At 60.5% G+C, this 57372-nt stretch carries 52 protein-coding genes and 1 riboswitch (2 of these 53 cut by a window edge); of the genes, 21 read left to right on the forward strand and 31 right to left on the reverse strand.

The features are described 5' to 3' along the window. Positions 1-165 carry the 5' portion of a mechanosensitive ion channel family protein gene (locus ACN0SY_RS05980; protein ID WP_417685339.1) on the reverse strand. It extends 1143 nt beyond the left edge of the window, so 165 of the gene's 1308 nt are visible here — the first part of the coding sequence; it begins with the start codon at positions 163-165; its stop codon lies off the left edge, out of view. Positions 166-319: 154 nt separating this feature from the next. Here ACN0SY_RS05980 and ACN0SY_RS05985 point away from each other — a divergent pair, with 154 nt between their 5' ends. Beyond that, on the forward strand, positions 320-1075 hold the full coding sequence (locus ACN0SY_RS05985) for a Stf0 family sulfotransferase (protein WP_417685341.1): 756 nt from the start codon (positions 320-322) through the stop codon (positions 1073-1075). 27 nt (positions 1076-1102) lie between these two features. On the opposite strand, the gene ACN0SY_RS05990 is transcribed toward ACN0SY_RS05985, so the two are convergent. Both ACN0SY_RS05990 and ACN0SY_RS05995 read right to left on the reverse strand, forming a co-directional pair. After that, the gene (locus ACN0SY_RS05990; protein WP_417685343.1) at positions 1103-1990 is read right to left on the reverse strand and encodes a DMT family transporter; all 888 of its coding nucleotides are present in this window, start codon (positions 1988-1990) and stop codon (positions 1103-1105) included. A 138-nt stretch (positions 1991-2128) separates the two neighbouring features. Next, a complete protein-coding gene (locus ACN0SY_RS05995; protein WP_417685345.1) occupies positions 2129-2821 on the reverse strand; it encodes a glycosyltransferase in 693 nt (230 codons plus the stop codon). A gap of 150 nt (positions 2822-2971) precedes the next feature. Between ACN0SY_RS05995 and ACN0SY_RS06000 the strand changes: the two genes are divergently transcribed. Together ACN0SY_RS06000 and ACN0SY_RS06005 are read left to right on the forward strand one after the other, a co-directional pair. After that, positions 2972-4072 (forward strand): PA0069 family radical SAM protein, encoded by a 1101-nt coding sequence (locus ACN0SY_RS06000; RefSeq protein ID WP_417685893.1) that lies wholly within the window; start codon positions 2972-2974, stop codon positions 4070-4072. A gap of 90 nt (positions 4073-4162) precedes the next feature. Continuing rightward, positions 4163-4822 carry a ribonuclease HII gene (locus ACN0SY_RS06005; RefSeq protein ID WP_417685347.1) on the forward strand — a complete coding sequence of 220 codons (660 nt, stop codon included), beginning with the start codon at positions 4163-4165 and terminating at the stop codon, positions 4820-4822. 80 nt (positions 4823-4902) lie between these two features. Here the strand turns inward: ACN0SY_RS06005 and ACN0SY_RS06010 are convergent, their stop codons facing one another. From ACN0SY_RS06010 to ACN0SY_RS06045, 8 genes are all read right to left on the reverse strand, one after another. Further along, the gene (locus ACN0SY_RS06010) at positions 4903-5382 is read right to left on the reverse strand and encodes an ATP F0F1 synthase subunit B (RefSeq protein ID WP_417685349.1); all 480 of its coding nucleotides are present in this window, start codon (positions 5380-5382) and stop codon (positions 4903-4905) included. Positions 5383-5392: 10 nt separating this feature from the next. Continuing rightward, entirely contained in the window at positions 5393-5944 is a 552-nt protein-coding gene (locus ACN0SY_RS06015) for a F0F1 ATP synthase subunit B (protein ID WP_417685351.1), read from the reverse strand. A 97-nt stretch (positions 5945-6041) separates the two neighbouring features. After that, a complete protein-coding gene (locus ACN0SY_RS06020) occupies positions 6042-6266 on the reverse strand; it encodes a F0F1 ATP synthase subunit C (protein WP_073008805.1) in 225 nt (74 codons plus the stop codon). 76 nt (positions 6267-6342) lie between these two features. Then, positions 6343-7092 carry a F0F1 ATP synthase subunit A gene (locus tag ACN0SY_RS06025; RefSeq protein WP_417685353.1) on the reverse strand — a complete coding sequence of 250 codons (750 nt, stop codon included), beginning with the start codon at positions 7090-7092 and terminating at the stop codon, positions 6343-6345. A 52-nt stretch (positions 7093-7144) separates the two neighbouring features. After that, a complete protein-coding gene (locus ACN0SY_RS06030) occupies positions 7145-7537 on the reverse strand; it encodes an AtpZ/AtpI family protein (protein ID WP_417685355.1) in 393 nt (130 codons plus the stop codon). A 207-nt stretch (positions 7538-7744) separates the two neighbouring features. Continuing rightward, the gene (smc, locus tag ACN0SY_RS06035; protein WP_417685357.1) at positions 7745-11203 is read right to left on the reverse strand and encodes a chromosome segregation protein SMC; all 3459 of its coding nucleotides are present in this window, start codon (positions 11201-11203) and stop codon (positions 7745-7747) included. A gap of 111 nt (positions 11204-11314) precedes the next feature. Continuing rightward, a complete protein-coding gene (locus ACN0SY_RS06040) occupies positions 11315-11953 on the reverse strand; it encodes a thioredoxin domain-containing protein (protein ID WP_417685359.1) in 639 nt (212 codons plus the stop codon). A gap of 207 nt (positions 11954-12160) precedes the next feature. Then, complete coding sequence (locus ACN0SY_RS06045) at positions 12161-12667, reverse strand: DUF721 domain-containing protein (protein WP_417685361.1); 507 nt, start codon at positions 12665-12667, stop codon at positions 12161-12163. A gap of 194 nt (positions 12668-12861) precedes the next feature. Here ACN0SY_RS06045 and mutY point away from each other — a divergent pair, with 194 nt between their 5' ends. The 3 genes from mutY (at position 12862) to bfr (ending at position 15311) form a co-directional block, all read left to right on the forward strand. Continuing rightward, positions 12862-13926 (forward strand): A/G-specific adenine glycosylase, encoded by a 1065-nt coding sequence (mutY, locus tag ACN0SY_RS06050; RefSeq protein ID WP_417685363.1) that lies wholly within the window; start codon positions 12862-12864, stop codon positions 13924-13926. A 143-nt stretch (positions 13927-14069) separates the two neighbouring features. After that, on the forward strand, positions 14070-14618 hold the full coding sequence (locus tag ACN0SY_RS06055; RefSeq protein WP_417685365.1) for a 2OG-Fe(II) oxygenase: 549 nt from the start codon (positions 14070-14072) through the stop codon (positions 14616-14618). Between the two features lie 207 nt (positions 14619-14825). After that, the gene (bfr, locus tag ACN0SY_RS06060) at positions 14826-15311 is read left to right on the forward strand and encodes a bacterioferritin (RefSeq protein WP_417685367.1); all 486 of its coding nucleotides are present in this window, start codon (positions 14826-14828) and stop codon (positions 15309-15311) included. 214 nt (positions 15312-15525) lie between these two features. On the opposite strand, the gene ACN0SY_RS06065 is transcribed toward bfr, so the two are convergent. Continuing rightward, on the reverse strand, positions 15526-15900 hold the full coding sequence (locus ACN0SY_RS06065; protein WP_417685369.1) for a thermonuclease family protein: 375 nt from the start codon (positions 15898-15900) through the stop codon (positions 15526-15528). 526 nt (positions 15901-16426) lie between these two features. Between ACN0SY_RS06065 and bcmE the strand changes: the two genes are divergently transcribed. The 4 genes from bcmE (at position 16427) to ACN0SY_RS06085 (ending at position 21351) form a co-directional block, all read left to right on the forward strand. Next, positions 16427-17929, forward strand: a complete 1503-nt coding sequence (bcmE, locus tag ACN0SY_RS06070) for a thiamine pyridinylase (RefSeq protein WP_417685371.1) — start codon at positions 16427-16429, stop codon at positions 17927-17929. 199 nt (positions 17930-18128) lie between these two features. Next, positions 18129-19394: an efflux RND transporter periplasmic adaptor subunit gene (locus ACN0SY_RS06075; protein ID WP_417685373.1), complete on the forward strand. Its 1266-nt coding sequence runs from the start codon at positions 18129-18131 to the stop codon at positions 19392-19394. Between the two features lie 14 nt (positions 19395-19408). Next, a complete protein-coding gene (locus ACN0SY_RS06080; protein WP_417685375.1) occupies positions 19409-20143 on the forward strand; it encodes an ABC transporter ATP-binding protein in 735 nt (244 codons plus the stop codon). Beyond that, entirely contained in the window at positions 20143-21351 is a 1209-nt protein-coding gene (locus tag ACN0SY_RS06085) for an ABC transporter permease (protein WP_417685377.1), read from the forward strand. The genes ACN0SY_RS06080 and ACN0SY_RS06085 overlap by 1 nt, the downstream gene beginning before the upstream one ends. A gap of 58 nt (positions 21352-21409) precedes the next feature. Here ACN0SY_RS06085 and ACN0SY_RS06090 read toward each other — a convergent pair whose 3' ends face one another. Together ACN0SY_RS06090 and ACN0SY_RS06095 are read right to left on the reverse strand one after the other, a co-directional pair. After that, complete coding sequence (locus ACN0SY_RS06090) at positions 21410-22984, reverse strand: hypothetical protein (protein ID WP_417685379.1); 1575 nt, start codon at positions 22982-22984, stop codon at positions 21410-21412. A gap of 765 nt (positions 22985-23749) precedes the next feature. After that, entirely contained in the window at positions 23750-24571 is an 822-nt protein-coding gene (locus tag ACN0SY_RS06095) for an isochorismatase family protein (protein WP_417685381.1), read from the reverse strand. Positions 24572-24758: 187 nt separating this feature from the next. On the opposite strand from ACN0SY_RS06095, the gene ACN0SY_RS06100 reads away from it, so the two are divergent. Beyond that, a complete protein-coding gene (locus ACN0SY_RS06100) occupies positions 24759-25832 on the forward strand; it encodes an AraC family transcriptional regulator (RefSeq protein WP_417685384.1) in 1074 nt (357 codons plus the stop codon). A 15-nt stretch (positions 25833-25847) separates the two neighbouring features. Here the strand turns inward: ACN0SY_RS06100 and ACN0SY_RS06105 are convergent, their stop codons facing one another. After that, positions 25848-27344, reverse strand: coding sequence for an AMP nucleosidase (locus tag ACN0SY_RS06105; RefSeq protein WP_417685895.1), 1497 nt, complete (start codon positions 27342-27344; stop codon positions 25848-25850). A 489-nt stretch (positions 27345-27833) separates the two neighbouring features. Between ACN0SY_RS06105 and ACN0SY_RS06110 the strand changes: the two genes are divergently transcribed. The 3 genes from ACN0SY_RS06110 to ACN0SY_RS06120 all read left to right on the forward strand — a co-directional run bounded on the left by ACN0SY_RS06110 (position 27834) and on the right by ACN0SY_RS06120 (position 31769). Then, positions 27834-28973 (forward strand): site-specific DNA-methyltransferase, encoded by a 1140-nt coding sequence (locus ACN0SY_RS06110; RefSeq protein WP_417685386.1) that lies wholly within the window; start codon positions 27834-27836, stop codon positions 28971-28973. 164 nt (positions 28974-29137) lie between these two features. Continuing rightward, positions 29138-30031: a hypothetical protein gene (locus tag ACN0SY_RS06115; RefSeq protein WP_417685388.1), complete on the forward strand. Its 894-nt coding sequence runs from the start codon at positions 29138-29140 to the stop codon at positions 30029-30031. Between the two features lie 1333 nt (positions 30032-31364). Beyond that, complete coding sequence (locus ACN0SY_RS06120) at positions 31365-31769, forward strand: VOC family protein (protein ID WP_417685390.1); 405 nt, start codon at positions 31365-31367, stop codon at positions 31767-31769. A gap of 14 nt (positions 31770-31783) precedes the next feature. On the opposite strand, the gene bla is transcribed toward ACN0SY_RS06120, so the two are convergent. From bla to ACN0SY_RS06140, 4 genes are all read right to left on the reverse strand, one after another. Further along, positions 31784-32713, reverse strand: coding sequence for a class A beta-lactamase (bla, locus tag ACN0SY_RS06125; RefSeq protein ID WP_417685392.1), 930 nt, complete (start codon positions 32711-32713; stop codon positions 31784-31786). A 96-nt stretch (positions 32714-32809) separates the two neighbouring features. Continuing rightward, entirely contained in the window at positions 32810-34090 is a 1281-nt protein-coding gene (tyrS, locus tag ACN0SY_RS06130) for a tyrosine--tRNA ligase (RefSeq protein WP_417685394.1), read from the reverse strand. Between the two features lie 242 nt (positions 34091-34332). Next, positions 34333-35601, reverse strand: a complete 1269-nt coding sequence (locus ACN0SY_RS06135) for a DUF1176 domain-containing protein (protein ID WP_417685396.1) — start codon at positions 35599-35601, stop codon at positions 34333-34335. Between the two features lie 93 nt (positions 35602-35694). Beyond that, positions 35695-36144: a MarR family winged helix-turn-helix transcriptional regulator gene (locus tag ACN0SY_RS06140; RefSeq protein ID WP_417685398.1), complete on the reverse strand. Its 450-nt coding sequence runs from the start codon at positions 36142-36144 to the stop codon at positions 35695-35697. A 93-nt stretch (positions 36145-36237) separates the two neighbouring features. Here ACN0SY_RS06140 and ACN0SY_RS06145 point away from each other — a divergent pair, with 93 nt between their 5' ends. Then, positions 36238-36927, forward strand: a complete 690-nt coding sequence (locus tag ACN0SY_RS06145; protein ID WP_417685400.1) for a glutathione S-transferase family protein — start codon at positions 36238-36240, stop codon at positions 36925-36927. Positions 36928-36970: 43 nt separating this feature from the next. On the opposite strand, the gene ACN0SY_RS06150 is transcribed toward ACN0SY_RS06145, so the two are convergent. Together ACN0SY_RS06150 and ACN0SY_RS06155 are read right to left on the reverse strand one after the other, a co-directional pair. Then, positions 36971-37555 carry a hemerythrin domain-containing protein gene (locus ACN0SY_RS06150; RefSeq protein ID WP_417685402.1) on the reverse strand — a complete coding sequence of 195 codons (585 nt, stop codon included), beginning with the start codon at positions 37553-37555 and terminating at the stop codon, positions 36971-36973. 116 nt (positions 37556-37671) lie between these two features. Next, positions 37672-38880, reverse strand: coding sequence for a flavin-dependent oxidoreductase (locus tag ACN0SY_RS06155; RefSeq protein WP_417685404.1), 1209 nt, complete (start codon positions 38878-38880; stop codon positions 37672-37674). Between the two features lie 153 nt (positions 38881-39033). Between ACN0SY_RS06155 and ACN0SY_RS06160 the strand changes: the two genes are divergently transcribed. After that, positions 39034-39912 (forward strand): AraC family transcriptional regulator, encoded by an 879-nt coding sequence (locus ACN0SY_RS06160; RefSeq protein ID WP_417685406.1) that lies wholly within the window; start codon positions 39034-39036, stop codon positions 39910-39912. Positions 39913-40029: 117 nt separating this feature from the next. Continuing rightward, a complete protein-coding gene (locus ACN0SY_RS06165; protein ID WP_417685408.1) occupies positions 40030-40824 on the forward strand; it encodes a hypothetical protein in 795 nt (264 codons plus the stop codon). 88 nt (positions 40825-40912) lie between these two features. On the opposite strand, the gene gcvPB is transcribed toward ACN0SY_RS06165, so the two are convergent. The 6 genes from gcvPB to ACN0SY_RS06195 all read right to left on the reverse strand — a co-directional run bounded on the left by gcvPB (position 40913) and on the right by ACN0SY_RS06195 (position 47027). Then, positions 40913-42508: an aminomethyl-transferring glycine dehydrogenase subunit GcvPB gene (gene gcvPB, locus ACN0SY_RS06170; protein WP_417685410.1), complete on the reverse strand. Its 1596-nt coding sequence runs from the start codon at positions 42506-42508 to the stop codon at positions 40913-40915. Continuing rightward, positions 42505-43851, reverse strand: coding sequence for an aminomethyl-transferring glycine dehydrogenase subunit GcvPA (gcvPA, locus tag ACN0SY_RS06175; RefSeq protein ID WP_417685412.1), 1347 nt, complete (start codon positions 43849-43851; stop codon positions 42505-42507). Before gcvPA ends, gcvPB begins: the two co-directional genes overlap by 4 nt. A 102-nt stretch (positions 43852-43953) precedes the next feature. Then, a complete protein-coding gene (locus ACN0SY_RS06180) occupies positions 43954-44439 on the reverse strand; it encodes an OsmC family protein (RefSeq protein WP_417685414.1) in 486 nt (161 codons plus the stop codon). Between the two features lie 2 nt (positions 44440-44441). Next, positions 44442-44813: a glycine cleavage system protein GcvH gene (gene gcvH / locus ACN0SY_RS06185; RefSeq protein ID WP_417685416.1), complete on the reverse strand. Its 372-nt coding sequence runs from the start codon at positions 44811-44813 to the stop codon at positions 44442-44444. Positions 44814-44845: 32 nt separating this feature from the next. Next, on the reverse strand, positions 44846-45997 hold the full coding sequence (gene gcvT, locus ACN0SY_RS06190) for a glycine cleavage system aminomethyltransferase GcvT (protein ID WP_417685418.1): 1152 nt from the start codon (positions 45995-45997) through the stop codon (positions 44846-44848). A 189-nt stretch (positions 45998-46186) separates the two neighbouring features. Continuing rightward, positions 46187-46278: riboswitch (glycine riboswitch) on the reverse strand. Positions 46279-46394: 116 nt separating this feature from the next. Further along, a complete protein-coding gene (locus ACN0SY_RS06195) occupies positions 46395-47027 on the reverse strand; it encodes a hypothetical protein (RefSeq protein ID WP_417685420.1) in 633 nt (210 codons plus the stop codon). Positions 47028-47193: 166 nt separating this feature from the next. Between ACN0SY_RS06195 and ispH the strand changes: the two genes are divergently transcribed. The 4 genes from ispH to ACN0SY_RS06215 are packed head-to-tail and all read left to right on the forward strand — an operon-like array spanning position 47194 to position 50557. Then, positions 47194-48192: a 4-hydroxy-3-methylbut-2-enyl diphosphate reductase gene (gene ispH / locus ACN0SY_RS06200; RefSeq protein ID WP_417685422.1), complete on the forward strand. Its 999-nt coding sequence runs from the start codon at positions 47194-47196 to the stop codon at positions 48190-48192. Positions 48193-48195: 3 nt separating this feature from the next. Then, positions 48196-49161, forward strand: coding sequence for a homoserine kinase (locus tag ACN0SY_RS06205; RefSeq protein WP_417685424.1), 966 nt, complete (start codon positions 48196-48198; stop codon positions 49159-49161). Further along, the gene (gene rnhA / locus ACN0SY_RS06210) at positions 49158-49634 is read left to right on the forward strand and encodes a ribonuclease HI (protein ID WP_417685426.1); all 477 of its coding nucleotides are present in this window, start codon (positions 49158-49160) and stop codon (positions 49632-49634) included. Before ACN0SY_RS06205 ends, rnhA begins: the two co-directional genes overlap by 4 nt. Continuing rightward, on the forward strand, positions 49631-50557 hold the full coding sequence (locus tag ACN0SY_RS06215) for a diacylglycerol/lipid kinase family protein (protein WP_417685428.1): 927 nt from the start codon (positions 49631-49633) through the stop codon (positions 50555-50557). Before rnhA ends, ACN0SY_RS06215 begins: the two co-directional genes overlap by 4 nt. Before the next feature lie 24 nt (positions 50558-50581). Here ACN0SY_RS06215 and ACN0SY_RS06220 read toward each other — a convergent pair whose 3' ends face one another. From ACN0SY_RS06220 to ACN0SY_RS06235, 4 genes are all read right to left on the reverse strand, one after another. After that, the gene (locus tag ACN0SY_RS06220) at positions 50582-52510 is read right to left on the reverse strand and encodes a C1 family peptidase (protein WP_417685430.1); all 1929 of its coding nucleotides are present in this window, start codon (positions 52508-52510) and stop codon (positions 50582-50584) included. Positions 52511-52750: 240 nt separating this feature from the next. Next, on the reverse strand, positions 52751-55660 hold the full coding sequence (locus ACN0SY_RS06225) for an EAL domain-containing protein (protein WP_417685897.1): 2910 nt from the start codon (positions 55658-55660) through the stop codon (positions 52751-52753). Between the two features lie 31 nt (positions 55661-55691). Further along, the gene (locus tag ACN0SY_RS06230; RefSeq protein WP_417685432.1) at positions 55692-56330 is read right to left on the reverse strand and encodes a GNAT family N-acetyltransferase; all 639 of its coding nucleotides are present in this window, start codon (positions 56328-56330) and stop codon (positions 55692-55694) included. Between the two features lie 21 nt (positions 56331-56351). Continuing rightward, a protein-coding gene (locus tag ACN0SY_RS06235) for a M16 family metallopeptidase (protein WP_417685434.1) crosses the window boundary here: on the reverse strand, positions 56352-57372 show its 3' portion. 266 nt of this gene lie beyond the right edge of the window; the window shows 1021 of its 1287 coding nt (coding positions 267-1287); its start codon lies beyond the right edge, outside the window; it ends in the stop codon at positions 56352-56354.

Below are 57372 nucleotides of genomic sequence, written 5' to 3' on the forward strand. Positions count from 1 at the left end.
CGCGCGCTCCTCAAGCCGAGGCTCGATCCGGTTGCTCAGGGCCCAGGACACGCCAAAGATCGCCAGAATGATGATGGCCTGATAGATCAGCCAGGGCGAGAGTATCGGGCCGAGTATTCGGCTCGCATAGGCGACCAGATTTGCCAGAAACGTCTCGATATCCATTCAGTGCTGCCCCGTCCCAGATTCACGGGAGTCTAGCACTCAAAGGCAAGTCCTCGAGAAATATCTCCGCTCTGTGTCCTGCATGCTCTAGTTGGCAGGGAAAACTGCCACTAGGCCTTGGTGAGCGCAAAGCTTACCTGGCCCGGAGTTCAGAATGCGGTTTCGTTCCTATATTCTTTGCACCTCGCCGCGCAGCGGCAGCACCCTGCTGTGCAAGTTGCTCTCGGCAACCGGCGTCGCGGGAAACCCGGGATCACACTTTCACGAGCCCTCCATCGATGCATGGCTCGATGACTACTGCCTGTCCGACAACTCCCAGGAGCCGGAAAAAACCAAGCTCCGGCGGATCTTCAAGGCGGCAATCGCAAGGGGCTCGAACGACACAGGCGTTTTCGGATTGCGCCTGCAACGGCACAGCTTCGACTTCTTCATGGAGAAGCTCGCGATCCTTCATCCGGGCGCTCAAAGCGCCCGAGAGCGGTTAGAGGCGGCATTCGGGCCAACGCTCTTCGTTCACCTGACGCGGCCGGACAAGGTGGCGCAAGCGGTATCCTACCTGAAAGCGGAGCAGACCGGGCTCTGGCACAGGGCTCCGGACGGGCGCGAGCTCGAGCGCCTGGCCCCACCTGCCGAGCCTGAATATGACGGAGAGGCTCTCGGGAACTACGTCAAAATGCTCGAAGGCTACGACAGGCAGTGGTGCGACTGGTTCGAGCTTGAAGCGATCGAACCGATGCGCATCCGCTACGACGATCTTTCAGCTGATCCCGCCGGACAGCTGGCCAGTATCCTCGCAGCGCTCGGCCTGGATCCCGCCAAGGCGAACGGTGTTGTTCCGGGGACCGCGAGACTGTCGGATGAAACCAGCCGCGAATGGGCCGACCGCTTTCGTCTGGAACAAGGACTGTGATCGTGCTCGTACCGGCACCCGCTCAGTCTAACCGGTATGCTCCAGGTTCCGCTCCCGCATGACGATGAAGACGCCGCTGGCGATGATGATCGCCGCACCGAGATAGGTGGCAAGGTCCGGGATTTCGTTCCAGAAAAGGTACCCGAGCAACGTCGCCCAGATCAGGGCGCTGTAGTCGAGCGGAGCGATGGTTGCGGCAGGCGCAAGGCGGAAGGCCTGGGTCATCAGGGTGATCCCTGCCGTTCCGAACAGGGCGATGGCAAAGAACAGCCAGATGTCCTGAACCTGAACCTCCACCCAGATAAACGGGCAGACCAGCGCACTCAAGAGCGCACCGGCACCCACGAGATAGAGCATCAGCGTCCACACGCTCTCCCGCGGGTCCACCCATCGGGCGCTGATCATGAGCAGCGCATAGAGAACCGCCGTCGCCAGGGGGAACAGCGAGGCTGCCTGAAATGTTCCGGCCCCGGGCCGAACGACGATCAGCACACCGATGAAGCCGACGATGACCGCCGACCACCGACGCCAGCCGACAGGCTCCTTCAACAGGAATGCCGACAGGGCGGTTATGAACAGGGGAGCTGCGAAGATCAGAACCGTCGCCTCGGCGAGATCGAGAAACGTGAGGCCGGTGAAGAACAGGGTCGCGGCCAACAACCAGATCAGACCGCGCACCAGATGGGCCGCCGGCCGGTAGGTCTTCAACGCTTCGGAACCACCGAGCCTGTAAGCGATCAGGGCAGCGATCGGCAGGGCTATAAGATTGCGCAGGAACAGGATCTGGATCGGCGAATAGGTATCCCCGAGAGTCTTTGCGATAGCGTCGTTGACGCAAAGGCACGCGACCCCGACGCACATCATGGCAATGCCATGGGAGCCGCGCTCCGCCTGACCGATTGCCATTGATGACATTATTTCCTCCTTGGTCCTGCCTGCATCAGGCTAATCGCCGAAGTGGCATGACCACAAGTCGCAATTTCGCATTGCAGGCCCAATTGGGGCCGACATGCATGGATTTCAGCCTAGTGGCACGAGCAAGAGAGGGTATTTCTACCCGTGAAGGCGCAAGACAAGCCTTGGTGGCAGGCGCAGCATTCCTACGCAAAAACGGGCAAAGGACTGGCGCAGGGAGGCAACACGGCCCGGAGCCTCCGTGCGACCGGGTGAAACGGCCGCCGAATGCAGGAACACCAGCCGGCTGCGGCCGATCCGTTTGACGAGGTCCAGGTCTTCCAGCTGCGGCAGTGGCCGGTAGCCACCGAGCTCGCGATAGAACCGCCGGGACATCAACAGACCCTGATTGCCGTAGGGCATGCCGAGGATCCTTGACCGGATCACCGCAATGACTTCCGACATGCGTGCGCCAAGACCGAAAGACTCGAACCGCAGCTTGAAGGCAGCGGCTGTGCGGTCAGCAGTTCCGGCACGCTGGACGCGCTCTATGAAAGTCTGGGCTTCCTGATGCCAGCCTGCCTGAAGAACGGTATCTGGAGAGAGAAACAGCAACCACTCGCCACGCGATGCGGCATCGGCACCGGCGGCCAGACGCTGACTGCGCGGGCCGGAAACCCTGAGCCAATGACAGCCTGCGGCATCGGCCACTTCTTCGGTGGCATCGTTCGACCCGCCGTCAACGACAATGACCTCCCGCACCACGCCCTCGGCGGCAGCCGTCACGAGCGCGGACAGAGTGTGGGCCAGGTCGGCCTCGGAATTCATGGTCGGTACGATGACGCTGATCATGGAAAACTGTTGTAACGGCTTTTTCGGTGCATGGCGAGGCGAGTGCCTTGTTTTATCGCGTTTTTCAATTAATGTTCCTATTATGTTCTCACATCGGATCAACGGAATCCAACCATGTCCATAGCTGCCGTAGAGGAAGTCGCCATCGAGATGCAGCCGGCCGAGGGGGTATCACCTACCCTTGGCATTAATGCGGATAGGCGACGTGGGCGCGGCGCAGGTCTTAACATGAGCGGCCGTTTCGAAAAACACAGCCGCGAAGACTTTGACGACGGCTGGCAGAATCTCGAGGACCTGCCCGATTTCAAGACCACGGTTCAGGAAGAGCGCGCCCGGACCATCATCACCCGAAATTCGTCTCCCGATATTTCCTTCGACCGCTCGATCAACCCCTACCGGGGGTGCGAGCATGGCTGCATCTATTGTTTTGCCCGGCCGAGCCACGCCTTCATGGGTCTGTCTCCGGGACTTGATTTCGAAAGCCGTCTGTTTGCCAAGCAGAATGCCCCGGAACTGTTGGAGCGCGAGTTGGCGCGGCCTGGCTATAGCCCGCGCCCCATCGCCATCGGGACCAACACGGACCCCTATCAGCCGATCGAACGGCGGTACGAACTGATGCGAGAGATCCTGGAGGTCCTCGACAAGTACAACCACCCGGTCGCCATCGTGACCAAATCGGCCCTCGTGGAGCGGGATGCGGACATCCTTGCCCGCATGGCCGCGCGCAACCTTGCCAAGGTGGCGTTGTCGATTACCACGCTCGACCGCAAGCTTTGCCGGGCAATGGAGCCGCGCGCCTCCGCCCCGCACAAGCGCCTCGCAGCTCTCAGAACCTTGACCGAGGCCGGCGTGCCCACGTCGGTCATGATAGCGCCCGTTATTCCGGCCCTGACCGACAGCGAACTGGAGGCCATTCTCGACGCTGCTCACGAGCATGGCGCGGCGGAAGCGGGCTTTATCCTCCTGCGCCTGCCGCACGAGGTGTCCCCGCTGTTCCGGGACTGGCTGCTGCGAGAACGACCGGACCGCTATCAGCACGTGATGAACCTGATCCGCTCCATGCGCGGCGGCAAGGACTACGACGCCAAATGGGGTGAACGCATGCGCGGCAAGGGACCTTATGCAGACCAGATCGCAAAACGGTTCCAGCTTGCTGCCAAACGGCTCGGGCTGAACACGCGCCGCCGCAAGCTGACGACGGACCTCTTCGTCGCCCCTCAAAAGGGCGGGGTGCAGCTGGACCTGTTCTAGGCGCCTGGCACTCTGAACGTCTGCAATACGAGGTGTGAAGAAGCGCCGTTTCGGCTTGTTCGTGGTTTCAGCGAAAGCCAGAATGCCGGCATGATCAGCAAGGCCCCCTCCCTTTTCGACCTGCCCTTTGGCGATGCACCGGATCTGGCGCTAGAACGTCAGCACGCTGCGGCCTTCGACGGACTGCTTGCCGGGGTCGATGAGGCCGGACGCGGCCCCTGGGCCGGCCCGGTGGTCACGGCTGCGGTCATTCTCGACTATGACAACCTCCCGGACGGGCTCAACGACTCCAAGAAGCTGACCGAGGCAAAGCGCGAAGCCCTGTTCGACCAGATCATGACCTCTGCACATGTCGGTATTGCCAGCGCGCCAGCGAAGACAATTGACCGGCGCAACATTCGCGGGGCGACGCTCGGAGCCATGGTCCGTGCAGTCAAGGCGCTCGATGTCAGCCCCCGGATGGTACTGGTCGATGGAAGGGATGTCCCGCCCGGCCTCCCCCAGGACGGGCAAAGCCTGATCAAGGGCGACGGGCGCTGTCTTTGCATCGCCGCGGCTTCCATAGTCGCAAAGGTTTTGCGTGACCGGATGATGGTGCGCGCCGAGGATCATTTCCCCGGCTATGGCTTTGCGGTCCATAAGGGCTATGGCGTGCCAAGACATCACGATGCGCTTGGGCAGCTCGGACCTTGCGGCCTGCACAGGTACTCATTCAAACCCGTGCGCGTGGCGGCGGGCGACGATCTGTAGATCGCAGCCACAGACATCGACGTGACAAAAACAAAAAAGCGGCCCGGAGGCCGCTTCTCGTCGAGACTGACCGGTTAGGATCAGTTCAGCTTTTCTTTTACCTGAGCAATGCTCTTGGACAGGATGTCGTCTGCCACCTTGTCCTTGACCTTGGCCGTCAGGATCTGCTCGGCTGCCGCCACTGCGATGTCCGCAGCACGTGCGCGGACCTCGGCGACAGCCTGGCTCTCTGCCTGAGCGATCTTCTCTTCCGCTGCCTTGGAACGGCGGGCGATCATCTCTTCCAGAGCCTGGTTGGTTTCCAGGGTCAGGCGCTCAGCTTCGGACGTTGCTTCGGCAATGATTGCCTCGGCCTCGCCTTCGGCTTCATGCCGCTTGCGCTGATACTCGGACACAAGCGCCTGCGCTTCTTCACGAAGCCGGCGGGCTTCGTCGAGTTCGTTGCGGATATCGTCGGCGCGCTTGTCCAGAGATCCACCGATCTTGGACGGGATCTTCGCCCAGAAGATCGCAACGAAGAAAATGACGAGACCGACTGTGGCCCAGAATGTAGCGTCCATCGTCGTCTCCTCAGTTCATCGCCGACTTAAGGGCTTTCGACAGATCGGTCTTCGTCGGAGCCTTGCCGATCAGCTCTTCGACGAGAGCCGTGGCGGTGTCTCCGGCGATGTCCTCGATCTGGGACAGCGCTTCGGTCTTGATACCGGCAATGTGGGCTTCGGCAGCGGACAGCTTCGCAGCCAGTTCGCTCTCTGCCTTTTCCCGGCGCGCTTCGTTGTCGGCCTTCAGCTTGGCACGCGTGTCATGGGCGATGCCATGAGCCTTGTTGCGTGCTTCGGCCAGGGCCTGCTCGTAAGCGGCAATGGCTGCATCGGTTTCCTGCTTGAGGCGGTTTGCCTCGGCCAGGTCGCCGGCAATGCGATCCTTGCGGTCTTCAAGGATGCCCGCAATCCGCGGAACAGCCACGTTCTTCATGATCCAGTAGAACAGGCCAAAGGTGATGGCCAGCCACAGGATCTGGGAAGCGAAGGTCGAGCTGTCGAACGGCGGAAAACCCGCTTCGGTATGCGCGTCTGCAGGCACCGCGGTGCCGGACGTGGTAGAATGGGTTTGGCTTGCCATTTCCTGTCTCCAAATTCCGGTTAGGCGGCGCAGCTACCTTGAAGGCAATGGCGCCGCCACCGGAGTCGCGTCAAATTCGCTAGGGACTAGCGAACGCTTACGCGAAGAGGAGAAGAAGGGCGATCAGCAGGGAGAAGATGCCCAGAGCTTCGGTAACGGCGAAGCCGAAAACCAGACGGCCGAACTGACCGTCAGCAGCGGTCGGGTTGCGCAGAGCGCCAGCCAGGTAGTTACCGAAGATGGTGCCGAGTGCGATTGCTGCACCACCCATGCCGAGGCATGCGATACCGGCGCCGATGTACTTTGCTGCTTCTGCTTCCATGACACGTGCTCCTAGATTGTGTTTTTGCAGATTTCACCAGGCAGCGCCCAGGGGACGCCGCATGACCTTTGAACCGTTAGTGTGACGGGTGGATTGCGTCGTTCAGATACATGCAGGTCAGGACCGTGAAGACGTAGGCCTGCAGGAAGGCGACGAGGAATTCCAGCGCGGTGAGCGCTACCGTCATTCCAAGCGGAAGAACTGCGCCAGCAACTCCGACTGCGCCCATGGCGCTGAGGCTGACGACGAAGCCCGCGAACACTTTGAGTGTGATGTGACCGGCGAGCATGTTCGCGAAGAGACGAACGGAGAGGCTGACCGGGCGGGACAGGAAAGAGATCACTTCGATCGGCGCAACGATCGGGATGAGTGCGCCGGGAACCCCCGAGGGAACGAAGAGATGGAGGAACTTCGTACCATGACGCATGAAGCCGTAGAGGGTCACGGTCAGGATCACCAACATCGCAAGAGCGAACGTCACGATGATGTGGGAGGTGATGGTGAAGAAGTAGGGGAACATGCCGAACAGGTTGGCCACCAGAACGAACATGAACAGGGAGAACACGAGCGGGAAGAACCGCATGCCCTCGGTCCCCGCCGAGCTTCGAAGCATTCCGGCCACGAACTCATAGGCCATCTCGGAGATGGACTGCAGGCGGGACGGAACAAGGCCGCGACCGCTGGTCGTGAAGATCAGGAATGCCGACGCTGCAGCCACGGTCGCAACCATGAACAGCGAAGAGTTGGTGAAAGAGAAATCCATACCCCCGACTTCGATCGGGAAAAGTTTCTGGATTTGGAACTGATGGATCGGATCGTTCGCCACCTGTCAGCCTTCTTCGCTCATTCATTTCAAGGCGCGCCGTTAAGCGCGGGCACTAATTCTTTTCGGAACCGCCGTCTTCCGACGTCTTTCGGAGCTTGGCGTCCGGTTCAGCGACATAACCCGCCGACCTCAGAACATTCAAGACCCCTGCTGCAAAGCCCAGCAACAAAAAGACGATCAATCCAAAGGGCGTCGTCTCAAGCCACCGGTCCAGGACCCAGCCGATACCGCCACCAACCAGAATGCCCGCAATGAACTCCGAAGAGATCTTCATCGCCTGGGCATAGCCGGAGGTAGAGCCTTTCGATCTGGCCGCGACAGCCTCTTCAGCCTCGCGCCGATCGTCCAGCATCCGGTTCAGACGGTCCCGTCGATCAGACAGTTCCACCTGCGGGTCGCCCTTCTGCCGTTCCGTCTTGTCTTCGTCTTGTGCAGAGTTGTTCATCAGTTCCCCGCACCTGAAGCCATTCAGATCCGGCGTCCGGACTGCCCCCGTAAGCCGCGCGCACCATAGTCGGGGGTCCGAGCCCTGTCAAGAACAGCTATGGACAGGTCAAGTTATTGTTTTATCTTGCTATTTCATGTTCTCACGGCTTTTGCCAGACGTAAGTCGAATGGGTTTCGGCCCAGTTGGCCGGGTCAGAGCACGCACTTATGCCGTTTCTCGGAATCGCTCTGCCGTCTCAAGGTCCACCGAGACAAGCTGCGACACACCTCTTTCGGCCATGGTCACGCCGAACAGGCGGTTCATCCGAGCCATGGTAATCGGATTGTGGGTGATCACGACGAAACGGGTCTCTGTCCTGCGCGACATCTCGTCAAGAAGATCGCAGTAACGCTCAACGTTTGCATCATCCAAAGGCGCGTCGACCTCATCGAGAACGCAGATCGGCGCCGGGTTGGTCAGGAACACCGCGAAGATCAGCGCCATGGCGGTGAGCGCCTGCTCGCCGCCCGAAAGAAGCGTCATGGTCTGCGGCTTTTTGCCCGGGGGCCGCGCGATGATTTCCAGGCCCGCATCGAGCGGATCGTCGGAATCGACCAGTTGAAGCTCCGCCGTACCTCCGCCGAACAAATGCGTGAACAACCGCTGGAAGTGGTCGTTGACGACCTCGAAGGACGCAAGCAGGCGCTCGCGGGCCTCACGGTTGAGATTTGAAATTCCGATACGCAGACGGCGAATCGCCTCGATCAGGTCATCCCGCTCACTGGTAAGCGTCGACTTCTGCTCATCGATTTCCTGCAGCTCTTCTTCGGCGCGCAGATTGACGCCGCCAAGGCGCTCGCGCTCGCTCTTCAGGCGGTCGAGCTTGCGCTCGATGGAATCGGCATCGGGCAGCGGCGCGCCCTCCTTGAGCCCGGCGATCTCCGGCAAGGCGCTGACAGGGACCTCGAGCGCCTCGTCGATCCGCCCCTCGATCGCCTGCTTGCGCTGGCGTGCGGCCTCCAGACGCTCCTCTGCGCGGATCTTGTCCTCGCGTGCCGAGGCAAGTCCTTCAAGCGCGGATCGGGCCAGCCGGTCCACGTCCGCCAGATCCGTCTCGGCCCGCAGCAGCTCGTCGTCCTTGAGCTTCTTGGCCTCTTCGGCCTTGCCGATCTCCGTGAAGAGTTCGCGCCGCTTCAGCTCGATTTCCTCTGGCGCCTCGATCAGTTCCGCACGTTCATCCTCGGCTTCCGCCTTGCGCTCGTGCAGTACGGCGATCTGGGCTGAAGCATTGGCGGCACGGGTTTTCCAGCTGTCGTATTCGCGGGCAATCGCCTCGAGGCGCCGGTCCCGCATTTGCTGCTCGCGGGCAATGCCCTCGGAAACGGCTCGTGCTTCGGCGAGCGCAGACCGAGCGGCCGATACCTCCGCCTGGAGCCGCGCGATCTCGTCCTGAAAGCCGGTGACTTCAGGAGCGGCCGCCAGGATTTCCTCAGCCTCGACCAGAACTTCGCGAGCCTCAGCCGCTTCCTCAGCCAGCCGCCCGGCGCGTTCTTCCGCGCCTGTCTTGCGGGCGGAGAGCTGCGAGAGAACACGTTCGGCCGCGGCCAGTGCTTCTCGTGCCCCGGAAAGGTCTCTTTGAACTTCTCTGATGCGGCTGCGCGCGGCCTGTTCGACCTCGCTCGCCCGTCGTACGCCGCTACCGGCGCGTTCAAGCTCTGAGCGAGCATCTTCCACCAGGATGGCCGCCGCCTCGATCTTGTCCGTCAGCTCGACAAGGCGGTTCTTCTGGGCAAGGCGCTGCGCGGCCGGCGTCGGCGCTTCGGCCCCGACGACAAAGCCGTCCCACCGCCACAGATCGCCCTGGCGGGTGACAAGACGCTGCCCCGGCTTCAGGAGTTTCTGCAAGCGCGGACCATCCACCGCCTCGACGAGGCCTATCTGGGCAAGCCTGCGCGCCAGTTGAGGCGGCGCCTCTACCTCATCGGCAAGTGAGCGAACCCCATCAGGCAGGGAGGGATCGTTGTCACTTGCAGGGGCCTCACCCCAGCGGACGGGGGCGGCCTCATCCAGCGGCGCATCCAGATCTTCTCCGAGCGCAGCGCCCAGCGCAGTCTCGAAGCCCCGCATGACATCGAGGCGATCCACAACAGGTTGCCATTCACCGCCGAGCGAGACGTTCAGAACCTTTTCCAGGGTCCGGGCTTCGGTCTCATAGGCCGACAGGGTCTTTTCCGCCTCGGCCACCGGACCGCGCGCGACCTGCTCGGCCTCACGGGCTGCGATTGTGGCTGCCTCCGCCTGTTCGACAGCGCCTTCCGCCTCCAACAGACGTTCCTCGGCGAGCTCGACGGCTTCCTGACGCTCGGATATGCCGTCGTGACCGGCCATTTCCTCGACAATTGCATCCAGCACCGACCGGGCTTCGGCGGCCTGGTTGGCCAACCGCTCGGACCGTTGCCGCGCCTCGGCAACCGTGCGTTCCAGCTGCTGGCGCTCGGCGACGGCACGCGCCTGTGCGGATGTCACGTCGGAAAGCTGCGCCTCATGGGCCTCGAGCCGTTCCTCGACCTCGGCGACCTTTTCCCGGGCGAGTTCGGCTCGCTCCAATACCGTCTCGTTCTCTTCGGTCAGCTCGGCCCGCTCTTCGGCAAGGCGCTCCAGCACCTCGTCATTCTCGGATACCATGCGCTGCTCGCGGGCGACGTCCTCGTCCAGCTGCACGAGGCGGCGCTCGAGATCCTGCAGCCTTTCCTTGACGCGGCGTTCCTCCGAATCCAGTTCGTTGCGGGCGATGACCAGCCGTTGCAGCACAACACCGGCGGCAGCCGATGCGTCGCGCAATTCAGGCAACTTGTGGGATGCGATCGCCTGAACACGAGCGCTCTCGGCCTGGATGGCTGCGGTTTCGGCAACCTGCTGCTGGGCCGCATTGAAGTGCGTTTCCGCTTCGCCCAAGGCATCGACCGCCTCGTTCCAGCGCAGATAGAGGATCGAGGCTTCGGCAGCACGGATTTCCGACGACAGATTGCGGTAGCGGGTGGCCTGACGCGACTGGCGCCGCAGGCTGTCGAGCTGCGCATCAATCTGCACCAGCACATCTTCGAGGCGCTCCAGGTTCTGCTCGGCAGCGCGCAAGCGGATCTCGGCTTCCTTGCGCCGGCTGTGCAGCCCGGAAATGCCCGCGGCCTCTTCGAGGATCTGGCGGCGGGAGGTGGGCTTTGCAGAAATCAGCTCGCCGATCTGGCCCTGGCGCACCATGGCCGGGGAACGTGCCCCGGTAGACGCATCCGCGAAAAGCAGCTGCACATCGCGGGCGCGCACATCCTTGGAGTTGATCTTGTAGTTGGACCCGGACTCGCGCTCGATCCGTCTGGAGACTTCGAGAAGGTCGGCATCGTTGAATGCGGCGGGAGCCGTGCGGTCCTGATTTTCCAGGTACAGCGTCACCTCGGCGGTGTTTCGCGCCGGCCGGTTCAGCGAACCGGAAAAGATGACGTCGTCCATGCCGGACGCGCGCATGTTCTTGTAGGAGTTCTCGCCCATGACCCAGCGCAGGGCCTCGACGAGGTTCGACTTGCCGCAGCCATTGGGCCCGACAACGCCGGTCAGCCCCTTGCCGATGACGAATTCCATCGGCTCGACGAACGACTTGAAGCCGACAACACGGAGCTTGGAAAACTTCATCGGCGCCCCTGCCCTGCGGCAGCCGGCGCCGATGCTTCAAGTCGCAACGTCAAAGGAGAACGCCCGGACGTCAGGGCGCGCAAAAGCGCTCCCCCGGTCCAAGCCGGCAGATCAGAGTTTTTCCTCGATGATCTTGCCCATGTCCTCAATCGACAGTGCTCCGGAATGCTTTTCACCGTTGATGAAGAATGTCGGGGTCGAATTGACGCCAAACTCGTTGGCACCGCGATCCCGCACCGCATTCACTGCGTCAAGCAAGCCCTGGTTTGTCAAGGCTTCCTCAAAGGACTCCTGTGTAAATCCGATCTGCTTGGAGAAATTCAGCAGTGAATTGTAAGGATTGTCGGTGAAGGCCCAGGCGCGCTGCTGCTCGAACATGATGTCGACGATATCGAAATACTTGTCGGCGGGAGCGCTGCGGGCCAGCATGAAGGCTGCTGCGGCAACGGCATCGAGCGGGAACTCGCGGAAGATCAGACGCACCTTGCCGGTGTCGATGTAGTCGGATTTCAGCGCCGGATAGGTCTTCTTGTGGAAGTTGGCGCAATGGCCGCAGGTCATGGAGGCATATTCCACGATCGTGACCGGTGCATCTTCAGAGCCGAGGATCTTGTCGCCGAGCGGGCCGGGCTTCAAAAGCTCGTCCAGGTCTACGCTCTGGGCGAACGCGAGCCCGGGCACGCCGGCAAAGGCTGCCGTTAGAGCAAGGCCGGAAGCGGCCTGAAGAAAGGTTCTACGGGAAATTGTCACGGGCGTTATCCTGTCCAGCGTCCTGTTGTCCATGTATTCGGTCGGCGGGCGGCTTCAGGCCATGAGCCCTTGTCCTTGCAGGGATCATGTGCCTGCAGACACCGCATTCGTCAACACAACAGAGCAAATATGGCCCTTGTTGGAAAGACCTATACGCGCGACTTCACAAACTGGTTATTTGGCAGGAACGCAACGTAGGGCCGTCTGTCACTCCGGCTTGCTGGCCGAACGTGCGATGATCTCGGCTCCGAGCTTCTTCAAGGCCTCGCGCAGGCGATCGTCGGCGACTGCCTCTACATGGCCCTCAAGCCGCTTTTTCTCTTCTATGGTCAGCGGCCGGGCGCGGCGCGGGCCGTCCTTGTGCGGCCGGGCCACCGGACGCTGGATGATCTTGATCCGGCCGACGGCTGCCCAGCCGTAGAAGGTGTTGATGCGTTCGATCAGCTGCGGTGTCTCGTGCGACAGCATCATCGCCGTCGCGCCATCGGTATGAACAACCAGCGTTGCCGGATCAGCCGTCATCTCGCCGTCCTCGCCGGTTCTGCGCGGCCAGACGAGACGCTCGGGCTGCACCCTTTCGCCGTAGCGCTCGCCGACAATATCAGGCCAGGCAGCGAGGATATCGACTGAAGCGAACCCGCGCTTGCGGCAGGCAGGTGTCATTGCCTTGCCGACCAAATCGGCAAGTGCCTTTGCACCCTTTCTTGCTCGCATCCCGGAAATGACGCTACTCCTTGCTGCCAGACGACGATTCCCGCCTGTGTGAACCTGCACCATCGGGCGGGTTTGCGTCAAAATAAAGACTTGCCTGCCGTCCACATGCGAACCCACAGAGTTTCCCAACGCTTTTCCCCAAGCTGGCAAGCTTTGCTCTTGAAACTACATTTGGACGCGACACATTTGCCGTCATGAAATCTTTGCCGACCTCCTCCGCACTTCTTGACTGGTACGACCGGCATGCCCGCGACCTGCCCTGGCGCGTCTCGCCGGCGGACCGGAAACTGGGGATCATCGCCGATCCCTATCATGTGTGGCTGTCGGAAATCATGTTGCAGCAGACGACCGTTGCGGCGGTGAAGGACTACTACGTCAAATTCCTTCGGCTGTGGCCGGTGGTGCAGGATCTGGCCGATGCTGCGGACGAGGACGTGATGAAGGCCTGGGCCGGTCTCGGCTATTATTCCAGGGCCCGGAACCTGAAGAAATGCGCCGAACATGTCGCCAGCGAACTAGGCGGTACCTTCCCCGATACCGAAGAGGGACTGCAAAAACTCCCCGGCATCGGCCCATATACTGCCGCGGCAATTGCCGCGATTGCCTTCAACCGGCCAGCTGCCGTCGTTGACGGAAACGTGGAACGGGTCATGTCCCGGCTGTACGAGATCGAGACGCCCCTGCCCGACGCCAAACCGGAGATCCGCACGGCGATGGCTGGCCTTACCCCGGATGATCGTCCCGGTGACTTTGCCCAGGCGGTGATGGATCTGGGCGCCACGATCTGCACCCCGAAGAGGCCTGCGTGTGCGCTCTGTCCCTGGACGGACGTCTGCCGCGCAAGAAAGGCCGGGACGGCAGAGACCTTGCCGCGCAAGGCTCCGAAAAAGGTCAAGCCGACGCGCAAGGGAGCGGCCTTCGTCATCATCCGGGAGGGCGACGGGGCCGTGCTGATGCGCCGCCGGCCACCAAAGGGCCTGCTGGGTGGCATGACCGAAGTGCCGGGAACGGACTGGGCTGAGGACTTCGATCCGGTGAGTGCAACAGATCATGCGCCGGTGAAGGCTTCATGGCGCAAACGAACGGGCATCGTGAAGCATACCTTCACCCATTTTCACCTTGAGCTGGACATCCATGTCTGCCGCGTTTCGCAAACGCTGCCGGCGCCGGGAGACTTCTGGTGGTCGCAGTCGGCAGCCCACGAGGACGAGGCCCTGCCCACGGTGATGCGCAAGGCGCTGGCGCACGGATTGGCGTGATACGGCCGGCATTTGTTCCACGGAGACAGTACGACCTCCCCCGGTTTATCCGGCAGGGATAAAATCAGCGCTGTTTTTCAATTGCCAACGGGCGCAAAAAGGAATTCAAGCAGCAACCATTTCAAATATCGGGGTTGCCGCGGATGTTCAGCCACACTCTTCCTGCACTTTTTTCCAGATCGGAAACCGCAGAGATCATTCGCCTGGCCGAAGATGGCCGCCTGAAGCGCGGTGGACTGGTCGGCGGCCAGCGCCATGACAACATCCGCCGGGCAGACATCTGCTGGCTTGACGATCAGGGCAACGCCAGCTGGGTGATGGACCGCATCGTCGATGCCGTCGCTCGGGCCAACCGCGCTGCGTTCAATTTCGATATCACCGAGTTCAAGGAAAAGCTCCAGGTCGCAGCCTATGATGAAAGCGACGAAGGCCATTACGACTGGCACTCGGATATCGGCGACGGCCCCATCGCACGCTACCGCAAGCTGACCATCGTCACGCAGCTCAGCGATGACGAAGACTATGAAGGCGGAGAGCTTGAGTTGAACGTCGGATCGGACGTCACGATCGCCCCGCGCGAACGCGGATCCTCGACCCTTTTCGCCAGCTTCATGCTGCACCGGGTGGTGCCGGTCAAAAAGGGCAAGCGCTACTCCCTGACCTCCTGGTGCCACGGACCGGAGTTCCGGTAACTGTCGCTACGGAAGGTCCGCCCATGTCTTGGCGGCCATTCAACGGCGCCAGCAAGGCGTGCAATTGCTAACCATTTGCAATTGTGTTCTTTTAAGGTCTGCGGCTGCAGAATATTTTGCTTCAACCGCAATCCTTCACTGGACCTATAACGTAGAATAGTTCTAAACTACGCATATCCAGCGACCTCAAAGCGGAGGCAAAAGGCCATGAAAGGCAACCCGAAAGTCATCGAGCGTCTCAACGAAGCCCTGTTCCTGGAACTTGGCGCGATCAACCAGTACTGGCTGCACTACCGCCTGCTGGCTGACTGGGGCTATGCACGCCTCGCCAAGAAGGAGCGCGAAGAGTCCATCGAGGAAATGCAGCACGCCGACAAGATCACCGACCGGATCATTTTCCTGGAAGGTCATCCGAACATGCAGAAGGTGGCTCCACTGCGCATCGGCCAGGACATCAAGGAAGTGCTCGAGTGCGACCTCGCAGGCGAATATGACGCCCGCACCTCCTATGCGAAGTCCCGCGACATCTGCAAGGATGAGGGCGACTACGTCTCCATGGCCCTGTTCGAGGAACTCCTGAAGGACGAGGAAGGCCACATCGACTTCCTCGAAACCCAGCTCGATCTTCTCGAAAAGATCGGCGTCGAGCGCTACGGCCTGCTGAACGCAGCCCCGGCCGACGAAGCCGAATAAGCCGAAACCTTCAGCACAACGATTTCCGAACGCGGCTCCTCACGGGGCCGCGTTTTTGTTTTGGCCGTTTGCAGTTACTGAGATGCTTACTGGCGAGCTTATCTATCTAACACTGCTCGGTCGGACATGATCAGGACGCAACGAAAAGATCGAAGTTTCATCGAGCTACACATCACGCAGGAAACATAAACTCTCGAAGTGCCGGTCTCGGCACTCAATCGTCAGTTTCCGCCGGATTTCGTTTCGCTTCGAACTGCTCCCAGACATGAATTCGTCCCTTCTGGCGCGCATCTGCAAGCCAGAGCTTTTTACGCGCACCAGGAACTTCCAATGTCCGATATCTCCCACCTGAGAATTTTGGCCAGTCGATTGCCAGACCCTGCCTTACCATCTCAGCCGAAAGGTCGCGCCCATCGTTCAGATAGCAACGAGCGACAGCTCGCCCATAATCATCGAGTTCGGTAACCTCGGCCCGAACCGCTTGTCCCCTGCACAATGAAATCAACGCCCACTTGGCCTTCTTACCGTACGGGTGGTCCAACTCTGGCGCATCAATACCAAATAGGCGAACCTGCGTCTTCTGAACCACCAGGGTGTCACCATCGACCACGTAAGCAGAGCCAGCGAGGACAGTTTCCGTTGGCGGATGCCTGGCGGTAGTCGCATCGAATGGCTGGCGCTGTGTCGCTGATACCTTGTGAGATCTAGTCCGAGGTCTACGGCTCTTGTATCGGCCGCGGTACCTTCCGGTGACTGCGATTACAGAAACAACAACAAAGAAAAAAACAAATATCTCCAACTTTACAACACCCCTTAAATCAATACAAAAAGTACAATTAAATTTTAGATCCGAATAGCACCTTGTAAAATTACTCAATTGAATCAATATCAAAAGCAATGAAATTAAATTTCAATAGGACTCGAGCGCACGTTCAATTTGATCGAAAATTTAGAATGACTACTTTCACCTACATACTACACCTAGATAATATTTTTGTCCGCTAGATTCCACCCGACTCTCAATGATTGCATTTTCTAGCAATGCATGCATAAGATGTATTCGCCGGTTATGCATACCCCCTGGAATTATCTGCAATCAGTCTGGGAGAGGACGAATGCCTGCATTTTTCAAAAAGCACTTGCTGTTCCCTGGCGCGTTTCTGCTTGGTTCGGTGCTCGCCGAGGGCGCCATGGCGCAGAACTGCGACGCCATCTGCACCGACGGAGAGACCTGCCTGTCCGCCGCAGTCTACCCTTACGTACCCGACATGACCGCCTTCACGTCAGCGATCTGCGAGGCCTGGCAGTCAGCCGGAAACACTGAAAAACTCTACCTGATCGCCGATGAGAACATCTGGGACGGCGGCTACTCCTCCGACCCGGTCTACACCAACGGCAGCGGCACCCAGACACCCATCGACGTCTTCGTCTATGACGCGATGTATCTGGAGTACTGGAAGACCCAGACCACGCAGATCCCCGCGAGCCTGATCACAGATGCGTCGGATTTCGTGCCTTATGCGGATGCCGCGCTGAAGCTCTCCAACGACGACATGCTGGCGCTGCCGATGCTTGGCTGCACCAACATCATGTTCTATCGCACCGGCGATGCGGGGATGGCGGGTGTCACCACCTTGTCCGACTTCCAGACCGTCAATCCGGCCGGTGTCTATATCAGCCCGGTCCCCTTCGGCATGTCGGGGGCGATGATGAACATGTCCGGCAAGACGACCATCGGCGTCGACTACATGATCAAGGGTTTCCTCGACAGCGGATCCTGGCCGTCCATGACCAGTGTCGACGCGGCCATCATCCAGTCGCTGGCCCAGATCTCCGAAACCGCCAGCTACTACAACGCCCTCACAGGCGCCGTACCCTCGCTGCCCGGTGTCGAGGACCAGTATGTCCGCGCCGGCTACTTCAGCGACGGCTACGGACGCACGTCGATCGGATTTTCCGAAAGCATGTCGCAGATGTCAGCCTCAACGCGAAGCAACCTGCAGCTCAGGGCTTTTCCTTGGACCGACAACACGTCCTCGCCGAACATGTTCTATGCAGACGTCGTCGGGGTGAACAGCAACTCACCCTATCTTGCCAGCACCATGCCCTTTGTCCTGGCAAACATCATGACGTTGCAGGCAACGGTCCAGACTGCCATCGCGCCATCGGCCACCGACCTGTCCTATCTGTTCCCGGCGCGCGTCAGCATCCTCAACGCGTTGAGTTCCGTCGACCCGCTCTATCAGCAGATGTCGGACGTGCTGAATGCTAAGACGACGATGCTGGTCACCATGCCGACCGAGGACCGCGATGCGTTCCACTCGTTCGGCGGCACCGTTGAGAGCGCTGTCGCGGACGCCTTCAGCGGTCATTGTGACCTGGAAAGCACCGTCTTCCCGGGGTCCAACTCGGAAGCGCCGTCGATCTGCACACCGCTGTGCGCAAATGCAGGCGGCTGGGTCGGTTCCTGGACCAACGTGTCCCCGCCCGCATGGCCCGGATATTCAGCCTGTGGCTGCAACCAGTGCGTTTCCGCATCGCCCCTGCCGTCGACGGCCGAGGAGGCCACGGCCATGGTGACCACCGGCCGGGCGCTTCACCGCTATAACCGGAACTAGGACAGTCGCCGAACGCATCGCTTTTCAAGAACCTGAAACGCGGCTCCCGAGGGGGCCGCGTTTTTGCTGGAGCGACACCGTTTCTGCCTTCATCAGCGCCGGGTGACCGGCATTTGACAAATCTCATGGAGCCCCGCGGGCGGGTCCGGCTAGGGTTTGGGCAACCTCGCTGTCCCATCCACGGAAGTTCAGAGTTTCCATGCCAGACCAAGCCGACAAGTCCATCGAGGACGTGCTCAACCTCAAGACCACTCCAGGCTCCAGGTTTCGCAAAAGCGCGACCTGGCTGATCGCACTCGCCGCGCTTGGCGGCGGTGCGGGTTACTATCTGCTGGGCCTCGGTCAGCAGGCGGACGGCCTGAGCTACACGACCAGCCCTGCGACCAAGGCCGACATCACCGTCCTCGTCACAGCCACCGGCACCATCGAGCCGACCAACCAGGTGGAAATTTCCAGCGAGCTGTCCGGCATCATCCGCGAGGTCAAGGTCGACTACAATTCCCGCGTCAAGACCGGTGAGACACTGGCCATCCTCGACATGGACAAGCTGCGCGCCAGCGTCGAGAGCGCCCGGGCAAAGCTGAACGCCGCCCATGCCAGGGTCACCGAGGCGGAGGCGACCGTCGTGGAAAAGGACGAGGACTACAAGCGCAAGGTCGCGCTGGAAGAGCGCAAGATCATCTCGGTCCAGGAGCTGCATACGGCGCTCGCTTCCTACAATCGTGCGCTGGCCGCGCTTGAAAGCGCCAAGGCCGACGTCACCGCCGCCGAGGCCGACCTGAGGCTGCACGAGACCAACCTGGACAAGGCCTGCATCTGCTCACCGATCGACGGCGTGGTTCTGAGCCGTGACGTCGATCCGGGCCAGGTGGTCGCCGCCTCCCTACAGGCGCCGGTGCTCTTCACCATTGCCGAGGACCTCAGCCAGATGGAGGTACAGGTGGATGTGGACGAAGCCGATGTGGGTCAGGTCAGGGAAGGCCAGCGCGCCAGCTTCACCGTTGATGCCTATCCGGAGCGAACCTTCGACGCGACGATCAAGGCACTCCATTTCGGCTCGGAGATCGTCCAGGGCGTCGTCACCTACCAGGCGGTGCTCTCGACCGACAACACGGACCTGCTGCTGCGCCCGGGCATGACTGCCACGGCGGAAATCAAGGTGCAGGAGGAAAAGGCCGTGCTGACCATTCCGAACGAGGCCCTGCGCTACACGCCGCCGAAATCCGGCGCGTCGTCCAGTAACGCCAGTTTCCTCGAAAAGCTTCTGCCGCGCCCGCCGCAGTTCGAAGCAGCCAGCAAGCCCCAGCCGAGCGGCAAGAAGCGTCGCATCTGGGTTCTGCGCGAGGGCGTCGCCCAGACCGTCGACGTCACCATCGGTATCACCGACGGCAGCCGCACGGAGGTCAAGACCGGCGAGATCGCGCCGGGCGACAAGATTATCGTCGAAGCGAAGAAGGCCGGTTGAGGGACGAGACGCAGATGAATGCTCCCATCGCTCCGGACATGACAGGCGCCCGAAAGCCGATCATGGAGCTGCGTTCCGTCTCCAAGATCTATGGTCAGGGACAGGCGGAAGTGCGCGCGCTTGACGGGGTGGATCTGGCCATTTCCGAACGAGAATTCGTGGCCATCATGGGTCCGTCTGGCTCGGGCAAGTCGACGGCCATGAACATGCTCGGCTGCCTCGACACGCCGACGAACGGCAGCTTCCTGTTCCAGGATGTCGACGTCGGCAGCCTCGGCCGCGACCAGCGGGCGCTGCTGCGCCGGCATTTCCTCGGCTTCGTGTTCCAGGGCTTCAATCTTCTCGCCCGCTCCGACGCACTGGAAAATGTCGAGTTGCCGCTGATCTACCAGGGCATGACCGCCAGCCTTCGGCGCAAGCGCGCCATGGAGGCGCTGGCCCATGTCGGCCTGAAGGGCCGCGAGCGGCATTTTCCCGGCGAGCTTTCCGGTGGCCAGCAGCAGCGTGTCGCCGTTGCCCGCGCCATCGTCACAGCGCCAAAGGTCCTGCTCGCCGACGAGCCGACCGGCAATCTGGACAGCAAGATGAGCGTTGAAATCATGGAGCTGCTCAAGGAGCTCAACCGGGCAGAAGGCATCACCATCATCATGGTCACCCACGAGCCGGAAATGGCGTCCTACGCGGACCGGATCATCCTGTTCGAGGACGGCAAGATCAAGAGCGACGGCAAGAGCCGGGAGGTGGCGTGATGCTGTATGAGACGATCCGCCTTGCGCTTCAGGCCCTGACGCGAAACGCCCTGCGCTCCTTCCTGACCGTGCTCGGCATCGTCATAGGCGTCGGAGCGGTCATCGCCATGGTGACCATCGGCAACGGCACCACGGTGAAGGTGTCCGAAGAGCTGTCCAAGCTCGGCAGCAACCTCCTGTTCGTGCGCCCGGGCCAGTTCGGCCCCGGCCGCTCCAGCGCAGAGGCCAAGGCCTTCAACGCCAAGGATGTCGCCGCGCTGAAAGATCAGCTTCGCGGGGTCAAGGCCGTCGCCCCGGTCGCCCAGACATCCGGAACGGCAATCGTCGGCACGGAAAGCCGCAGCACCAGCCTCATCGGCACCTCGAACGACTTCTTCATCTCCCAGGACTGGGACCTGCAGGAAGGCCGCCAGTTTCGTGATGGTGAACTGAGAAGCGGGCGTGCGGCCTGTATCATCGGCGAGACCGTCCGCACCGAGCTCTTCGGTCCCAATGCCGACACCCTCGGCCAGCGGGTGCGGGTCAACAAGATCTCCTGCGAGGTCATCGGGCTTCTGGCGGCCAAGGGTCAGTCCAGCTTCGGAACGGACCAGGACGACGTCATCCTGATGCCGCTGAGGACCTATCAGCGACGGATCGCCGGCAACACCAACATCACGGCGATCTACGTCTCAGCCAATGACAACGTACAGACCTCGAAGGTGAAGAAGGACATCGAGCACCTGATGCGCGAACGGCGCTCCATTACCGGCAACGAGGACGACGACTTCAGCGTCCGGGACATGAAGCAGATCGCCAACACGATGACCTCGACCACCAGCATGATGACCGCCCTGCTGGGTGCGGTCGCCGGCGTCAGCCTGCTGGTCGGCGGCATCGGCATCATGAACATCATGCTGGTGTCGGTGACCGAGCGCACGCGCGAGATCGGAATACGCCTTGCCATCGGCGCGCAGGAATCCCAGGTCCTGCTGCAGTTCCTGGTGGAGGCGATCGTTCTGTCCATGTTCGGAGGCATCGTCGGCATCGCCGGAGGGCTCGGCCTCGCCCTCGTCGCCTCACGCACCATGGCCATCCCCTTCATCCCCGACAGCCAGATCGTCCTCGTCGCCTTCGCCTTCTCGGCGGCAGTCGGCATCGTCTTCGGCTACTTCCCGGCACGCCGGGCGGCCCGGATGAACCCGATCGACGCGCTGAGATATGAGTGAGGGGGTGGAGACAGTCGTCAGTGGGGGGGGCGGACGTTCATCTAACATTTAACGAAGGTCAATCCACGGACAGCTCCATTAGGCCCTCATCCATCAAGGCTTTCGTCCAAGACACCAAATCACCATCCTGTAACGTGGCCGTAGGGGTATCTAATGTTTTGCGGTACTCTATAAATTCCCGCCTGATCTGCTTCTTGGTTGTGGAGAGGGGTTGCTGAAAAGCAAATTTTGACACGATGCGCGGATTGCTAAAGTAAAATGTCTGCCGTAATCCCTCATTGCTACGCGTTTCGTGTTTGAATTCATATATGACACCGAAAGTCCAAGGGCCGAGCTCTCCATAGAAATAACCCAGAAGTTTCTCAAAAGGCTCGATCATGTTTTCGAAAACTGCATCAAAACGGAAATGGCGCGATGAGAAGATTGATGCGACATAGTTCATCTCTCGATTGAGTTTAGAAAATTCTGCAAATGAGAGTGATACATCTCCACATTTTTCCCGCCCTAGCAGCTCGACCAGATGATGTCCCACCATTTCAAGTTGAGGCGTCCAAGGCTCCGCCTGAAATCTACCGCTGATTTGCCCAGAAAACATTTCTCCAATTTCTGTTTGGACTTTGTATTTAAGCGGACCAATTTTCGACCAATTGATCAAGCACAACAAACCTAACTGCTCTAAAAATGTATGTCGCCCGGCTAAGTTATAGTTCAATTCAAATTGCTGTTTATTTGATCCAGGTTTCGCAACTAGGTTAATGTGACCCGCTTTAATACGGGCGCGAAACTCTGGATGGCCTAGGCTCACAGTAGTGGGTATCCAAGCGAGAGCCGGAATGTCGAATGAAGTTCCGTTATTAGATATGATTTGGAACGTTAACTTTTTACCTTCGCGAGTAAAGCTTAAACGTCCACCGCTAAAATCTTTTAGGGGTTCTTTTGAAATAATGCCAAAACGTTTGTCGAAAAGACGAAAATTCTCAATCGGCAGATCTTTGATCAACCCTAGCTCATGTAAGACAACATCACCCACTGAGTTCAAAGGCCCGAAAGTCACCTTTCCCTCATGGGTAAATTCACCATATCCAACAGTTGCAATTAATTCCGCTTTTCTTACGGCATAACTTTCGCCTCCATATTTACTAAGAATATTCAAAATCCAGTCAATAGGATTGCCATCAAGACGATCTTCTTCAGTAAAATTAAGTAAAACAGCTTGCTTATGAAGTTCTATTTTTCTATTAATATCAGCTTCACGTGCACGTTTCAAATAATGCGATATTTCATATTTCCAGATATGACGACCATACAATTTTGGTTTTGACGACGAACTTACATAGTGAAATAGAAAAACAAAGCTCGGCAGCGGCGATTTGGCCGCTTTGATCGCATTGGATAACTTGAGCTTAGTTCGAGGTTTTCTGCCATTGGTCGTCTTGATCTGCGCGAAACACTGAAACAAATGTGTCTGCAAATCGGCTGGAAGCCGTGTATTCTTTGGCGGCTCAATATCAATAACATGATCCCAACCGTGCAAATCGTCGGACGCCTTATTGACTACTGCATCAGCGCAAGCTTCTTGATCCTGACAGATAGCAGCAAAATTGGCCTCCCCGTGTCGGCTCTGTCTAGACATTGTGTCCCGTCTGAATTTCAACCTTTGGAACACAATTTTGGCTGTTCAGAGTGGCAGTGTAAACAAACATTAAGTATTTTTTAGAGGATCCCTGATCGTGATCTACATGGCCGCCCACGTCCTCTGGCAGATCCTGGTATAGACTTGAAGACGGGGAAACTGCTTCCCACTAATCGGGGCGTTTTCTATATCCAGACGGCTCCTCCCCCCTCTGTCTCCTGGCGGAGACATCTCCCCCTCAAGGGGGGAGAGGAGAATATGCGGCATGGACGCTGACACACGGGGCCTCGAGCGCGCCCTCCCCTCATCCGGCCTTGCAGGCCACCTTCTCCCAAGGGAGAAGGGCTAGGCGGTAGCGCCTCCTTTCCCTCTCTACCCTCACTGAAACGCCACCTCGCCGGAAGTCCTGAGTTTGCACGAGTGCAGGTGCTTCCGTCCGCCCTCATCCTGAGGGTGAGCGCAGCGAGCGTCTCGAAGGATGGGCCGCTTGTCCCGAGTGCTCCGCCCATCCTTCGAGATGCAGCCCCCGGCTGCTCCTCAGGACGAGGTGGTGCAGAGGATAGGCTCCTCAGATGCGCTCACTGGGGCGCCGTCTGAGCGAAGCTTCTAAGTTTGCCGGAGTGCAGCTTCCGGCCGGTATGTCGCGGATCTTTTCCAGCTCCCTTGTACTGATTTCCAGATGCCGGCGGCCTGGCGCATTGCGGGCGGGTACGCGCCAGGGCCGTGGCTCAGATCCAAGGGGCGAAGGGACCATAGGTCCGAGACTTATCGAGCATAAGCTGCCTTGATCGCCTTCACGGTGTTTTCCGTGTTGTCGATCGCGCTGGCGATCATGCGGAAGTTGGTGAGCGATGCGGCGTAGCCGTTGTAGTGCTCCGTAATGGCGCCGGCCGTTGCATCGGTAACAACCATCACGTCGAACCCGGCCTCGATCAGCCCGCGCATGTGGGATTCGGTGCAAAGGTTGGAGGACATGCCGGCCAGAATGACCTTGTTGATACCGCGCTTGCGCAGCTGCAACGCCAGATCGTTGCTGTCCGGGCCGTAGACCTTGTGCGGGCTCGTGACAACGGTCTCGCCATTGTTGATATAGCCCTTGTAGCGGTCCAGCCAGTCGGCGCCCGAACCTTCGAAGCCGGTCATGTCGAGAGCCGACGGCCGGTCGAACATTCCGATGTTGTGCATCAGCTTTTCCAGCGTGCCTTCGAAATGCCACTTGTGGTCATGTTCGAAGTAGTAATGCGGGGACACGAACATCGGCATGCCGGTTTCGTCGGCGACCTTGAACAGGGCTTCAAGGTTCTCGACAGTGCCGTTCTCGGTGATGCTCTGGCCGACCACGCCCCAGGTCACGCCATCGGGGGACAGGAAGTCATTCTGCGGGTCGGTGATCACGATAGCCGTGTCGTTGGTCGTGACCTGAAAGCCCGGCATCGGCAGGCCATCGTTGATTGGCGGCAAGGTCGCGGTTGCTGCCCGAGGAGTTTCGTTCTGCCCATAGGCAAAGTCGGCTGCGGCATGAAGAAAAGCCGTCGCGGCCAGGAACACCGGAAACAGGGGATGCCACTTCAGTCGTGTCGTTCTCATGATTGCCTCATCGATAGTAGTTCGGTTCCAGATTTTAAGTATCCGGATCGGTAAGGACGGGCGGCGGTACAGACAGGTCGCGTTTCCCTTACGTCCTTTTCATCCGGACGAATATCGGTATAAATTTCGAGGGGGCGTTCTTATTGTCGCTGCGTGTCAATGTTTGAACCGATGGCGTCAATCAGAAGTGAGAAGGAACTGGATTGCGCGCGAGGGCATTGCGCGCGAGGGGGGCACTGTGCCGGAAGTCTCGGTTCTGTACGTGAAGAAGATGGTCGACAACGCGAGTCCGGCCTGCGATCCGGAGGCGCTTTACGCGAGCATCGGACTGACGTGCGAAGCGGCTGCAAATCCATCACGGATGATACCGGCCGATGACTATTACACCTTGCTGGAGACGATCGCTGCCCGTGAATCCGGCGACATCCGGTTTCACATGGGGACCTCCACCTCGATGAAGTGCGAGGAGTATGGCGCTGTCGGCCTCGCCTTCAAGTCGGCGCCGACATTGCGCCATTCGTTTTCGCGCCTCGACCGCCACGCAAGGGCCTTCAACAAGGTCTCGGTTTTCGAGCTGGTCGACGAGGGCGACACCGCACGTTGGCTTCATCACAAGCGCGAACCCAGCCGGAAGGGGCTCTTCATCTCGAACGAAGGGGCACTTGCCACGATCATCACGCTGTGCCGGGAGGCAAGATCGCCGGCGTTTGCACCCAAGGCCGTTCACTTCCGGCACCAGCCGCTCGGGTCGGAACGGGCGCTGGCGGACGTCTTCCGGGCACCGATCACATACGGTGCCGAGATTGATGCCATCGTCTTTTCGTCCGAGGATTTCGACAGGCCCAACACGGTCGGGGACTGGAGCATCTGGAGCTTCTTTTCAAAGCACGTGGACGACGCGCTTTCAGCCGAAGACGCGGATTTCGGGCTGGAAAAGGAATTGATCCAGGAGATAGCGGACCGGCTCAGCGACGGCGTCCCGTCACTGGGCGAGGTCGCGTCCAGTCTTGGTATCGGCCCGAGGACCCTGCAAAGGCGGATCGCCGACCGCGGCAAGACCTATCAGGCCCTGGTCGATGAAGCCCGGGTGAAGCTTGCGCAGGAACTGCTCTCGCGGCCGAAATACTCTCTTGCCGATGTCGCCTTCATGACCGGCTTTTCCGAGCAGAGTTCCTTCACACGCGCCTTCAAGCGCTGGAACGGCCTGACACCGAAGGCCTACCGCATGTCATTGGCCGAACGGGGACCCTCGGTGTTTTGACCGAGTGCCCTGCCCTCACTGGAACGCGGTCTCCGCGAAGCTTCTGAGCTTGCGGGAATGCAGCTTCTCGGCAGGCATGTCGCGCATCTTTTCCAAAGCCCTTATGCCGATTTCCAGATGCTGGGCGACCTGGCGCTTGTAGAAGTCCGTCGCCATGCCCGGCAGCTTCAATTCGCCGTGGAGCGGCTTGTCGGAAACGCAGAGCAGCGTGCCGTAGGGCACCCGGAAGCGGAAGCCGTTGGCGGCGATGGTGGCTGACTCCATGTCGAGCGCGATGGCGCGGGACTGGGAAAAGCGCTGGACGAGGCCGCGCTGGTCCCACAGTTCCCAGTTGCGGTTGTCGATCGAGGCGACAGTGCCGGTGCGCATCACCCGCTTCAATTCGTAACCGTCGTAGCCGGTGATCTCGGCGACCGCATCTTCCAGCGCGATCTGAACCTCGGCCAGCGGCGGGATCGGCACCCAGGTCGGCAGGTCATGGTTGAGAACGTTGTCCTCGCGCACATAGCCATGGGCCAGCACGTAATCGCCCAGGGTCTGGCTGTTGCGCAGGCCCGCGCAGTGGCCGAGCATGAGCCAGGCATGGGGGCGCAGCACCGCGACATGGTCAGTAATGGTTTTGGCGTTGGACGGGCCGACACCGATGTTGATCATGGTGATGCCGCCATGGCCCTTGCGCTTGAGGTGATAGGCCGGCATCTGGGGCAGCTTGGCCGGCGCGCTGCCGCTGACGGGCTCTATGTCGCCGGCGCGGGTGACGAGATTGCCCGGCTCGACGAAGGCCTCGTAGCCGCTGTCCGGATCGGCCAGCAAGTCATGGGACATGCGGCAGAATTCGTCGATGTAGAACTGGTAGTTGGTGAAGAGCACGTAGTTCTGGAAGTGGCCGGCGGCGGTCGCCGTGTAGTGCTGCAGGCGGTGCAGGGAGTAGTCGACGCGCGGCCCGGTAAAGGACGCCAGCGGCATGGTGCCGTTCGGCTCGTAGGTGCCATTGGCAATGGCGTCGTCCATCACCGAGAGGTCCGGCAGGTCGAAGATATCTGCCAGTGGCCTCTCGACCGCGGCAGCGGCCGCGCCGCCTTCCACATGAGCGCCGTCGTAAAAGGCGAAATGCAGCGGGATCGGCATCTGGGAGGCGCCGATCATCACGGGCACCTCGTGGTTCTTCATCAAGAGCGAGATCTGCGTCTTCAGGTAATGGCGGAACAGGTCCGGGCGCGTCACCGTGGTGGAATGAACGCCGGGACCGGAAACGAAGCCATAGGCAAGACGGCTGTCGAGGCGGACGTGGCTTTCGGTGACGATACGCACTTCCGGATAATAGGCACGGACCCTGCCCTCGCGCGGCTTGCCGTCGATGAGGTCCTGGAAAGCGGATCGCAAAAAGTCGGTGTTGGTTTCAAAAATCTCAATCAGCCGGTCGACGGCAGCGTCCGCATCGGTGAAGGCCTCGAAGGGCCAGTCGGGGGAAACATCGAGCGGGCGCGAAAGCGTTTCGGCGGAAAATGGAATGTTGGACAAATCTGTCTCCTTATTGTTGTAGTTAACCCAACAAGATCTGCCTTTCGGGCCCCTGCGTCAATTGGCGGTCAGCAGTTTTGTGAAATATTTTTCATCTCATGCAATTTTATCCGATTGGCATGTCAGACACATGTCGACCGCCGAACGAGGCATCACACCCCGGCGCGACCCTGCTTTGCGGGCCTTGGTTAAAGACTGCCGCAAGGACATGTCAGCGTCATACCCGCCGCCTGAAAAAAATGTTTCACGGCATTTTCAGCACGCTCTTAACCAATTGAATCCGGCCTGACGGAACCCGCAATGACAAAGCGGCGGTTTTCCGCGCCTTTGTCATGGGACACTCGGTTAACTTCTCATAAAGGTTTTACGAATGTAAACAAAGCATTGATTCAAAGGGAAATTTTAAATTCAACGCTTAACACCTGATTTACCAAACCCGGTAACCATGACACTCGAAATTGCGTGAGGTATTGCGTCGCAATGAGAGTACTGCGTACCGGGGTGTCCTCCGTGGCACCCCACCACACTTCCGAGACCGCCGGGGAACCGGCATGGCTCAACACGATCATGAAGGGCGACTGCGTGGCCGCCCTCAACAAGCTGCCGTCCAAGTCGGTGGACCTGGTCTTTGCGGACCCGCCCTACAATCTTCAGCTGGGCGGCGACCTGCATCGCCCGGACCAGTCGAAGGTTGATGCCTGCGACGACCACTGGGACCAGTTCGAGAGCTTCGAGGCCTATGATGCCTTCACCCGCGCCTGGCTTTTGTCCGTGCGCCGCGTGATGAAGGATAATGGCTCGCTCTATGTGATCGGCTCCTATCACAACATCTTCCGCGTCGGCGCCATGCTTCAGGATCTGGGCTTCTGGATCATGAACGACATCGTGTGGCTGAAGTCGAACCCCATGCCGAACTTCCGCGGCAAGCGCTTTACCAATGCGCATGAGACGATCATCTGGGCCACCAAGTCGAAGGACGCCAAGCCGACCTTCAACTACGACGCACTGAAGACCTTCAACGACGACCTGCAGATGCGCTCCGACTGGCACCTGCCGCTGTGCACCGGGTCTGAGCGCCTGAAGAACACCGACGGCGACAAGGTCCACCCGACCCAGAAGCCGGAAAGCCTGCTCTACCGGGTTCTGACCGCTTCCTCAAATCCGGGCGACGTGGTCCTCGATCCCTTCTTCGGTACCGGCACCACCGGTGCCGTGGCCAAGAAGCTCGGCCGCAATTTCGTCGGCGTGGAGCGCGAGCAGGACTATATCGACGCGGCCACCGCCCGTATCGAGGCAATCGAGATGGGTTCCGGCGCCTCGCTGGAGATGCAGAAGGGCAAGCGCGCCGAGCCGCGCATTCCGTTCGGCAACCTGCTGGAATCCGGCCTTCTGGAGCCCGGCACCGAGCTGACCTGCGCCAGGGGCAAGCACCTTGCCGTGGTGCGCGCCGACGGCTCGCTGAAGTCCGGCGACCACACCGGTTCGATCCACAAGGTCGGCGCCCTCGTTCAGGGCCAGAGCGCCTGCAACGGCTGGACCTTCTGGCACGTAAAGAAGGGCCGCTCCCGTTCGCCGATCGACGATCTGCGCCAGGAAATCAGATCCCGCCTGCGCTCATAAGCAGGCCGGCAAAAGACCTCGCACTTCCCCGCGACACCCTTGCCCCCGTCTCAGCAATGAGGCGGGGGTTTTTCCTTTCGGGCACATGCAACGCGTCGCCCCCCATTTCACATTCCCTCCCCCCGCCCGTCCGGTGATTGAGACGACCGCGCGCGGAGGATGCGATGACGCTTTCACTTGCGAACCTGGTTCTGGTTGCCCGGCTTGCCGGCCGCCACCGGTACCCTGCGCAACCCACCGGTCGATCGGACAGCGAACTTCACGCAGATCAACCGGAGGACCCGACCATGCCAACCCCCACCCCCATCGCCCTTATCAAGCCGGCCAACCGCCTGTTCGGCACCATCGACATAGACACCCATGCCTACACGTTTACGGACGGCCAGTTGCCCAGCACCTACTACATGACCGGCGACGGCCCGTTCCTGCGGCTGCGGCCCTTGCATAGATCCGGGTTCGGCATGTTCCGCAAGCCGACACGGGTCGTCGGGCTCTATACCGGCGCATGGAACTCGGCCGAGAGTTTCCAGGACAACCGGGACCACAATGCAGACATCCTGTTTTCCTATCTCGGCTCCAACGCGACGGATATCGCCGATGCGATCACGGCGCTGAAGGTGAACGCGGTCACGACCCAACAGATCATCGACCAGAACGCCGCGGTGGTCCGGCCCAACCTTGCCAATGCCATCGTCTACGTGAACAGCGGCACCTTGGAAGGCAGTGTCTTCGGCGGCGATCAGGTCAAGACCAACAACTACTACCGGCCCATGAAGGTGGTGGATGCGACGACCGCTGACAGCACCGCCCATACCGGCCACGCTTTTGCGACGGCGGATGCGGCGCAGCGCTATTACGAGGCGCAGTATCCCGGCCTGCTCGGTCAGTTGATGCAGCTCGGCCAGGCGGCACAGGTGATCAAGACCGACATGAGTCCGCGCGGGGCAACAGTCATCACGCCGATCCAGACCAATATCCAGTATTACCCGGAGGCGATGTTCGAAAGCCGCGCCGACCAGCTGGTCTTCCTGCGCAGCTTGTTCATGAGCTTTGTCTAGAGGCCATTCGTCTGTTTGCACTGCTGTGGCGTGTTCTCATGACCCGGCCATGGGATCCAATCGGATACCGATCGGCGTCCTGCCAGCCCGGACATGTCACGGTATCGATCCCCCCCCCGAGAGTCAGGAGCAGGGGCAGGCTCCATCAAGTCCGGTGATGACGATGGGTTGGCCTAGGGCGGCGCAACACCAGTAGCCGTCATCCCGGACTGAGCGACGCGAAGATCCGGGACCCACTCGCAGGTCCGCTTGCCGAAGCGGCGGGAACGGGTCGGGCACCTGCCGAGCGGACATTGCTGACCTGATCCGCTCTGCAAACGAGTAGGCCCCGGATCTCCGGCCGCGCCGTCGTCCGGGGTGACGAACGAGGAGGCGGAGAGGAATGCGGAAACACCCTTATGCCTCCTCGATTTCCCACAACCCTCTGAAATCATTGCCTCCGAATTCCTTTGTCCCTCACCCCTCCGACCTGACTTACACTTGGTGCTGTTCTCGCCGTCACGGGGCCCTGAGTGGACCGACCGTTCGGGGCGGCGGGAGCCGGAGGTCAGGAGCGCCTATGCGGGATAACGGACCGGTAGCGTGCTCCGGCGGATCGCTCAAGCCGAAGGCGCCACGGGTGACAGACGTGGGACAGCCCGGTCAGAGAGGCGACGGGTCGGGGAGAATTGACAGCCCTCCTCGCAGTCCGCAGTGGCACGCGGATGGAAACCGGAGCGCTCGGCGAGAAGCCTGGGACAGGCCTTCGGGCAGGCGCGACGCCTTGCCACTCACCCAACCAACCCAATGCGCCCGGCAAGTCCGGCGCGCCTGCCATCCCGTGGCTTTGTTCACGGACCACCTGCCAAAACGCCGGAGGCAAGCCTCGCGGCGCTATTGGTGCTGGCGTCACGTCATCAGACCCGCGTCTGGAACGAAATCCGGAAGAAACGAGTTTGATGACAAACCTCTCCGGCCTGCCTTCCCGGACGCAGCGAAGCGAAGATGCGGGATCGGTACTCATCTCAATGCAGTGAAAAAAAGCATCTATCAATGGGGTCCCGGCACAAGGCCGGGACGGCCAACGCAGACAGAGGGGCAAGACCGTGGAGCGAAAGCAAAAGCGGCGCATAGAGGAGGAGAGGCTCATACCCCCCCTCTGTCTCCTGGCGGAGACATCTCCCCCTCAAGGGGGGAGAGGGGAACAAGCGGAACGGCCTGGATCGCCCCCCAGATCGGCTCGGGGCAGGCTCCGTCGAAGCCGGTGATGACGGGGGATGTAGCTAGCCAGACGTGGCGTCGCAGCTTTGGGGCAGCTATCCTTTGCCTCACACGCAACGCCACGGGGACACCCATGCCGCAAAGTCTGGCGCATATCGCTCTTGTTGTTCGCGACTACGACGAAGCGATCGCCTTTTATGTCGAGAAACTGGGTTTCGAGCTGGTCGAGGATACCTACCAGCCAGAGCAGGACAAGCGCTGGGTCATCGTCAAGCCGCAGGGCAAGGGCACAGCTTCGATATTGCTGGCCCGCGCGTCGAACGAAGACCAGGCCAAGTACATCGGCGATCAGGCTGGCGGACGGGTCTTCCTGTTCCTGCGTACGGATGACTTCTGGCGAGACTATTCCGACTATGTGGACAAGGGCATAGAGTTCATCCGGGAGCCAAAGAAGGCCGATTACGGCACCGTCGCGGTGTTCAAGGATCTCTACGGCAACCTCTGGGATCTGGTGGAGTTTACGGACGGGCGGGACTGAATTCGGCAAGGCCACTATTTCGACCCGGCGCCTAGCGACATTCCCAGAGCTGCCCCGATCTCGGCTATTGCCTGGTTGCGCGCCTCGAACGCTGCGGGTGTCTGTGTCAGATAGACGGCAACCACCACAGGCTGCGAGCTAGGCGGCCAAACGACCGCGACGATCGACCGGGAGCCATGGCCTCCGGCACCGCTTCTATCTGCGACCCGCCAGCCATCCGGCAACCCCGCCCTCAAGAGCCGTCCACTGACCTCATTGTTCAACATCCATTCCAGGAGTTGGCGCTTCGCACCTGAAGACAGACTGCTGCCAAAGACCAGACGGACCAGTGTGGACCCGGCCGCTATCGGAGTGGTTGTGTCACGCGGATCACCGGGTTTTGCCTCGTTAAGTTCGGGCTCGTATCGGTCCAGGCGAGTGGCGTCGTCACCGGAAGAACGCAGGAAGCCGGTAAGCTTCTCCGGCCCGCCGGTCGCCGCCAGAACCAGATTGGCGGCGGTATTGTCGCTGACGGTCATTGCAGCAGAACAGAGCGTCGTGAGAGCAACGTCGCCCTGTCCAACCAGTTTCTTAGATATCGGGACGTAGGCCAGAAGATCCCTGGCAGTGACTGGCACTGCCGCATCCTTCGAAAGTCTGCCTTCCTCGATCTGCTTCAGCAAATGCGCACAGGCGAATGCCTTGAACGTGCTGTTGAGAGGAAAGCGTTCGTCCCCGCGGACGGACCATATGGTTTTGCCCTGCGCATCAATCACGGCAACGCCAATACGTGCGGAAAGCCGGTCACCGACTTCGGCAACCTTGGCGGCGAGAGGTGCTGGGTCGAATGCCTGGGCCTGCGACGTGCCCGGCGCAACCGTGACATGCAGGGCGATCAATTTTAGTGCCACAGCGAAAAGGATATGGCGGCCCGTCCGCACGCTCGTCCGGAAATGAAAGTCCATGATGATCTCGCTGGTGATCCCGGGAGGTTCCGAAATCGCTCTGTCGAAGCGGACAAGTCAAGTCCGCCTCGACAAAAACTGATCATGCTGCCCGTGTCACTCGAACCCGACAAGAGCCTTGCGGCGCTTGCCGGCGGCAAGGGTCAGGCGGTCCCGGGCACCTAGATCGCCGCTTGCAATGCGGCGGCGCGGTTCCTCAACGACGCGGGCGTTGAGGCGCACCCCTCCGGCTTCCACAAGGCGCCGTGCCTCTCCGTTCGAGGTCGCAAAGCCGACTTCCACCAGAAGCTCCAAAAGACCCAGCCCCTCCGCAAGCCGAGCCAGCGGCAGGGTGTGCGTCGGGGCAGCGTCGGCCTCGTCGCCGGAGAAGAGCGCATCGCCCTGTTCCAGGGCATGGCGGGCTTCCTCTGCCCCATGGACGATTGTTGTCACCTGTGTTGCCAGGATCTTCTTCGCCTCGTTCAGTTCAGCGCCCTGCAGCTCGGAAAGGCGCATGACCTCGGTCATCGGCAACTCGGTGAAAAGACGCAGGAACTTCGGCACATCGGCATCGGCGGTATTGCGCCAGAACTGCCAGAAGGCGAAGGGTGACAGGTGCTCTGGATGCAGCCAGACGGCTCCCGCGGCGGTCTTGCCCATCTTCGCCCCGTTCGCCGTGGTGATCAGCGGCACGGTCAGTCCGAAGAGCTGGCGACCGTCGCCCTTGCGGCCGAGCTCGACGCCGTTGACGACGTTGCCCCACTGGTCGGACCCGCCGACCTGTAGCGTGCAGTCGTGGCGGCGGGAGAGTTCCAGGAAATCGACCGCCTGGAGCATCATGTAGCAGAACTCAAGCACCGTCAGCGGCACCTGGGCATCAAGCCGGGACTTGACGCTGTCGAAGGTCATCATGCGGTTGACGGTGAAATGGGCGCCGTAGTCCCGCAGGAATTCCAGGAACCTGAACTCGGTCAGCCATTCCGCATTGTCGACCAGAAGCGCTCCGTCCTCACCGCGCATGTCGACCAGCCGCTCCACCGAGCGGCGGATCCCGGCGATGTTGGCCGCGATCTGGCGTTCCTCAAGGAGCGGACGAGCCTCGTTGCGGAAACTCGGATCGCCGACCTGGGAGGTTCCGCCACCCAGAACGATGATCGGCCTGTGGCCGAGTTTCTGTAGCCAGCGCATGGTCATCAGCGGCATCAGGTGCCCGACATGCAAGCTGCCGGCAGTCGCATCGAACCCGGCGTATGCGGTCATCGAACCGGAGGCGAGTTTTTCATCGAGGGCCTCGAGGTCGGTGCATTGATGCACGAGGCCGCGCTCCAGAAGCACCTGCAGCGCTTCGGACCTGATTCTTGTCGCCGGCTTTCCGGCTTCGATCATGTGAGAGGTCATCTTGGCATTCCTGACGGTTGAATTCGGGTCTTTTCCGGGAGGCCCGTCAGGAGCCTTGAAACCAAAAAGCCGCCTGACGCGGCGGCTTTTGAGGTTCATTCAGTGAGACAAGATCCTACGCAGCCGCCGATATGTCGGTGACGTAATAAAAGTACGCGAAGGTGGCTGCGGTCTTGTTCATGCGCCAAGTCATGCGCGAGGCGGCTGCATGTGTCAAGCCAATTCGGAGCGCAAGAGCCTGCCTAGTTGCCCATCTCATCGATGCTCCAGGACCTCGGCCACCCCTCCGGCGGACCCGTGACCCCGTCACAATCGGTCTTTTCAAGGTACTCGACGAGCTCATATTGACCGCTCTCGGCCATCTCTTCGTGGCGTTCGAAGACACCACAATCATAATTCGGCGAATGGTAGGTCGTACCGGTCACCTGCCGTGTCTGGGGATCGTAGAAGAGGTTGTTGACGAGGGCATGGTTCGCTTCATTGAACGCGGGTGGCGTTTCGAATTCCAGCCACTCGGTCAGATCAGGATTGAAGGAGATATGCCGCGCCATGTAGTAGGGCACATTCGCATCCGCCATCTGGCAAGGGACGATCCAGGTTTCTTCATCACCGGCAACATGTAGCTGCGCGCCGAAACCGGGAACCGTTTCGTCTAGCTGGCAGTTCAAACCGGAGTAACCGAGGAATTGAACCCTCTCGGGGATCTCGTTGACGTCATAAATGAGCATCGAACCGCCGTCGGCAAGATCTTGCGAGGGCATGACAGGCGGTGGAAGGTCATTTTCCGGAGCAGCCGGCGGAGGTGAGGCCGGGGGCGTATTGCGGGCTGCATTGGCCTGTTTTTCTTCTGCCTGCCGCGGCGCGGAAGCCGTGTGATCCAGCGCCAGCTGGGCGTCCGCAGGCACGCCTCCCCAGGCGACGATAGCGTCCAGCTTGCCGATCCGGCCCTGTTCCTCGTCCATCCGCAGGAGCGCATGGGTCAGTCCGGTGAGCGCCACTTCGTAGCTGAGCGTTCCCTTCTTGCCGCCGAACTCGATCTGGATCCGGGCCGTCAGGCCAAGGCGCAGGTTTTCGACCAATGCGCGATCCGCCGCTCCGCCGAAGGTCATTTCATTGCCCTGATAGATCTGACCAGCCTTGCCGAAGAAGCCGTAGTTCTCCTCTTCGCCGGACACTTCGATCCGGGCTGTCGTCCCCTCGGCAAGTGTCGTCTTCGGCCGAAGTGTCACATAGACATCGGAGCCGGGTTTGGCGCCTCGCTCGATCTTTAGCTTGAAGGCTTCGCCGTTGGAGGCCGTGCCTTCCGTCTCGGCGATACAATAATTGTTGTCCTGGCAGCGCAGCGACCAATCGGCGAACGGCGTTCTCTCAAGCGCTGCATGCGCCGACGGAATGGCGGTCAAACTCGCCGGATAAATGAGGGACGCGGCAACGAAGGCCTTAATGTGGGAGCCAACCCGCATCGATGACCAAGCGCTTTGGCACGCCCAATTGATGACGCTGAAGTTCATTGCTGCCCCTTTTCTACTACCGGTTTTCGGCGGTTCCCATCGAGCAACAAAGCATAGAAATTACATCCGAGGGGAAAAATTCGGTCCTTTGGCTCAAACCGACCGGTCGGGCAGCAGTCCGGCCAAGAGCTCGGCCAAGGCGGCCGCTTTCTGCCCAGAGAGCTTGTCCGAGAAATGCCGTTTGATGGCAGCCTCATAGACAGGCCACATGCGCTGGAGGAGCGCTTCTCCGTCATCCGTTATCGTGACCAGAACGCTGCGTCCGTCGTCGGCTGACTTGCGTTTCGCCACAAAGCCGCCCCCCTCCAGACGATCGATCAGACGCGAGACGTTGTACTGGGCAAGCAGAATACGGTCCTGGATATCGGACGGCCGAAGTGTCCGCTCGTCGGCACGCCGGATCTCCAGAAGCACGTCATACCAGCTCAGCGGCGGAAAGCCGGCTGACTTTAATTCGGCTTCGATCTGTCCGAGAACATGGTTGGATGCACGGACCAATCGCGCCCATGCCGTGATGTCATCCAGGGCCGGTTTATCTTTCATCGGGACACAATGACATTTTCATGCAAGTGCATCAATATTGACATTTAGATGCATTTGCATATTTATTCATGCAAGTGCATGAAAGGAGATGTCATGAACACCGAACACGCAATGAAACTCGTCAGCCACCGCCTTTGCCCCTACGTGCAGCGCGCTGCCATCGCGCTCCAGGAAAAGGGCGTCCCGTTCGAGCGCATCGACATCGACCTCGCCGACAAACCCGATTGGTTCCTCACGATCTCGCCGCTCGGCAAGGTTCCGGTGCTGAAGGATGGCAATGATACCTTCTTCGAATCCGTGCCGATCCTGGAGTACCTTGAGGATACGTTGCACCATCCATTGCATCCGGCAGATCCGCGCATGCGCGCTCGTCACCGGGCCTATCTCGAATTTGCCTCACAGGTCTTGAACGGTATCGGCGCGCTCTACAACGCGCCCGATGAGGCCACTTTCGGCACGAAGGCACAGGAGCTTCGCGGAAAGTTCGAACATCTGGACAGCGCGATTGATCCCGTTGGTCCATACTTCGCCGGCAGCGGCTTCTCTCTGGTCGACACGGCCTTCGGCCCCGTCTTCAGGTACTTCGATATCTTTGATGCGATCGGCGATTTCGGCATCCTGACGGGCCTGACACAGGTCAATCGATGGCGTCGCGCCCTTGCCATCCGCCCGTCGGTTCGAAACGCCGTGCCCGAGGCTTATCCTGCAGAATTGTTGGCCTTCCTGAAAAAGCGAAAAAGCTGGATCGCCGGCCTCGCGGAGACAGCCAACAAGGCCGGCTGAAAACCATTGGCGCCTTGGCGATCACCTCCAATGGCCAAGACGCCTACATGACGCCCAGCGCGCCCTCGGTCCGGTCAAGCACCAGCGGCACGATGAGGTCTTCCTCATCGTCCAGATGCCGCATGAGACCGGAGATCAGGAGATCGCTGGTATCGGCAAAGGAATCGGCGGCGCGCAGGATCCTGTCGCGGTTTCCGCTCTGAAGTTCGCGGAACAGCGCATTGGCGGAGCCCACTGTCGTCTCGATCCTGTGATGAATCAGCTCGTGATCGCCTTCCAGAAGCTCGAAGCCACCGACGAGCCTCTTTTCCGCTGCCATGAAGACCGGAAAGTAGTGATGATCTTCGATCTGGTGATGGTGATGCAGCTGGCTGAGAAACTGCTGCAGGCGCGGCCCGAAGAAGGCGCCGAATTGCTGCGCCTGCATCTTGCCTTCGCGAAACCGGCCAAGCGTTTCATCGAGGGTTCTGCCCAGTGCACGGAAACCGTCATGCCGCTCGAGCCAGAACTGCATCAGCGGCCCCAGGTTGCGGTGCCCGGACCAGACCTCGCGCGGATAGTCCTCAAGCAGAAACCGCCATTCGTCAGGAAGGCCCTCGCGTCGATCAAGGTCGGTCAGCGTCGACATGTGTGATCTCGTCCATGATTTGAATGCTAATCAGGCCCATGGTTTACCCCGGTCCCGGCAGCCACGCTCTTCGAAGTGATTGAACACAGTGTTCAGGACATTGGCCTGCAGTGCAATCACCTCGACTTCCGGAACCCGGCGAGGTTCCGGTAGCCGGAGGAAATCTGCTCAAGCTCTTCCCGAGTGATCAATTCCTCGATCCGGTCGTCCGGGCCTGTCACACGTGCATCGGCCAGATCCAGAACACGCTCGGGTCCGCCCCTACGGTTGGCCAGAACCACGTCCGTCGTCAACGGGCGCCGGATCTCTTCATAGGACTGAAGCCCCGTGGCATCGGGCCGCCGGGCAAGCTCGTCGGCCAGAACACGGGCATCGATGATCGCCTGGCTCGCCCCATTCGCCCCGATCGGATACATGGGGTGAGCCGCATCGCCCAGGAGCGTCACGCGCCCTTTTGACCAGAAGGGCAGCGGATCGCGGTCGACCATCGGATACTCGGTGACGTTTTCCGTCGCGCGCAGGATTTCGCCAACGTTGACATCCGGCAGCTGCAGCCTATCGAACTCCTTGATGAAGTCGATCGTGACCCCTCTCGACCAGTCCGCGTCCTGGATATGCCGCGGCTTGTCGTGGCGCACCTCAGCAACCCAGTTCGTCAGCGCGCGCCCCTTCTTTCGAAGCTTTTCACTGATCGGGTAGGTCACGAACTTGAGATCATGGTTGCCCGCGATGATCATGGTCCTGCCGTCGCCGGTCATGTCCGTCTCGACCGCACCGCGGAACATCATGGTGCCTTCGTAGCAGAGCGGCCCTTCGTCCGGATGCAACTGGTGCCGAACCCTTGAGCGCAGGCCCTCCGCTCCAATCAGGATATCAGCTTCATGGCTGCGCCCGTCGGCACACAGAACGGTGACGGCGTCGTCGGTCTGGCTGAAGCCTTCGACGGGCCATCCGGTTTCAATTGCTCCCTCTCCTACCCGGCTGCGAACAGCATCGAGAAGCAGAAACTGCAATTCGCCGCGATGGACCGAATACTGCGGAGCAATGAATCCCGCCTCAACATTGCGAGGATCCGACTGGATCAGCTGGCCGAACCGGGTCCTGTATTCGATCGCCCTGGTGCGTATCGCGCACTCATCGAGCACTGGCCCGAGCCCAAGCTCGTGAAGCACCGCAGAGGCGTGGGGCATCACGTTGATGCCGACGCCAAGCGGCTTCAGCTCTTCAACGGCTTCGAGAACCTTCACCTCGAACCCCTTCTCATGCAGGCAGAGAGCCGCCGTCAATCCGCCGATCCCTGCCCCGGCAATCACGATCCTCGCCATGGCCATCTCCCCGATTTCATGATTATGATCCGGACGGGCCTCAGCAGCTGCCGCCGGATCCTCTGATTTCTGCCGAGAAGACAGTGTTCTCCTGTTCCTGACAATTCACCGGCCTGATTAAAAATGTCACAAATTCAACATCGACAACACGCCATGCCTTTCCCCAGTCCGGACCGCGAACGTTATGTCCTTGGCGATGTCTCTGCCCACTTAAGCTTCCTCAACTGCGAGCGGATTTCCGATCGTCAGCACATTCATCACTGGGCCGTGGAGCCGCATTTTCACGAAGGGCTCTCGCAGCTCTTTGTTTTCGCAGGAGGCCGGATCGATGCCCTGATCGATAGCGAGCACCGGTTCATCGAAGGCCCCGCGCTTGTCTGGCTGCCCGCGCTGATCACGCATGGTTTCGCCTACCCGCAAGACATGGCGGGCTGGGTTCTGACCGTGCCCACACGCGACGTTTCTCTCCTCGCCGCAACGTCCCAGTGGATGGCAAGCTGGATCGACCGGCCACAGATCCTGCAAGGGGTGGCTCATCAGCCAATCATCGACAAGGCGCTCGCGCTCATCCGGACAATCGAGGCGGAACATGACCTCAACGATGAGGTACAGAGCGCAGTGCTTGAAGCCCAGTTCCTGTTGATGCTGGCCCAATTGCACCGTGGATTGCAGCAGCTGGAGGGAGAGAGGACCCCGCCGGGCGAACCGCGCAGCCAGTTGCTCCGTGCATTCCTTACCCAGCTTGATCAGCGGTTTCTCGAGGTGCGTTCCGTTTCGGAGTATGCCGGATTTCTCTCAGTCACCCCGACCCACCTCAGCCGGGTTGCAAAGGCAATGGCGGGCAGGACTGCAGCCGAACTCATCCAGGAACGCATTCTGCTCGAGGCCAAGCGCAAGCTGGCTCTGACCGACCTGCCGATCTCGGAAATCGCCTATGAGCTCAGGTTCTCGTCGGCGTCCTATTTCACTCGTTTCTTCACCGCACGGGTGAAGGCAACACCCAAGGCGTTTCGCCTGAAGTCGCGGGCCTGACCGAGAGCTGAAGACCGGCCGCATTCGCCGTGGCTTTACCGCACCAGCAAGAGCCCTTAAACAGACCGGCGAATCCAAATTCAGCGCAAGACGAAATGCATTACTTCGGAGAACAAAATGGGTCTCTTTCGCACCTTGGCAAATTCCTTGTTCAAACCATTAGGGTATACGGTCATCAAGACGGCAAGCACGACCCGTACCCAGAAAAGCACCATTTACAAATACGCGTCCTCATTGAACCAAACGCTATACCTTGACCACGGGCCCAAGGCGCTGAAAGGTCCTTTCAAGGGTGCTCTGGTAACCAATCCAAACAAGTCAGCTGTTGTAAGTGACTATGCCGCTCGGTTGCTTGGCGAGTATGAGGCGGAAATCCAGAAGGCGATTGTCGACGGATTGAACCGAAAGCCTTCGGCGGCAATCAACGTTGGGACATCGGACGGCTATTATGTCTCATGCATACGCCAGTTAGCCCCCGATATTCTCATCATAGGATACGAGATTAGCGACACAGCTCGAGAAGCCTGTCGTGACCTGATGACATCCGACAAACAACTGGAATTGAAAGGCGCCGCAGACCCGCAAAATTTCGCGGCGGACCTGAAACAGCACCCGGACGCCCTCGTCATCATGGATATCGAAGGCAACGAGACCATCCTCACAGAGCTGGATGCGAGCATGCTTTCGCAGGCAACCTTTATCGTCGAGCTCCATGAGCCGGCCGTACCGGGAATTACGAAGCGTCTCCTGGAGCACTTCTCGGATACCCATGACGTATCAATTCTTGAGCAATCCGGACGGAACCCATTCCAGCACAGTGAACTTTCTAGCTTTGACAGTTCCGAGAAATTTCTTCTCTTGTGCGAATTCCGCGGTGCTCACCAGTCTTGGCTAGTGGCCGTTCCGAAGTAGCATCCGGTCGATTGATCAACACATCGCATATGGTCAAAAGATTTGAAGCGAGGCGATTTTTGCCTCGCTTCTTTTTTAGGACATCATCCTACTCGGCAGCTGCCGGGGTGACGTCGGCAGGGGCCGGGGCTTCCCACTTCAGGACCGGCTTTCGCGCTGCGGACGTCTCGTCGAGACGGCGGCGGGGCGAGAGGTAGGGCGCACCGGAGAAGCGGTCCGTTTCGCCCTTCTTGGCGCTCATGACCAGATCACGCATGGTGGCGACGAAAAGGTCGAGGGACGCACGGCTTTCGCTTTCGGTCGGCTCGATGAGCATCGCGCCATGGACCACCAGCGGGAAGTACATGGTCATCGGGTGATAGCCCTCGTCGATCATCGCCTTGGCGAAGTCGAGAGTGGTGACGCCCGTGTCCTTCAGGAAGCTGTCGTCGAACAGCACTTCGTGCATGCAAGGCCGTTCGCCGAAGGGCAGGCTCATCAGGTCCTGCAGGCCGACGCGGACATAGTTGGCGTTGAGAACCGCATCCTCGGAAGCCTGACGCAGACCGTCGGAGCCATGGCTCATCATGTAGGAGAGCGCACGCACATACATGCCCATCTGGCCGTGGAAGGCGGTCATGCGACCGAAAGGCTTTTCGCCATCCTTCAGCTCGGACGTGGTTTCCACCAGCACCGGACCGTTCTCGCCCTTGCGGATGAAGGGCAGCGGCGCGAAGGGCGCCAGACGATCCGACAGGACCACAGGACCTGAGCCCGGACCACCACCGCCATGCGGGGTGGAGAAGGTCTTGTGCAAGTTGATGTGCATGGCATCGACACCGAGGTCGCCGGGGCGGGCCTTGCCGACGATGGCGTTGAAGTTGGCGCCATCGCAGTAGAAATAGGCATCCGCCTTGTGGATGGCCGCGGCAATCTCGATGATGTCGCGCTCGAACAACCCGCAGGTGTTCGGGTTGGTCAGCATGATCGCCGCCACGTTGCCTTCATGCTCGGCAATGGTGCGCTTCAGGGCATCCAGATCTACCGTGCCGTCCTCGTCACGGGCGTCGATGGAAACAACCTTGTAGCCGAGGAGCGCTGCGGTCGCCGGGTTGGTGCCATGGGCGCTTTCGGGAACCAGCACGATCTTCGGATCGCGGCCGGCGGCCGTATGGGCTGCCTTGATCGCCATCATGCCGCAGAGTTCGCCATGGGCGCCGGCCTTCGGGCTCATGGCCACGGCAGTCGTCCCGGTCATGGTCATCAGCCAGTCGCTGAGCTGATCGATCAGGTCGACCGCACCCTTGACCGTCGACAGCGGCTGCAAGGGGTGGATGTCGCCAAAGCCCGGAAGACGCGCCATCTTCTCGTTGAGGCGCGGATTGTGCTTCATGGTGCACGAACCGAGCGGATAGAGGCCGCTGTCGATGGCGTAGTTGTTGCGCGACAGCCGCACATAGTGGCGCATGGCTTCCGGCTCTGCCAGACCCGGCAGTTCCAACGCGTCCTGACGGGCGTGGGTGCCGAGTTCCATCTCGACATCGGCCGGAACATCCAGGTCGACGCCCGTCGTATCGAAATGACCGAATTCGAAGATCAGCGGCTCTTCCATGTCGAGCGCACGGTTGCCGGTGAAGGTCTTCGGGGTGAAGCTCGTGCCCGTTTCGCCTGCGGAGGTCGGGCGGCCTTGCGTGTTCATGCTCATGCCAGCACCTCCTTGAGAGCGGCGACAAAGTCGGCGCGGTCTTCGTCCGTGTTCACTTCGGTCGACGCGACGATCAGCAGGTTTTCAAGATCCTTGTTGCCGGGCTCCAGGCGCGAGGCTGGAACGCCGCCGAGAATGCCCTTTTCGGCGAGCGCCTCGACAACGTCATTTGCAGCCTTCGGCAGCTTGACGGTGAATTCGTTGAAATAGGCGCCGTTCAGGACTTCCACGCCCGGAACACCGGCCAGCTGCTTCTTCAGGCTGACCGCATTGGCGTGGCAGATGGTGGCCAACTGCGTGATGCCCTTGGCGCCCAGAAGCGAAAGATGGATGGTAAACGCGAGCGCGCAGAGGCCCGAGTTGGTGCAGATGTTCGACGTCGCCTTGTCGCGGCGGATGTGCTGCTCGCGTGTGGAGAGCGTCAGAACGAAACCGCGCTTGCCGTCGGCGTCCGTGGTTTCACCGCAAAGACGGCCCGGCATCTGGCGAACGTATTTCTGCCGCGTGGCGAAAAGACCGACATAGGGTCCACCGAAGTTCAGACCATTGCCGATGGACTGGCCTTCGCCGACGACGATGTCCGCACCCTGTGCACCAGGCGGCTCGATCAGGCCGAGGGAGACGACCTCGGTGAAGACGGCGATCAGCAGCGCCTTGTGGGCGTGTGCCTTTTCGGCAATCGGCTTCATGTCGATGAGCTGGCCGTAGAAGGACGGCGACTGGACGACCACACAGGAGGTTTCGTCGTCGATCTGAGCGAGGATGTCCTCGGTGCCCATCGGATCTGCCGGCATGGAGACGACATCATGGTCGGACAGCTCCGACAGGCCTTCGACAACTTCCCGGTACTGCGGGTGCAGACCGCCGGACAGAACGGCCTTCTTGCGCTTGGTGACCCGGTGCGCCATCAGCACCGCTTCGGCGGTTCCGGTGGAGCCGTCATACATGGAGGCGTTGGCGACATCCATGGCGGTCAGGCGCGCAACCTGGGTCTGGAACTCGAAGAGATACTGCAGCGTACCTTGGGTGATTTCCGGCTGATAGGGCGTGTAGCTCGTCAGGAACTCGGAACGCTGAATCAGATGATCAACGGTCGCCGGAACATGGTGCTTGTAGGCCCCTGCGCCGACGAAGAACGGCACCGAGGAGGCCGGAACGTTCCTGGATGCAAGCCTGGAAAGCTGACGCTCCACCTGCTGTTCGCCCGCGCGGCGCGGCAGGTCCAGCAGCTCGTTCAGGCGAGCCTTTTCGGGAATATCGGCAAACAGATCGTCGATGCTGTCGACGCCTACGCGGGCGAGCATGTCGGCCCGATCCTGGTTGCTCAAGGGAAGGTAGCGCATCTGCGGCTCCCAATTCGGTTGATCTTGATCACCCTTCGGGGCGAATGAAATTTCACAATTGCCAGCGCCACGCCGGGGAGACAGCGCCTCGAGCGACCCGCCTTACCCGGCAACCAGCTTTACAGGCTTGGGCTCGATCACGATTTCGGTCTTCACGGAATTGGCGATGAAGCAGAGAGCATGCGCCTTCTCGTGCAGATCTTCCAGCAGGGTCGGGTCCGGGTCGTTGTCGGCGACAACGGCAATCTCCGGACGAAGGGTGACCTTGGTCACAGCCATCCGTCCACGGTCGAAGCGCGTCATCTCGCCTTCAGCAACATCTGAGTAAGCAACGACCTGAAGCTTGGCGTGCCGCGCCAGGTCGATGAAGGTCAGCATGTGGCAGGACGACAGGGCAGCGACAAAGGCCTCTTCCGGATCGACCGCATTCTCCTTCGAATAGGGGAGCGGCACGACAGAAGGTGAGGCTGAGGCGGGCACTTCCACACCGCCGTCGAAACGCCAGACATGCCCGCGAGAATAGCGGCCCTTGTCGAGCGTGCCGTCCAGTGTCCAGACGACTTCGGCCGTGTAGAGGTGCCCGGCCATGATCAGAGCCCGTCCACGTAGGACTTGTAGGCTGCTGCGTCCATCAGCTCGGACAGCTGGTCGGCATTGCCTACGGTCATCTTCCAGAACCAGGCGGCCCCTTCCGGATCCTCGTTCACCTTCGCCGGCTCGTCGGCAAGGGCGTCGTTGGCTTCAACGACTTCGCCGTCGATCGGGGCGTAGACTTCGGAAGCGGCTTTCACCGATTCAACGACAGCGGCCTCATCGCCCTGCGACAGCGCCTTGCCGCCTTCGGGAAGCTCGACATAAACGACGTCGCCAAGCTGTTCCTGGGCGTACTGGGTGATGCCGACGGTGGCAGTGCCGCCTTCAACGGCAATCCATTCGTGATCCTTGGAGAAATAAGTGGTCATGATGCGTCCCGGGTGTTGTTCGGCTGAAAGGTTCAGGATTTCGGTTTGCGATAATAGCGGTTCGGCACGAAAGGCATGTCAACGACCTCGGCCGGCAGTTCCTTGCCGCGCACGATGAGGTTCACCTTTGTGCCCGGTGCACCGTAGCTGGCTGCGACATAGCCCATGGCGATCGGTGCACCGACTGTCGGAGCAAAGCCGCCGGAGGTGACGGTGCCGATCGGATTGCCGTCTGCTGAGCGGATCTCGGCGCCCTCGCGGGCAGGTGCACGGCCGTCCAGCTTGAAGCCGACACGCACACGGCCAGGGCCGTCGCTGAGTTCGGACTGAATTCGTTCCGCGCCCGGGAAGCCACCTTCCTCGCGGCGGCGCTTCTGCATGCAGAAGGTGATCGCGCCCTCGACCGGCGACGTGGTCTCGTCAAGGTCATGACCATAAAGGCAGAGGCCGGCTTCAAGGCGCAGGCTGTCGCGAGCGCCAAGGCCGATCGGCTTCACACGCTCGTCGGCGAGCAGGGCACGGGCAATTGCCTCCGCGGCCCCTGCAGGAACGGACATCTCCACTCCATCCTCACCCGTATAGCCGGCGCGGGAGATGTGGCAGGCAATGCCGTCGAATTCCATAAAATCGCCGGACATGAATTCGAGCTCTGCAGCGGCCGGCGCATGGGCAGCAACCGCTTCGACAGCCTTCGGCCCCTGTACGGCGATCAAGGCACGATCGTCGATGATTTCGAGGCGAACGTTATCCGGCAGACCGGCTTCGAGCAGAGGATAGTCGACATGCTTGCGCGAGGCGTTGACCACCAGCAGCAGAACGCCCTCCATTGACGGATCCGCCGGGCGGGTCACCATCAGGTCATCGACGATACCGCCTTCCGAGTTCAGAAGCACCGTGTAGCGCTGCTTGCCGGGCTTGAGCTCGACCATGTTGGACGGACAAAGGGCTTCCAGAGCCCGTGCGGTGGTCCCGTGGTCCGGGCCGACCAGCCTGGCCTGCCCCATGTGGGAGACATCAAAAAGACCGGCGCTGTCGCGGGTGAACTGGTGCTCTGTCATGATGCCGGTCGGATATTGCACCGGCATCTCGTAGCCGGCAAAGGGCACCATACGCGCGCCAAGCTCGACGTGGAGATCGAAAAGGGGTGTCTTTTGAAGGTCGCCTGCGGCGTCCGGTCCGGCCATGAATGGTCCTCGGGTCACGAAGTTGCACGGGAACGCACCACGAGTGGCGCGTCCGTACCCCCTCTGTCCGAGTACCTGAGAGATTTCCCGGTGAAGTTCATGGCTGCCACCATGACCTTCCGGCCGGTTACTCCTTCGGTGAGCCGTCGATCCACATCATGCGGATTGCCGAACTGCTTTCCAGAGCGTTGGTACCAAGCGGTCCTTTTGCCTGAGAGTTTCCGGGGCGGTTGCTCCTTCGGCGCCGGTCTGTTCCACCCGGCCTCTCCCGCTTGGGCTTTCGGAAGACCATGGTCTTCCCGTCGACTCGAAAACGACCCGAGACGACGGCGGGATAATCGACTCGGCGTGCGACCTTGTCAATAAGCCCCGGCAACTAGTCGATCATCCATGGTTATCAGCGTCTTTTGCCTTCATCGTAGCCGAAGACGATCTTCATCGGCTGGTTCTGCGCCACGAGAAACTTGTTCTCGATAACCGTCCAGGCCTCCGAAGGCTGATCCTGTCCAAGGGTCACCGGAACGGCGATGATCTCCGAGTAGACCGGCTTGGCGTCTTCGACATCGGTCGGAATGATGGCCACGCGTACCGGCAGGGCAACTTCGCCCCCGGTCCAGGCCGGACCGGGCGTCACGTCGCCGGCAAGACCGATCTTGATGCGGGTCTGGTCGGTTCCCTCGCGGGAACACTCGCGCGCCCATTCGTCGATCGTCGCCTGATACATCAGATTTTCAGGCGCCTGTTCCTTGCGGCTGGCGTATTTCGAGATCAGATGCGTGCCTGTCATCAGCTGGATCGGCGGGCAGTAGACGTCGGCGGCAAAGGTGTCGGGCGAAACCTGGATCGGGCCCTTGCCACCGGTGTTGACGTTGGCAAACCAGTTCTTCGTCGTCTCGCCGATCCCGGCAGATCCGCCCGACGACAGTTCGTCGGAGCTGCTCATGCAGCCGGTCAGAAGACCGAGACATAGAAGACCGGCAGCAGCCAGTCCCGCACCACGATTGGCAACAGTCTCAACGCCCTTACGCATGTTCCACTCGCATCTTTACCTGTAAGCTTCGGCCGAGGTTCATAGCAGGTCCGATCCTCATTGGCGAGACTGCGGCTGCCCGTATCCGGATCATGACCGGCTTGGACCTTGACAGCACAGCCCTCGAACCCCTTATTGCGGGCAAACGACAGTCCGAAGGACCACGATGACAGCTCCGACCCAGACCAAGCCTTCCCTGACGGTGCAGCTTTGCGCGCCGCGCGGTTTTTGTGCCGGCGTGGATCGAGCGATCCAGATCGTGGAACTCGCGCTGGAGAAATACGGCAAGCCGGTCTATGTCCGCCACGAGATCGTCCACAACAAGTTCGTTGTCGACGGGCTGAAGGCGAAGGGTGCGATCTTCGTCGAGGAGCTCGACGAAATCCCGGCAGACGACCATGAAAGACCGGTGATCTTTTCCGCCCATGGCGTGCCGAAGTCGGTGCCGGAGGATGCGCGCACGCGCAACATGTTCTACCTGGACGCCACCTGCCCGCTTGTTTCGAAGGTGCACAAGGAAGCAGAGATCCACGACAGGCGCGACCGCGAGATCCTGCTCATCGGTCATGAGGGTCATCCTGAAGTCATCGGCACAATGGGACAGCTTCCGGCCGGTACCGTTTCCCTGATCGAAACCGAGGACGACGCGCGCACTTTCGAACCGAAGAGCGACCGTCAGCTGGCCTTCATCACGCAGACAACACTTTCCGTCGATGACACGGCCGGGATCGTGGAAATCCTGCGTCAGCGCTTCCCGGACATCGTTGCCCCGCACAAGGAAGACATCTGCTACGCAACGACAAACCGTCAGGAAGCGGTCAAGGCAGTCGCGCCGCTGGTCGACGCGATGATCGTGGTCGGGGCCCCCAATTCATCCAATTCTCAGCGGCTTCGGGAAGTCGCCGAACGGGCGGGCTGCAAGACCTCGCAACTGATCCAGCGCGCCTCCGATATCGACTGGAGCGCCTTCGAGGGCATTTCCTCCCTCGGGCTGACGGCAGGTGCCTCGGCGCCTGAAACGCTTGTCGAGGAAATCATCAGCGCCTTTTCCGAACGCTACGAAGTGACGGTCGAAACGGTACGCACCGCAGAAGAAACCATCGCCTTCAACCTGCCGCGCGAGCTGCGCGACATGGCGATGCCCTCCGAGACGGCGGCAGAGTAATTCATGGCAGTTTACACGGACGTCGCCGACGACGAGCTCGCAGCCTTCATCGCAGGCTACGACATCGGCCAGCTCCTCTCGTTCAAGGGCATCGCGGAAGGTGTCGAGAACAGCAATTTCCTGCTTCATACCGAGGGCGGATATTTCATCCTGACCCTCTATGAAAAACGCGTCGATCCGAACGATCTGCCGTTCTTCCTCAACCTTATGCAACATCTGGCCGCCAAGGAAATCTCCTGCCCGACACCGGTTGCGGCAAGGGACGGGAAACTGCTCGGCACCCTGGCCGGTCGCCCTGCGGCGATCGTCACGTTCCTCGATGGCATGTGGGTCAAACGTCCGCGGCCCGAGCACTGCGAGGGCCTGGGCGCAGGTATGGCAGCACTGCACCTGGCCGGCAGCGATTTCGACATGGTACGCCCCAATGCCCTGTCCGTTCCCGGTTGGCGACCGCTGTTCGAACAATGCGGCGAACGGTCCGACACCGTGGTTGCGGGCCTGTCTGCCGAGATCGAGAAGGAACTTGCGTTCCTGGAAGGCGCCTGGCCGTCAGACCTTCCGACCGGCGTCATCCATGCCGATCTTTTTCCGGACAACGTCTTCTTTCTTGCAGACAAGCTCTCCGGCCTGATCGACTTCTACTTCGCCTGTACGGATGCCTTCGTCTATGACGTCGCAATCTGCCTGAATGCGTGGTGTTTCGAACCGGACGGATCGTTCAACGTCACCAAGGCACGGGCTTTGCTGAACGGCTACACGAGGGTTCGCCCGCTCAGCGACGCCGAATATGATGCCCTGCCGATCCTGGCGCGTGGTTCGGCTCTGCGCTTCCTGCTGACACGCCTCTACGATTGGCTGAGCGTTCCGGAAGGTGCCCTCGTAACGCCAAAAGATCCGGTCGAGTATCTCAAGAAACTGCGTTTCCATCAGGGTGTTCACACAGTCCAGGCGTACGGGCTCGATCGATGAGCGAAGAAAACCGGGTCACGATCTTTACGGACGGAGCCTGCTCGGGAAATCCCGGGCCGGGCGGCTGGGGAGTGATCCTGCGCTTCGGAGAACACGAGAAGGAATTGTGCGGCGGCGAAGCGGCGACGACCAATAACAGGATGGAGCTAACGGCTGCCATCGAGGCCTTGAATGCGCTCAAGCGTCCCTGCTCCGTCGACCTCTATACCGACAGCACCTACGTTCGCAGCGGCATCAAGGAATGGATGTTCGCCTGGAAGAAGAAGAACTGGAAGACAGCGGCCAACAAGCCGGTGAAGAACGCCGAACTCTGGCAGGCCCTGGACGAGGCCCGCAAGCGCCACGATGTAACGTGGCATTGGGTCAAGGGCCACGCCGGCCATCCGGACAACGAGCGGGCGGATGAGCTGGCCCGCAAGGGCATGGCGCCGTTCAAGCCGGGCTATTCCGCCGACGTCGGGGAATCGTTGTGACGTCCGCCCGACCGGACGAAATGCTCTCACCGGGCCTTGCTGCCGAAGCAAGGACGAAGTCGGTTCTTATCGTCGCGAACCCGACCAGTGGCGGCTATCGGCCAGCCGACCTCGCGGAACTCGTGAAGATCTTGTCGGCAAGCGGATATGACACTCGCTTGCATCTGACGACGCATGCCGGCGAAATCGAGGAGATCGCCGGCGACCGGAACCTCGCAATTGATGTTCTCGCCATCGCAGGAGGGGATGGATCGGTCAACGAAGCCCTGACCGGCTTTCAGAACAACCCGGCGCCCCCGGCCCTGGCGATCATTCCCTGCGGAACGGCGAATGTTCTTGCGCACGAACTGGGTCTTCCCAGGCGTCCGGCCGAAACTGCACGCATGATCCTGGGCCAGCGCACCAGCCCTCTCTCCTTCGGACTGGCCAACGGTCATCCGTTCGTCCTCATGGCGTCGGCAGGATTCGATGCGGAAGTCGTCCACGGCATATCGCTGGCCTTGAAACGCAAGCTTGGCAAGCTCGCCTACGTACTGACCGCTCTCAAGATCGGCCTGACCCGCAAGAGTTCGGACCTTGCGGTCGAAATCGACGACGTGACCTATCACGGCAAACTGGCCGTTGCGACCAACGGCCGGTTTTACGGCGGGCCGTTCGTTGTCAGCCCCGACGCATCGGTCATCGCTCCCGGTCTGCATGTCCTGATCCTGGAAAAGGACGATCCGCTGTCGACGCTCCGCTTCGGGCTGGCACTGGTCCTGGGACGGGTTCACAGGTCGGGCGGCGTGAAGGTGCTCCCGGCAACATCCCTGAGCATTACGTCCGGCCGGCCGGTTGCAGCACAGATCGACGGCGATCCGTTCGGGACAGCGCCGCTGGAAGTATCAGCAGCACGCGAAACCGTCGCCATCGTGGTTCCCTGATCGATCCGCGCCGGTTGAAGGGCCCTAGTAGCCGATCATCTCGTGTTCTTGAAACGCGTCGGTGGGTTTGGGTTTCTTGCCCAGGACATTTGCCAGCACGTCGTTCATTGTCAGCCGGTCATTGTCAAAGCCGCCATGGACCTTGCTGTCCGTCTTTCCCGTGTCCCGCCCGGCGTACCAGAGTTTGTGGTTCTTCGGCAGCTTGAGGGTATTGGCGAAGATCTCCATGCCGAGCAGGGGCTCTCCCCGGCTTTCCTCAAAGGCATTTGAAACGAAATAAAGCAGCGACTTGCCATAGGGCCCGACCGTATCGTCCAGTTCGCGGGTGTCGATCAGATTGTACTGGTAGAGCTTGTCGACAATGCCTTTCTGCGCACCCTTCCCCAGAGCCGGACCATAGGCCTTATCGTAGAACGACAGGGTACAGGCCGGAGCCATGAGACTGAGGCTGGAGACCCCTGTCCCGGACTTGCTCATGCTGCTCCAGGTCTTCAGGCACTCGCCAAGCAGAATGGAACCTGCACTGTGCCCAACGAGATGTACCTTCATGGGCTTGCCACGCTGCGCATTGGCGTCCAGAAGCGCTGCAACCGCAGCGGTGCCACCGGCCTTCTTCGCGAATGCCCGCTCGGCGTCGACCTTCATCTGACGCCACAGCCGTCGCCCGACGCCGCTGGCCGCCTTCTCGATCGTCCAGTCCAGAGCATCGCGTGCGAAGCCGACACGTTCCTCGCTCTTTTTGAAGATGTCGGCGAAGATGTCGCCCAGCTCCTCGGTAAATCCCGTTTCCCACATGAAGTGAACCGGGTAAATCCTGTTGCGCTTGAACACGTCCTTCATCGCCAGCACCCGGCGCGCGGACGCCTTCGCGCTGTTCAGGCCACCATGCGCATAGAGAAGCAGATGGTCATAACTTGGCGCCGGCTTGTTCCCATCGGCGACCAGGAACCTGCCCGTTTCCGCAATGCTGTCGAGATCCGTTGCATAGCGCCCGGTCGTTACCAGGTCACCGTCGTCGATATGGATGAAGTGGCCCAGGATATCATGGCGCCGCGGCACCGGCTTCGCCGCGATCCCGGCTCCGGCCGCAGTGTCCTTGCGCACCGGAATATGGGTCAGGTCGAAGGCCTCAGGGGTCGGCACCGCAAGACGCAGAACCCAGGCGTCGATGATGTTTTCCGCCCAGTCCCTGTAAGACCAGTGCGCAATACCCGGGTTGCCCTGGAACCCGCCCCAGGCAGGACCCCAGGAGTTCTGAATGAGAAAGCCCGTTTCATCGTAGCCGACAATCATGAAGGCATGGCCGCCGGTGTGCAGCTGGGACTTCCTGATGATGCCATCCTTGGGGTTCTGCCAGCCCCGGTGCACATGGGCCGAGACAATGACAACACCAACCTCGTTCAAGGCGGAATGGTAGTCGATGATCTCAGGCCGCAGACGGTAGTAGGCGCCAAGCGCAACATTCCGCGCGTCTTTCGCCTGCTCGACGGTCAGGTGCCATCCGCGTTCACGGGCGTCATAGGGCGCGAGGGCGTCGCTGCAGGCACCGTTATGGAAGAAGCCCTTCAGCGAGCCGCGAATGCTGGAGCCGTCATAGGCCTCGCCCGGCCATTCGTCGTGCAGCTTGGCCATCTCGTAGAGCATGCGCGGACTGACCGCGGCAGCATCGGGTGGAAGCCCTTGCCGGCGGCAGCGGATGTGTCTGAGATTGTTGATGGCGCCAGCTAGGGCGAAGCCGGTACAGGCGCCCTCCTGGCCCTGGTCGAGGACGATGTTGATCGCGGGGTCCGGCGGCTTGCGCGACACATCAAGGTCGAGCAAGGCAGGTTCATACATGCGGTCGCGGATGTCGGGCAGGTCCGGATGGACGTTGAGAATTCGTTCGCTGTCGCCGCCGCTCATGCTCGGGCGCGGATCGCTCGCAACGGACTTCCCGTTCTTCGTCTTGGCCATGAGCTCGTCCTCCCGTCCCGCAACCAGATGAATGCTTCCTTTAGTTGTATAAAATCCGGCAACTCCCGTCAAAGAGGTCACGATACCGGAGAGGACAAGCGCACCGATCGGACGTCGCGTCTTCCTGGAAAACGAGAGTATCCCTGCACCCTGCACGTGCCGGCACGACACAAATGGCGGCAGCCCTTCCGGACCGCCACCGATTGAAGTCAACAGTTCAGGGTTGTGACTGGATTTACGTCAGGCCGGTTCGTTTTCGGCGAGTGACGTACGCAGGATCTTGGTGGCATCGTCGGCGGTAACTGCCTGGCCGAAGTAGAAGCCTTGCGCATACTCGCAGCCGAGCTGATGCAGTTCCATCGCATCCGCCTCGTTCTCGGCTCCCTCAGCTACCACGGACATGCCCAGGTCATGCCCCATGGCAACGATGGACCGCAGCAGCACAGGGCGCGCTGCCTGGCCGTTCGCCTTGACGAAAGACTGATCGATCTTGATCGTATCGAATGGGAAACGCTGCAGATAGGACAGGGACGAATGGCCCGTGCCGAAATCGTCCAGCGACAGGCCCGCACCCATCGCCTTCAGCCGTTCCAGGACCTTTGCCGAGAACTCCGGATTGGACATGACGAGGGATTCCGTCAGCTCCAGCTTCAGGGTCCCCGGCGCCAGCGAGGAGCGGGACAGGATCGCCTTCACCTCGTTGATAAGGTCATGCTTGAGGAGCTGGCGCGACGACATGTTGATGCTGGCAAACAGCGGTACCCGGGTCTGGAATTCGCGCTGCCAGAAAGCGAGCTGCTGCGCGCCTTTTTCCAGCATGTAGGTTCCCAGGTCATTGATCAGGCCAGACTGTTCCGCGATCGGGATGAATTCTGACGGCGAAATCTTGCCACGCTTGGGATGCGTCCAGCGCGCCAGCACTTCAAATCCGGCCACCGACTGGTCTTCGAGACGAACGATCGGCTGGAAGAAAACCCCCAGGGTCTCCTTCTTGATCGCTTCCCGCAGGTCCGTTTCCATATCGACGATATTCTTGCCGAGCGGCCTGAGGATCGGACGATAGACTTCCTGCCGGTCACCACCCAGCCGCTTGGCATGGTTCAGCGCGATCTCGGCATTGGTCATAAGATCCTGAAGTTCCTGCTTATCGCCCTCATAGAGCGCGATACCGACCGAACAGGTGAGGAAGATTTCGCGGTCGCCGAAGGTGATCGGAGCGCGAACCGCCTTTCGCAGGCTGTCGGCCAGCGTGACGATCTTGTCCGGCTCCTGCTCGGACAGAAGTACCAGCCCGTATTGGTCGCCATTGACGCGTGACAGCGCGTCCTGCTGTCCGACCAGGCGGCTGAGACGCCGCGCAACGGTCAGCAGAATACTGTCGCCGGCGGACAGGCCGATACTATCGTTGACCTGCTTGAAGCGATCGAGATTGATCACCAGGACGGTCGGCTTCAGCTTTCCGTCAGCACGGGTATGCGCGAGAGCCGAGCGCAGCCGGTCCATAAAGAGTTCGCGGTTCGGAAGGCCTGTCAGATTGTCGTGGACCGCATCATGAAGCAGGCGCTCTTCGGCTGTCCGTTCCTCCGTGATGTCCAGCAATGTTCCAACGCAGCGAATGACCTCGCCGTCCGAGCCAACAATCGGACGTGCGCGCAGGCGGAACCAGCGGAAGTGGCCATCTTCGGACCGCAGACGGAAATTCTGCTGGATGCGGCCCCGGCGCTGATCGATCACGGCGTCGAGGGTCGCGCGGAACCGGTCGCGGTCCTGGGGGTGAAGAACTTCCAGCCAATCACGGGCAGCTCCGTCGAGCGTGCCATGCCTCAAGCCGAGAAGGTCCTCGACCTCGTTGCCAGTGAAGATCCGGTCGCGGTCGACATCCCAGTCCCAGATGATGTCGCCGGAGCCTGTGAGAGCCAGAGCGCGGCGTTCCACGTCGGAGATCAGGCCCTGGGCGATCGCACCGCCGGCAAAGGCGTGTTGCATGACGGTGAAACCGATCAGGAGAACGATCAGCACCAGGCCGCCGCCGAGCGCCGGTTGCACGATGTCGTTGGCGATGGAGCCGGTCACGGTCAGCGCAGCGCCCGTGAGCCAGACGATCAGCAGGAACCATGTCGGGATCAGCATGATCGCCCTGTCATAGCCCTGAACGGCGAGGACGATGATGGTGGCGAAGCCGAAGACGCCGATAATGCCGAGGGACAGACGCGCGATACCGGCGGCAACGGACGGATCCCAGACCGCGACGCCAAGCAGACCAAGCAACAGGACAAGGGTTGTCAGAGCCAGATGGCTGTAGTGGATGTTCCAGCGATTGAGGTTCAGATAGGCGTAGAGGAAGATGATCAGGCTGGCCGCCAGCATCACTTCCGCGCAGGCACGATAGAGCTGGTCGTCGCCCTGGGTCAGGTTGAAGACCCTGCTGAAGAAGCCAAAGTCGATGCACAGGTAGGCGAGCACGGCCCAGGCAAGCGATGCGGTCGCCGGAAACATGACCGTTCCCTTGACCACGAAGAGAATTGTCAGGAACAGCGCCAGCAGGCCGGAAATGCCCAGGATGATGCCACGGTAGAGCGTGTAGGCGTTGATCGTCTCCTTGTAGACGTCAGGTTCCCACAGGCGGAATTGGGGCAGCTCTGGGGTTGTCAGTTCCGCGACGAAGGTCACGATCGCGCCGGGATCCAACGTAATCAGGAACACGTCGGCTTCCAGGCTTTTGACCCTTTCCGGCGCAAAGCCCTGGCTCGGAGTGATCGATGTGATGCGCGAGGAGCCGAGATCCGGCCAGAACATGCGCGAGCCCACCAGCTGGAAGAAGGGCGCTACGAGAAGACGGTCGATCTGCTCGTCGCTGGTATTTGCAAGCGCGAAGACCGCCCAGTCGGAATTTTCACCGCTGCGGGAGCCCACCTCGATGCGCCGGACGATGCCGTCTGCGCCGGGGGCGGTCGATACCTGGATCCGCGGCCCGGTTCCGGCATGGATCTCGATGGCCTGCGTCAGGTCGAGCGCATCGACATCCAGCGGAACCTGGATCGGTTCTATGGCGTAGGCCCGTCCGCCGAGCGCCAGGCAGATGACTGCAGCCAGGACGACAGCGAGGCTTTTCAGGGCGCTTCCGAGCTGTTCCGGTATCACTTTCGACATGGGGCGAAGAAGTACCGGGTTGCGTTGCATGTCACAAGATTTCTTTCAACTTGCCCCCGTATGAAAGCGGGAGTCCGGACCGGGCCATGGCGTGATCTTCTGCCAAACAGGCAAACAATATGTGATCCTGCCACATGCCGTTGATCAATAGATAATTTCTGGCATAGCCCTCTCGCCGAAACCCGGCTTTTTCAAGGAGGCGGATCGAAGGCTCGTTGGTCGGCAGGCAAGCAGCTTCAACCCGATGCAGTCCGAGCGTGTTAAAGCAGAACGGCAAGATCGCGTGAACGGCGGCCGACATGTGCCCTTTTCCTGCATGCGCAGTCCCCATCCAGTAGCCGAGCGTCACGCATTGACTGACACCACGTCGAATATTCGACAGCGTCAGTCCACCCAGTATCTTGCTGCTTTTCGCGTCAAAAAGGAGGAAGGGAATGCTCCGGCCATCCTTTTTTTCCTGGGCATATCGGCGAAGACGACGGCGAAAACCCGCCTTGGTCAGGTCGTCTGCCGGCCAGATCGGCTCCCAAGGGCGCAGGAACTCGTGGCTCGCCGCCCGAAGCGCAGCCCATTCGCGAAAATCGGCCATGACCGGGGGACGCAGGATGTGGCGATCCGTTTCGATACGCGGATCTGGATCGGAGGACAGAGCCGGGCGCAAAAGGGACATGGCTCTGCCTCGCCTCCCGTCCTACATGCCAGCGGCCTGGAGAGCCGGTTCCGACAGGCGATCGGTCAGGTCCTGAACGCTCATGATGCCGTCAACCGGCCCGACGGCCGTCAGCGTCGGCTTTGACCCGATGAAGGTTTCCCGGGCAACCCGGCGAATGTCTTCCGTCGTCACGGCCTCGACCTTCTGCGAGACCTCTTCCATGCTCAGGACGCGGCCGTGGATAAGGATTTGCCGTGCAATCTGCCCCGCCCGTGCGGCCGGGCTTTCCATGGCCATCATCAGGCCCGCACGGATCTGCGCGCGTGAGCGTGCCACTTCCTCGTCGGTAATGGTGTTCCCGGCTGCGTTCAGCTCATCAACGATGACCGGCATCAGCGCGGCGATATCTTCCTCGCTGGTGGCCGCATGCAGTCCGAAAAGACCGGTGTCGGAGAAGGCCCAGTGGAACGAGTAGATGGCATAGCACAGGCCACGTTTTTCACGGATTTCCTGAAACAGGCGCGACGACATGCCCCCGCCGAGCACCGAGGCAAGGATCTGGATCGCGTAATAATCCTTGGACTTGTAGGGCCTGCCTTCGAACCCGATCAGGATCTGCGCTTCCATGAGCTGCTTTGAAAGCCGGGCTTCGCCTCCGCGGTAGGTTCCAGGCGCTTCCTTCATGGCCGCCTGCCCGTTCACCTTGGTGAACTTTTCCTCCGCCAGCTTCACGAGTTCGTCGTGGTCAACCGCACCGGCGGCGGCAAGCACCATGTCCGGACCGCGGTAGCGCTCCTGCAAATAGCTGTTCAGTGCATCGCGGGAAAAGCCCTGCACGGTCTCGGGCGTTCCGAGGATGGGCCGCCCTAGCGGCTGGTCGGGCCAGGCTGCCGACTGGAACAGGTCGAAGGCCTGGTCCTCCGGAGAATCGTGGGCGGCACCGATCTCCTGCAGGATCACGTGTTGCTCGCGCACCAGCTCTTCACTGTCGAAGGTCGAATTCTGCAGAATATCCGCGAGCAGATCGACCGCGAGCGGCAGGTCCTCGGCGAGAATACGG

Origin of the sequence: Roseibium sp., assembly GCF_048261595.1 — a bacterium.
Taxonomy (GTDB): domain Bacteria; phylum Pseudomonadota; class Alphaproteobacteria; order Rhizobiales; family Stappiaceae; genus Roseibium.

Coding starts and splice junctions, on each gene's coding strand:
- ACN0SY_RS05985 (WP_417685341.1), top strand. CDS start 320: ATGCGGTTTCGTTCCTATATTCTTTGCACCTCGCCGCGCAGCGGCAGC.
- ACN0SY_RS05990 (WP_417685343.1), bottom strand. CDS start 1,990: ATGTCATCAATGGCAATCGGTCAGGCGGAGCGCGGCTCCCATGGCATT.
- ACN0SY_RS05995 (WP_417685345.1), bottom strand. CDS start 2,821: ATGATCAGCGTCATCGTACCGACCATGAATTCCGAGGCCGACCTGGCC.
- ACN0SY_RS06000 (WP_417685893.1), top strand. CDS start 2,972: ATGCAGCCGGCCGAGGGGGTATCACCTACCCTTGGCATTAATGCGGAT.
- ACN0SY_RS06005 (WP_417685347.1), top strand. CDS start 4,163: ATGATCAGCAAGGCCCCCTCCCTTTTCGACCTGCCCTTTGGCGATGCA.
- ACN0SY_RS06010 (WP_417685349.1), bottom strand. CDS start 5,382: ATGGACGCTACATTCTGGGCCACAGTCGGTCTCGTCATTTTCTTCGTT.
- ACN0SY_RS06015 (WP_417685351.1), bottom strand. CDS start 5,944: ATGGCAAGCCAAACCCATTCTACCACGTCCGGCACCGCGGTGCCTGCA.
- ACN0SY_RS06020 (WP_073008805.1), bottom strand. CDS start 6,266: ATGGAAGCAGAAGCAGCAAAGTACATCGGCGCCGGTATCGCATGCCTC.
- ACN0SY_RS06030 (WP_417685355.1), bottom strand. CDS start 7,537: ATGAACAACTCTGCACAAGACGAAGACAAGACGGAACGGCAGAAGGGC.
- smc (WP_417685357.1), bottom strand. CDS start 11,203: ATGAAGTTTTCCAAGCTCCGTGTTGTCGGCTTCAAGTCGTTCGTCGAG.
- ACN0SY_RS06045 (WP_417685361.1), bottom strand. CDS start 12,667: ATGCGAGCAAGAAAGGGTGCAAAGGCACTTGCCGATTTGGTCGGCAAG.
- mutY (WP_417685363.1), top strand. CDS start 12,862: ATGAAATCTTTGCCGACCTCCTCCGCACTTCTTGACTGGTACGACCGG.
- ACN0SY_RS06055 (WP_417685365.1), top strand. CDS start 14,070: ATGTTCAGCCACACTCTTCCTGCACTTTTTTCCAGATCGGAAACCGCA.
- bfr (WP_417685367.1), top strand. CDS start 14,826: ATGAAAGGCAACCCGAAAGTCATCGAGCGTCTCAACGAAGCCCTGTTC.
- bcmE (WP_417685371.1), top strand. CDS start 16,427: ATGCCTGCATTTTTCAAAAAGCACTTGCTGTTCCCTGGCGCGTTTCTG.
- ACN0SY_RS06075 (WP_417685373.1), top strand. CDS start 18,129: ATGCCAGACCAAGCCGACAAGTCCATCGAGGACGTGCTCAACCTCAAG.
- ACN0SY_RS06080 (WP_417685375.1), top strand. CDS start 19,409: ATGAATGCTCCCATCGCTCCGGACATGACAGGCGCCCGAAAGCCGATC.
- ACN0SY_RS06085 (WP_417685377.1), top strand. CDS start 20,143: ATGCTGTATGAGACGATCCGCCTTGCGCTTCAGGCCCTGACGCGAAAC.
- ACN0SY_RS06090 (WP_417685379.1), bottom strand. CDS start 22,984: ATGTCTAGACAGAGCCGACACGGGGAGGCCAATTTTGCTGCTATCTGT.
- ACN0SY_RS06095 (WP_417685381.1), bottom strand. CDS start 24,571: ATGAGAACGACACGACTGAAGTGGCATCCCCTGTTTCCGGTGTTCCTG.
- ACN0SY_RS06110 (WP_417685386.1), top strand. CDS start 27,834: ATGAGAGTACTGCGTACCGGGGTGTCCTCCGTGGCACCCCACCACACT.
- ACN0SY_RS06115 (WP_417685388.1), top strand. CDS start 29,138: ATGACGCTTTCACTTGCGAACCTGGTTCTGGTTGCCCGGCTTGCCGGC.
- ACN0SY_RS06120 (WP_417685390.1), top strand. CDS start 31,365: ATGCCGCAAAGTCTGGCGCATATCGCTCTTGTTGTTCGCGACTACGAC.
- bla (WP_417685392.1), bottom strand. CDS start 32,713: ATGGACTTTCATTTCCGGACGAGCGTGCGGACGGGCCGCCATATCCTT.
- tyrS (WP_417685394.1), bottom strand. CDS start 34,090: ATGACCTCTCACATGATCGAAGCCGGAAAGCCGGCGACAAGAATCAGG.
- ACN0SY_RS06135 (WP_417685396.1), bottom strand. CDS start 35,601: ATGAACTTCAGCGTCATCAATTGGGCGTGCCAAAGCGCTTGGTCATCG.
- ACN0SY_RS06140 (WP_417685398.1), bottom strand. CDS start 36,144: ATGAAAGATAAACCGGCCCTGGATGACATCACGGCATGGGCGCGATTG.
- ACN0SY_RS06145 (WP_417685400.1), top strand. CDS start 36,238: ATGAACACCGAACACGCAATGAAACTCGTCAGCCACCGCCTTTGCCCC.
- ACN0SY_RS06150 (WP_417685402.1), bottom strand. CDS start 37,555: ATGTCGACGCTGACCGACCTTGATCGACGCGAGGGCCTTCCTGACGAA.
- ACN0SY_RS06155 (WP_417685404.1), bottom strand. CDS start 38,880: ATGGCGAGGATCGTGATTGCCGGGGCAGGGATCGGCGGATTGACGGCG.
- ACN0SY_RS06160 (WP_417685406.1), top strand. CDS start 39,034: ATGCCTTTCCCCAGTCCGGACCGCGAACGTTATGTCCTTGGCGATGTC.
- ACN0SY_RS06165 (WP_417685408.1), top strand. CDS start 40,030: ATGGGTCTCTTTCGCACCTTGGCAAATTCCTTGTTCAAACCATTAGGG.
- gcvPB (WP_417685410.1), bottom strand. CDS start 42,508: ATGAGCATGAACACGCAAGGCCGCCCGACCTCCGCAGGCGAAACGGGC.
- gcvPA (WP_417685412.1), bottom strand. CDS start 43,851: ATGCGCTACCTTCCCTTGAGCAACCAGGATCGGGCCGACATGCTCGCC.
- ACN0SY_RS06180 (WP_417685414.1), bottom strand. CDS start 44,439: ATGGCCGGGCACCTCTACACGGCCGAAGTCGTCTGGACACTGGACGGC.
- gcvH (WP_417685416.1), bottom strand. CDS start 44,813: ATGACCACTTATTTCTCCAAGGATCACGAATGGATTGCCGTTGAAGGC.
- gcvT (WP_417685418.1), bottom strand. CDS start 45,997: ATGGCCGGACCGGACGCCGCAGGCGACCTTCAAAAGACACCCCTTTTC.
- ACN0SY_RS06195 (WP_417685420.1), bottom strand. CDS start 47,027: ATGCGTAAGGGCGTTGAGACTGTTGCCAATCGTGGTGCGGGACTGGCT.
- ispH (WP_417685422.1), top strand. CDS start 47,194: ATGACAGCTCCGACCCAGACCAAGCCTTCCCTGACGGTGCAGCTTTGC.
- ACN0SY_RS06205 (WP_417685424.1), top strand. CDS start 48,196: ATGGCAGTTTACACGGACGTCGCCGACGACGAGCTCGCAGCCTTCATC.
- rnhA (WP_417685426.1), top strand. CDS start 49,158: ATGAGCGAAGAAAACCGGGTCACGATCTTTACGGACGGAGCCTGCTCG.
- ACN0SY_RS06220 (WP_417685430.1), bottom strand. CDS start 52,510: ATGGCCAAGACGAAGAACGGGAAGTCCGTTGCGAGCGATCCGCGCCCG.
- ACN0SY_RS06225 (WP_417685897.1), bottom strand. CDS start 55,660: ATGTCGAAAGTGATACCGGAACAGCTCGGAAGCGCCCTGAAAAGCCTC.
- ACN0SY_RS06230 (WP_417685432.1), bottom strand. CDS start 56,330: ATGTCCCTTTTGCGCCCGGCTCTGTCCTCCGATCCAGATCCGCGTATC.